Raw genomic sequence first — 54,999 nt, 5'->3', positions numbered from 1 at the left:
GTTCGCCTTCGCCGTGGCGCTGGCCGCCGAAGTGGTGAGCCTGCTGGCCCTGCTGGTGGCCGGTCGCGGCAAGTTCGACTTCGGCTGGCAGCTGACGGAGGTGCTCGGCGCCGGTCTGCTGGTCGCCCTGTGCTGGGCGGTGATCGGCGCGGGCCTCGGCCTGCTGCTGCGGACGTTCAGCGGCGCGGTCTGGCTGGTGCTGGGGTGGGCTTTCATTCTGGAACCGCTGATCTGGGTGGTGGTCAAGGGCTTCGGTGCGGGCGGCTTCGCCACCCTGCTGCCGGTCTCCGCCACGGTCGCGGGCGTCAGCGCGGGCTCGTTCGCCGAGGCCGAGGTCTTCGCGCCGACACCCGCCGCCCTGGTGGTCCTGTTGCTGTGGACGGCCGCGATCGGCGCCGCGGGCTGGTGGGACCTGCGCACCCGCGACCTGTAGGCCCGGTGGCAGCCACCGAACCGGGCTGGATCCGCAGACTCTGGCGCCTGAGCCTGGATCATCCCCGGCTGCTCACGGGCATCACCGCCGCGGTGCTGGCCGGTGCGGTCGTCTCGATCGCCGCACCGCTGGCGACCAAGCGCGCCGTCGACGCGGCGGTCGCGGGCGATACCTCGGTCATCGGCAGTGCCGCGGCGCTGCTCGCCCTGCTCGCGGTCGGCCGGTTCGTCGCCACCTTCGCGCGCAGGCTCTGGGCGGGCAAGCTGTCGCTCGAGGTGCAGCACAGCCTGCGGGTGTCGCTGCTGGCCGCGCTGCAACGGCTCGACGGCGCGGGTCAGGACGCGATCCGCACCGGCCAGGTGGTGTCGCGCTCGATCACCGATCTCCAGCTGGTGCAGGGCCTGCTGGCGATGGTCCCGTGGTCGGGTCTCGCGGTCTTGCAGTTCGTGCTCTCGGCCGTGGTGATGGTGTGGCTGAGCCCGCCGCTGGCCCTGGCCGCGCTGCTGGTCGCGCCCGCGATGGCGGTGATCGTGCTGCGGGTGCGGCCCCGGCTGTACGCGGCGACCTGGTCGGCCCAGCAGCGCGCCGCCGACCTCGCCGAACACGTCGAGCAGACCGTCACCGGGGTGCGGGTGGTGAAGGGCTTCGGGCAGGAGGCCCGGATGGTCGACGTGCTCGAGGAGCACGGCCGCCGCCTGTTCGCCGAACGCCTGCGCGCCGCCCGGATCAATGCCGGGTTCGCGCCGGTGGTCTCGGCGCTGCCGCAGGCGGGGCTGGTCGCGGTGATCATCGTCGGCGGTGTGCTGGCCAGGCACGGCGCGATCGGCGTCGGCACCTTCCTGGCGTTCACCGCCTACCTGGCCACCATGACGTCCTCGGCGCGCACGATCACCTCGGTGGTGATCATGGGTCAGCTCACCGAGGCCGCCGTCGACCGGGTCTTCCAGGTCATCGACGCCGCGCCGGTGCTGGTCGACCCCGACAAGCCGGTCGCCCTGCCGCCCGGCCCGCTCGGCATCGAATTCGACGCGGTGAGCTTCGGCTTCGCGGCCGACCAACCGGTGCTCCACGCATTGGACCTCACCGTGCGGCCGGGCGAGACGGTCGCCGTCATCGGTCCGGCCGGATCGGGCAAGTCGACGCTGTCGCTGCTGCTGCCCCGCTTCTACGCGCCCGACGCGGGCCGGATCAGCCTGGTCGGCACCGATGGCACCCGGGTCGACCTGGCCGAGCTGCGCGCCGACGAACTGCGCGGCGCGCTCGGCGTGGTCTTCGACGATCCGTTCCTGTTCTCCGACACCATCGCCGCCAATATCGCCCTCGGCCGCCCCGAGGCCACCGACGCCGAGATCAGGGCCGCCGCGACGGCCGCCGCCGCCGACGAGTTCATCGCCGAACTCCCCGACGGCTACGACACTGTCATCGGCGAGCGCGGCCTCACCCTGTCCGGCGGGCAGCGCCAGCGCATCGCCCTGGCCAGGGCCCTGCTCACCCGGCCCCGCGTGCTGGTGCTCGACGACGCCACCTCCGCGGTCGACGCCGTCACCGAGGCGGAGATCTTCCGCAGGCTGCCCGATCCCGGCGGCCGGACGACGCTGATTCTGGCCCACCGCGAGTCCACCCTGGCCCAGGCCGACCGGGTCATCCGGCTGCCCGCGCCGCTGGGCGCTGCCCTGCCCACCGCACCCGCCCCCACCACGAACCGCCCCGACGGCGGCCGCCCACGGTCGATGGCCGCGGCGGCCACCGACCTCAGCGAGACACCCGAGCTGCGCGCCGCCGTCGACGCGCTGCCCCCGGCCACCGAGCACCCCGGCCTGCCCGGCGACCTGCGCGCACCGCAACCCGACTTCGGCTTGCGCGCGCTGCTGCGTCCGGTGCGCGGCCTGGTCTGCGCGGTGATGCTGCTGCTCACCGTCGACGCCCTGATCGGCGTCGCCTTCCCGCCGCTGGTCCGCTACGCCATCGACACCGGCGTCACCGCGGGCGACGGCACCGCGCTCGCGATCGCGGGCGTCGTCGGGATCGGGCTGGTGCTGACCGGGCTGATCGTCGGCGCCGCCGTCACCGTGCTCACCGCGCGCACCGGCGAACGCGTGCTGTTCGGCCTGCGGGTACGCAGCTACGCGCACCTACAGCGGCTCGGCCTCGACTACTACGAGCGCGAACTGTCCGGCCGGATCATGACCAGGATGACCACCGACGTCGACGCCCTCTCGACGTTCCTGCAAACTGGCGTCGCCACCGGCCTGGTCGGGCTGATCACCCTGGTCGGCGTCGCCGTCGGCCTGGTCTTGATCGACGCGGGGCTGGCGCTGATCGTGCTGGCCACGGTGCCGCCCATGCTGCTGGCCACGCTGGCGTTCCGCCGGGTGTCCTCCTCGGCCTACACCGTCTCCCGAGAGCGGGTGTCGGTGGTCAACGCCGATTTCCAGGAGAACATCGCGGGCCTGCGCGCGGTGCAGGCCGCGCGCAGCGAGCCCGGCGCCGCGCGCCGCTTCGCCGAGTACTCGCACCGCTACCGCGACGCTCGCGTCCGCGCCCAGCGCGCCATCGCCGCCTACTTCTCCTTCGGGCTGGCCTGGGCCGACCTCGCCCTGGCCGTCGTGGTGTACCTCGGCGCGAACGCGGTCGCCGAGGGCCGGACCACGACCGGCACGCTGGTCGCCTTCGTGCTGTATCTGGGCCTGCTGTTCGGCCCGATCCAGGAGCTGTCGCAGGTGTTCGACGGCTATCAGCAGGCCAGGGTCGGCCTGCGCCGGATCGGCGACCTGCTGCGCACCGAGTCCTCGATCGCGCCCGATCCGCCGGACGCGGTGCCCGTCGACCGGCTCGACGGCGCGATCGTCTTCGACGACGTGCGCTTCCGCTACCCCGGCGCCGCCGCCCCCGCGCTCGACGGCGTCTCCTTCACCGTCCCGGCGGGCTCGACGCTCGCGCTCGTCGGCGCGACCGGCGCGGGCAAGTCGACGATCGTGAAGCTGCTGGCCCGGCTCTACGACCTCCCGGCCGACCCCGCGGCGGGCTCGATCCGCGTCGACGGGGTCGATTTACGTAAATTTGTGCTCACCGACTTCCGCGGCCGGCTGGGAATTGTGCCCCAGGAAGCTCACCTGTTCACCGGCGACGTCGCGAGCAACATTGCATTCGGGCAACCTTTCGCCACGGCAGTGGACATCGGCACCGCGGCCGCCACCGTCGGCGCGGCGCGGATGATCGACGGATTGCCCCAGAAAATGAACCAACCGGTCGGTGAAAGAGGGCGCGGACTGTCCGCCGGACAGCGTCAGCTGATCGCCCTCGCACGGGCCGAACTGGTCGATCCCGACCTGCTCCTGCTCGACGAGGCGACCTCCACCCTGGATCCGGCGACCGAGGCATCGGTGCTGGTAGCGAGCCGATCGCTGGCGCGCGGCCGGACCACCGTCGTGGTCGCGCACCGGCTGGCCACCGCGGCGCGGGCCGACCTCGTCGGCGTGGTCGAGCACGGCCGGGTCGTCGAATTCGGCACACCGCAGGAACTGCTGGCCCGGGGCGGACGTTACGCGCGACTCTGGGCGGCGGGTGCCGAAGCCGAGGGAATACTGTCGGCGCGTGACCGGTAGCACCCGGGGAGATCGGGTCAGTCGCAACACGGGTATGCCGCTGGGCATATGCTCGGTGAGGGCGCATCGGCAGCCATCCGCTGATACCCCTGCCGGGCACGTCACAAACGTCGCAGCGCGAAGAACGAAATGAGGCGAACACCAGCTGTGAGCAGCTCAACTTCCCAGTTCGGACAGAACCAGTGGCTAGTCGACGAGATGTATCAAAAGTTCAAACAGGACCCATCCTCGGTCGACGCCAGTTGGCACGAGTTCCTCGCGGATTACACTCCGGAGGTCGGCACCGAATCCGGTAACAGCCAGGCTCCGGCTCCCGCCGCCGCTGCGACACCCCCGCCGGCCGCCGCTCCCGCCGCGGCTCCCGCGCCCGCCGCCGCCAAGCCCGCCGTGGCGCCCCCGCCGCCGGCTCCGGCGCCGGCCCCCAAGCCCGCTCCCGCGACCGTGCGCGCACCGCAGACCACACCTGCCCCGGTGTCGAACGCACCGGCCACCGCCGCGCCCAAGGCCGCCGCCGTCGCCGACGAGACCAAGGTGCTGCGCGGCCCGGCCGCCGCCATCGCGAAGAACATGTCGGCCTCGCTGACGATCCCCACCGCGACCTCGGTGCGCGCGATCCCGGCCAAGCTGATGATCGACAACCGCCTGGTGATCAACAACCACCTGGCCCGCACCCGCGGCGGCAAGATCTCCTTCACCCACCTGCTCGGCTACGCGATCGTGCAGGCGGTCAAGGCCTTCCCGAACCTGAACCGGCACTTCGCCGAGATCGACGGGAAGCCGAACTCGGTCACCCCGGCGCACACCAACCTGGGCCTGGCGATCGATCTCGTCGGCAAGGACGGCAACCGCTCGCTGGCCGTCGCGGCCATCAAGGGCACCGAGGACATGAGCTTCGGCCAGTTCCACACCGCCTACGAGGACGTCGTCCGCCGGGCCCGCGAGGGCAAGCTCACCACCGACGACTTCGCCGGCGTCACCATCTCGCTGACCAACCCGGGCACCATCGGCACCGTGCACTCGGTGCCGCGGCTGATGCCGGGCCAGGGCGCGATCATCGGCGCGGGCGCGATGGAGTACCCGGCCGAGTTCCAGGGCATGAGCGACGAGCGGATCGCCGATATCGGCGTCGGCAAGCTGATGACGCTGACCTCGACCTACGACCACCGCATCATCCAGGGCGCCGAGTCCGGCGACTTCCTGCGCACCATCCACAACCTGCTGATCTCCGACGAGTTCTACGACGAGATCTTCCACGGCCTGGGCGTGCCGTACGAGCCGGTCCGCTGGCGCAAGGACATCAGCGAGCGCGGCGTCGACAAGAGCGCCCGCGTGCTCGAGATGATCGCGGCCTACCGCAACCGCGGTCACCTGATGGCCGACACCGACCCGCTGCGCCTGGTCAAGGACAAGTTCCGCAGCCACCCCGACCTCGATGTCACCGAGCACGGGCTCACCCTGTGGGACCTCGACCGCACCTTCAACGTCGCCGGCTTCCACGGCCAGGAGCGGATGAAGCTGCGCGACGTGCTGTCGATCCTGCGCGACGCCTACTGCCGCCACGTCGGTGTGGAATACACCCACATCCTCGAGACCGATCAGCTCAAGTGGATCCAGGAGCGGGTCGAGCAGAAGCACGTCAAGCCGACGGTCGCCCAGCAGAAGTACATCCTGAACCGCCTCAACGCCGCCGAGGCGTTCGAGACGTTCCTGCAGACCAAGTACGTCGGTCAGAAGCGCTTCTCGCTCGAGGGCGCCGAGGCCGTCATCCCGATGATGGACGCCACCATCGACCAGTGCGCCGAGCACGCGCTCGACGAGGTCGTCATCGGCATGCCGCACCGCGGCCGCCTCAACGTGCTGGCCAACATCGTCGGCAAGCCGTACTCGAAGATCTTCACCGAGTTCGAGGGCAACATGAACCCGGCGGCCACCCACGGCTCCGGCGACGTGAAGTACCACCTCGGCGCGCAGGGCCAGTACCTGCAGATGTTCGGCGACAACGAGATCGAGGTGTCGCTCACCGCGAACCCCTCGCACCTGGAGGCGGTCGACCCCGTCCTCGAGGGCCTCGTGCGCGCCAAGCAGGACCTGCTGAACAAGGGCGACGGCCCCGAGGGCTTCTCGGTCATGCCGCTGATGCTGCACGGTGACGCCGCGTTCGCCGGTCAGGGCGTGGTCGCCGAGACGCTGAACCTGGGTGGCCTGCGCGGCTACCGCGTCGGCGGCACCATCCACATCGTGGTGAACAACCAGATCGGCTTCACCACCGCGCCGGAGAACAGCCGCTCCACCGAGTACTCCACCGACATCGCGAAGTTCATCGGCGCGCCGATCTTCCACGTCAACGGTGACGACCCGGAGGCCTGCGACTGGGTCGCGCGCCTCGCGGTCGACTTCCGGCAGAAGTTCCGCAAGGACGTCGTCATCGACCTCGTCTGCTACCGCCGCCGCGGGCACAACGAGGGCGACGACCCCTCGATGACCCAGCCGGAGATGTACGACGTCATCGACACCAAGCGTTCGGTCCGCAAGGCCTACACCGAATCGCTGATCGGTCGTGGCGACATCTCCATGAAGGAGGCCGAGGACGCGCTGCGTGACTACCAGGGTCAGCTGGAGCGCGTGTTCAACGAGGTCCGCGAGCTGGAGAAGTACGTTCCGGAGCCGTCGGAGTCCGTCGAGGACGACCAGAAGGTGCCCGCGACCGTGCAGACCGCGGTCGACAAGTCGGTCCTGCAGCGCATCGGCGACGCGTTCAACACCCCGCCGGACGGCTTCAACGTGCACCCGCGCGTCAAGCCGGTGCTGGAGAAGCGCCGCGAGATGGCCTACGAGGGCAAGGTCGACTGGGCCTTCGCCGAGCTGCTGGCCTTCGGCACGCTGATCGACCAGGGCCACGACGTGCGCCTGACCGGTCAGGACTCGCGCCGCGGCACCTTCACCCAGCGGCACGCGGTCATCATCGACCGCCTCAACGCCGACGAGTACACCCCGCTGCACAACATCGGTTCGGACAAGCCGGGCTGGTTCGCGGTGCACGACTCGGCGCTGAGCGAATACGCCGCCGTCGGCTTCGAATACGGCTACTCGCTGGGCAACCCGAACGCCCTGGTGCTGTGGGAAGCCCAGTTCGGTGACTTCGTCAACGGCGCGCAGTCGATCATCGACGAGTTCATCTCCTCCGGTGAGGCCAAGTGGGGCCAGCTCTCCGACGTGGTGCTGCTGCTGCCGCACGGCCACGAGGGCCAGGGTCCCGACCACACCTCGGGCCGCATCGAGCGCTTCCTGCAGCTGTGCGCGGAGGGCTCGATGACCGTCGCGGTGCCGTCCACCCCGGCGAACTACTTCCACCTGCTGCGCCGCCACGCGCTCGACGGCATCCGTCGTCCGCTGATCGTCTTCACCCCGAAGTCGATGCTGCGCAACAAGGCCGTGGTCTCCGACATCAAGGACTTCACCGAGTCGAAGTTCCGCTCGGTGTTCGACGAGCCCACCTACGAGCAGGGCGTCGGCGACACCACCAAGGTCAAGCGCATCCTGCTGACCTCGGGCAAGCTCTACTACGAGCTGGCCGCCGAGAAGGCGAAGCAGAAGCGCGAGGACGTGGCCATCGTCCGGATCGAACAGCTGTACCCGATCCCGACGTACCGCCTCAACGAGGCACTGGCCAAGTACCCCAACGCGACCGACATCGTCTGGGTCCAGGAGGAGCCGGCCAACCAGGGCGCCTGGCCGTTCTTCGGCCTCAACCTCCCCGAGGTCCTCCCCGAGCGCCTCGGCAAGCTCCGCCGCATCTCGCGCCGCGCCATGTCGGCCCCGTCCTCGGGCTCGTCGAAGGTGCACGCCGTGGAACAGGCCGAGATCATCGCCGAGGCCTTCGAGCCGACCGCGTAGTTCCTCGCACACAACGGCCGACGCCGGGTGGATCCACACGATCCGCCCGGCGTCGGCCGTTTCCACACCGGTCCGGGTAGATCTCAGCTCCTCACGCGGCCCGGTAGTATGCCATCGACGAATCATCTTGGGGGGAGAGTTATTTCGTGATGCTCGATGCGAATTCCGCCTTCCGCCAGTGGGAGCTGCGGTGAACGACTTCTCGGTCCAATTGGGTAGCCTCGCCGGATTCCGGCTGGACCTGGAAGACCTCGGCACCAACTTCTCGTCGAATGCCTCGCGCCTGCTGTCGGCTTTCTCGATCCCCGCCGGTACCACCGGACTGCTGTCCACCCTGGCGCCGTCGTTCGAGAAATTGCAGACCACCTTGTCGTCATCCCACGGACAGGATCTGTCGAGCCTGAGCACCTTCGGCTCCGCTCTCGCCACGGCCGGAACCCAGTACCTGACAACGGACAACTCCTCGGCGCAGGCGATTTCCGCGGTGAGTGCAGATGAGGCGGTGAGCGTCTCGGGCGACCCCGGGGCGGTGAACAGATTCGCCGGACTGCAACTGCCGACGCTCACGGCGACCGATGATGCCCAGTTTCACCGGAGAGGTTTTGTGACGACACGAAGTCGTTGATGCTGGATCGGGACGGCGGCCGAGGCTTTCGCGTCGAGTGCGACCACCCTCGGGCAGGCGATCTCGACGCGCAGTGACGACCTGGACGCGACGTCGAAGATCGTCCGCAACGGCGGTGCCTACCTGGAGCGCCTGGTCTCCAACCAGGCGATAGGGCTCAGCAACGACCTCACACAGCCGATGACCTTTCTGGATATCACTCTCCCGCTGTCGCATTGGGCCCTGATGATCAACGGACCGATGCGCGAATCGTTCCGAACGGACATCGTTGCCGCCGTCGACGCGATGAAGACATCGGCGAACGCGAGACGAGATGCGATAGCCACGGCGGTGGAGCGAATCTCCCAGGCGATGGACTACTCGCCGGGTCGGGCGAGGCCGACCTACGATGCGGCCGAGTTCGAGATCCCGGACAAGGTGGCCGCCGACGTGGGTGTGCGGCGATACGGACTCGACAACAACGTGTGGTGGGAGAACAGCATTGCATCCGCCTGAAGACCGGGAACTGCCGAGCAACCGGGCGATCTACGGTTCGGACACCGGAGTCATGAGCAAGGCGGATCCCCGCATCGGAGTGACGAGGGAAATCACGCCCGCCGGCTGGATCGGCAACGTCGAAATCGGCGATGACGACGACCTGGCGAATGCCCTTGGGCACTTCGACGTCGCAGTGGGCACCGACACCACGGTCCACCAGGCCGAGGACGGCAGCCTCCGGGCGGAGATGGACTACCGGATATATGTCTACGACTACTACAACTTCGATCTCAAAGGCGATCACCTGATCAACATCAATCCCGCCAAGACCATCAACAACGAAGCGCGGCAGCTGGAAGAGGCGGGGTGGGCGCGCGCATTCAAATCCAGGGGTGAATCCGCCCTGCAACACTGGAGCGGAACGCTGTGAGCCGGGTCGCGCATCAGCGCAGCTACTCGGGCGGCTTGGCCTGCCTGCTGGTCGGGCTGGTCGTCGGCTGTTCCAGCGGTGACTCCGATGACTTGAAAAGCCTGGCGTCCTGCGGAGAGTTCGTGTTCCCGGAGGACGCGAAAGTGGTCTGGTTCCACGAGAACGCGACCTTTGGTGACACGCTCCTGGATGCGGTTGTCGAGATATCCAGGAGCGAGGTCCCGGAATTCAAACAGCGGTCGCAGCTGAACAAGTTCGAACCTGGCGTCCCCAAGTATTGGCGCCAAACCTGGAGCGACATCGGCCAGGCGCAGCTGCTGGCGAATGACGCCGGGAACGAACACCTGGTGGAGCTGAACCAGAGCCCGACCAGATGGGTCGTGGTCCATGATTCCGGCCAGACGAGGCAGCTCTTCATCAGGGTCGGATGCTGAGCAGTCGGCCGGGATCGATCCCGTAATCGATGCCGACAGGGGCGGATCCGGGTGGATCCGCCCCTTCGGCGTTTCGGCTAGCCGTTGAGAGTGATCCAGGCCTTGCCCGAGAGCTGTTCCAGATCATGGTGATTGGGATAGGTGTCGGTGGTCGCCACGATGCTCGCTTCGACGCGGCCGACACCGGGGCCCATGCCCATGCCGGTGATCACGCCGTCGGGGGCGTGTTCGAGGACGCCGTTGCTGTCGACCTTGTGGGATTGGGCGTTCGCGACACCGGTGTCGAGGTTCTTCCACCGCACCGAGACGCGATACACCTCGCAGTTCTGCCCGGTCTGGACGATTTTCACGCGGACGCCGAGCTGCCCGGCCTGCGGCTGCGGGACCGTCTCGGCGTTGATGATGGCCGCGCAGCCGTTCCCCGGAAGCCTGGCGAGGGTCGGGTTGAACTGGACGACCTGGTCCGACGGCAGGGCCGCCGCCGGACCACTGAACCCGACGAGCGCGGCAACGGCCGCTGCGGCGGCCACCCCGACCCGAACCGAAACCCGTTGACCTTGTGTGCTTTTCAGACTCATGCAACGGATTTCGCGACTCGCCCATAGTTCGTTACCCATCGTAATGGTCTCGATATGGCAACGGCGCCGCTGCCGGTGGTCAGCCCGCGTTGCGGGTGCAGACCACGTCGATGACCTGGGTGCCGCTGAGGTCCGAGGAGCCGAAGTTGGCCAGCCGGGCGATCGGGACACCGTCGGACAGGCGGTCGATGGCCTTGCGGATGGCCTCGCTGCGGTTGGGGGCCGAGGCGGCCGCGACCCAGCCCTCTTCGTTCCACACCAGCGCGCCGCACCCGTTGGCCCAGGTGGTCATCACCCCGCAGTCCTCGCCGCCCGCGGCGACGCAACTGTCGATCACGGCGGCCCGGGCGCCCTCCGCGCTGTCCCAGTTCGCCGCGGACCAGCTCTCCCACTTCTGCGAGCTGAACCCGATCGCGCCGAACAGATCGCCCGCCGCGTTCGCCGAACCGGCACCAAGTACCGACCCGGCCGCAAGACCCAACGCCGCGACGGCGACGCCGGCCTTACCCATGAAACTCATCGAAAGATCCCCTCGTGGAATGGATTCCGAAATTCGGAACCGTGCAGCTAAGCACACAACCCCACCAGTGGCCAATCCGGCGGTACGCCAGCCGGCGGCGGCCCACAGAGTTCTCTCAGTGGTACGCCAGTGCCGCATCACGCCGTCCGGGTAGTGTCCGCCACGAAGGACTGGGACAGGAGCGGGCATGACGAGCGGACGGAACGGATACCTGCTGGTCGGCGGGATCGCGTCGGTCGGGGCGGGAGCGGTGCACTTCCTGGCCGCGGGGATGCACACCGAACACGCCACGCTGGCGCGGTTGATGGTGGTGCTGGCCGCGCTCCAGTGCGCGACCGGCGTGGCGGTGCTGCTCAGCGCGCGCAAGCCCGTCGTGGCGGCGATGCTGGCGGTGAACGGCTTCGCGGCGGCGGTGTGGGCGTTCACGCGGTTCGCCGATATTCCCTGGATCACCGGGCTGACCGCGGAGGCGCCACAGGTGGCCGACACCGTGTGCGCGGCGCTGGGCGCGCTGGCCGTGCTCGCCGGCGCCGTCGGCCTGCTCCGCCCCACCGCCACCCTGCCCCCACTGAGGTCGGGGATCGCCGCGAGCGCGGTGGGTGTCCTCGCGCTCGCGGCGATGCTCAACGGTGTCGGCCACGTGCACAGTCACGGCGACACCGGCGGCGAGCACACCCACGCCGCGGGCGAGGAGCACGGCGATCACGACACCGGCACCGCCTGGCCGCGCCCGTTCGACCCCACCCAGCCGATCGACCTGTCCGGCGTGCCCGGGGTGACCGCCGACCAGCAGCTGCGCGCCACCAACCTGATCCGCAGCACCCTCGACGGCCTGCCCGCCTTCGCCGACGTCACGACCGTCGGCGCGCTGGGCTACCGCTCGATCGGCGACTCCGCCACCGGCTACGAGCACTACATCAACACCGGCTACATCCGCGACGGCAACTTCCTCGACGCGGCCCACCCGGAGTCGCTGGTCTACCGGGTCGACGGCCAGAACCGCACCCTGGTCTCGGCCATGTACATCGCCAACGGCAAGAAGATCGACGACCCGGCGCTGACCGAGTTCGGCGGTTCGCTGATGCAGTGGCACGTGCACGACAACCTGTGCTGGAAGGCGGGCGACAACGGCCCCGTCGTCGCCGGTGTCACCGACGCCGCGGGCAACTGCCCGCCCAACTCGATCAATCCCGGTGCGGGCAATCCGATGGTGCACGTGTGGATCGCCCCGCACCAGTGCGGTCCGTTCGCCGCGCTCGAGGGCCACGGCGCGGGCCAGGCGAGCGCCACCGACGGCCGCCGGACCGACACCTGCGGTGGTCACGACCACGGTGGTGGGCACAAGTAGAGCGGGTCGGCGCTCAGCTCGGCCGCACCCAGCGACGCAACGCGTCGATCGTCGTCTCCGGAGACGTGTTGAAGCAGAACCGGATTCCCGGGGCGAGCTCGGCGGCGACATTGATCAGCCGCTCGAACAGCAGGGTGTGCTCGGGCGCCATCCGCACCCCGGCGCCGACCATCGCCACGCCGAAGTCCCCGCCCGCCACGCATTCGCGCACAACCGACTCGGCGGCATCCGGGTCGGCGGGCACCTGGCAGCTCACGAGGTCGAATCCGGCGTCCCGCAGCGCCGCCTCGCCCGCCGCGATCCGCGCGGTGAGCGTCGCTTGATCGAGCCCCGGGTAGCGGGTGTAGTCGACGGCGCCGGGATGCAGGCCGATCGACAGGACAGTTTCGGAATGGTGTTGCGCCACCGCGTTCTCCGTTCTCAGCAGATATCCGATGATGCCCAGCCCGGCGAGCACAGCCGCCAGCAGGGCACCGGTTCTCACCACGGCGTGATGCCCGTCCGGTCGAAGAAGCCGCCGGTGACGCCGTCGCGCGCCACCGAGGCCAGTTCGACGATGGCGTCGGTGCCCTCGGTGAGGGTCTGGAACCCACTGTGCCCGTTGAGGTCGGTCGCGGTGTAGCCGGGATTCACGGCATTGACGCGCATGCCGGTCAGGTCGGCGGCGTACATGGTGGTGATCATGTTCAGCGCGGCCTTGGTGGTCGGGTAGCCGAGCGCGGGCGGCAGCAGACCCGCCCACTGCGGGTCGGTGACGGTGGCAATCGAGCCGACCCCGCTGGAGACCATCACGATCCGCGGGTTCTCCGCGCGGCGCAGCAGCGGGAGGAAGGCATGGGTCACCCGGATCGGCCCGAACACATTGGTCTCGAACACTTCCCGCAGTTCGTCGGGACGGGTCTCGCCGGGCGCGGTGCGCGGGCCGCCGATGCCCGCGTTGTTGATCAGGACGTCCAGCCGGCCCTCCTCGGTTTCCACCGTGTCCGCGGCGGCGGATACCGAGTCGTCGGAGGTCACATCCAGCGCGACGAACCGGACGTCGAGCCCGGCCGCGACGAGTTCGGCGGCCGCCGCTTCGCCCCGGGCGGTGTCGCGCGCGGCCAGATAGACCTGCCAGCCCGACCCGGCCAGCCTGCGGACCGCCTCCAGGCCCAGTCCCTTGTTGGCCCCGGTGACCAGGGCGATCGTCTTCGTCATGCCTCCAGATTCGCGCGGCGACCGGCCGCGCTCCAGTGCCGGTGAGCCATAGGACGGGCGATACCAGGGCCTACGACGCCAGGACCGGCGACGCGGGTGGGATTCGCGGTACCACCCCACGCCCGAGGACCTGCGGCACCATGGAGAACGTGGACAGAGCGGAATTGGCGGCAGTCCTGCGCAGCGCGCGATCCCGGCTCACCCCGGCCGACGCGGGCCTGCCCGCCGGATCGCGCAGGCAGGTGCCCGGGTTGCGGCGCGAGGAGGTCGCGAGTCTGGCCGGGGTCAGCGTCGACTACATCGTCCGGCTCGAACAGGGGCGCGGCCCCAAACCGTCCAGCCAGGTGCTCGGCGCGCTGACCAGAGCCCTGCGACTGCCCGACGCCGACCGCGATCTCGTCTTCCGGCTCGCCGGTTCCGAACCGCCGCAGGCGGGCCGCATTCCGATGCTCATCCGCCCCAGCGTGCAACGTCTGCTCGACCGCCTCACCGATCTCCCGGTGATGGTGCTGTCCGCCAAATCCGATGTGCTGGCCTGGAACCCGCTGTCGGCCGCCCTGTTCGGCGACTTCTCCGCGTATCCGCCCGCGCAGCGCAATGTCTTGTGGCAGCGCTTCCTCGGGACGGCGCCGACGCGGATCGTCCTGTCGCCGGACCGCGCCGAGGACACGGCCGCCGCCTGCGTCGGCTCGCTGCGCGCCACCAAGGCCGACTACCCCGACGACCCGGACCTCACCCGGCTGATCACCGAACTACGCACCGGCAGCGAATATTTCGATCAGCTCTGGCGCACCGGGCGATCCGGCTCGCTCCATGCCCTCACCAAGACCATCATCCACCCGGACCTGGGCACCCTCACCCTCGACTGCGACACCATGCTCGTCCCCGACTCCGGCCAGACCATTCTCATCTACTCCGCCGCCCCCGGCACCCCCACCGCGTCCGCCCTGGAACTCCTCCGCGTGACCGGCCTCGAATCCTTCGCACCGACAGTCGAATAACCACTGGCCCGCGTTCCGTCCACCCGGCTACCGTGCGTTCCTCGACAAAGGAGGAACGATGCGCACGACGACCCTGTGGCGGCCGACCGGTCCCGAGGAGCTGGCCCTGGTCGCCGCCTCCGGGTGGCTGGCCTGGCCGCCCCGGTTGCCCGATCAGCCGATCTTCTACCCGGTCCTCGGCGAGGATTACGCGATCCTGATCGCCCGCGACTGGAACGTCCCCGCCTCCGGCGCGGGCTACGTGACACGCTTCGACGTCCGCACCGACTATCTCGACAACTATGAGGTGCGGCAGGCGGGTGGGCGCGACATCCTCGAATACTGGATTCCGGCCGAGGATCTCGCGGAGTTCAACCGCCAGATCGTCGGCACCATCGAGGTGGTCCGCCGGTTCCCCGACGACGCGCCGATCCCCGGCTGATGGCGCTCAGGCGGCTCCGGTGCGCTCGCTCGGGACCGCCGCCCGGATCGCCGCGACCGCGGCGGCCGGGTCGTCGGCCCAGAAGCCGATGGCGCGCACCGTCACCTCGCCCTGCGGTGTCGAGAAGCGCTGCGGCGCGGTGAGTTCCACGCGGACATTCGTCGAGCTGCCGACCGGGAGAACGAGCAGGTCGGAACCGACGAGCTGCACCGACTTCGAGTCGTCGTGGGCGCGGAGATCGCGGCGGACCGCGCCGACGAGGTGCAGCGGAATGTCGAAGCCGGTGCGGCGCAGGTAGCGCACGCGGAGCCGATCCGCGTCGAGCACGTGCGGGTACATGTGGTGCGCGGCCAGCATGCCGAGCATCCAGAACAGTCCCCAGACACCGAGCGCCAGCGCCACGATCCGCACCGGCGCCCACGGGATGATCAGGTGCACCGCCGGCACCTCCACCGCGCTGACCACGATGAACGCCCACAGCACGGCCGACATCGCCCCCGCGTAGCGAATCGGCGTTCCACCCGCGAGGTCGGGCCTGCGCGCGACAGCCCGCGCGAGGCTCACCCAGATGTCGATTTCGAGCTGGACGAATCGGCGTCCCAGCCGGATGGCGAGGTTCATGATGCCCCCTTTCGCAATACAACTGCATTGTAAAGAGTGCGGGGCCTCGATAGCAATACGACTGCATCGTGAAAAGATGGGCACATGCCGAAACGGGTGGACCACAGCTCTCGCCGGGCGACGATCAGCGACGCCGTCATGCGCCTGCTCGCGCGCGACGGGCTGGAGGCGATCAGCCTGCGCCATGTCGCCGCCGAGGCCGGCGTCTCACCGGGCCAGGTGCAGCACTATTTCCCCAGCAAAGACGCGATGATGGAGTTCGCGGCAGGCACCATCGCCCAGCGAATCGCCGCCCGGATCGACACCGCGGGCCCCGACCCCGACCTGCGCCATCTCCTGACCGCCCTACTCCCCACCGACCCCGACACCACCGCCGACGCCCGCACCCTGATCGGCTACCTGGCCTTCGCCTCGGTCCGCCCCCAGGTCGCCGACACCCTGGCCACCAACGGGCGCGCCTTCCGCGACCACATCGCCACCCTGCTCCCCGACCACCCCGATCCGACCACCGCCGCCGATACGCTGCTGGCCCTCCTCGACGGCCTGGCCCTGCACGCCACTCTCGGCCAGATCACCCCCGAGCACGCCCGCACGGTCCTGCACTCGGCGATCGACGCGGCCGTCACCGCCCGCTGATCCGCCACGGTCTCGCGCGGCGAACGCTCAGACCGATCGGATCGGCGACGCGGGTGATACCCGCTCGATCGCGAACGGCACCGAGACGCGCCTGCGGTCATGGTGGATTCCGGCGGTCGACATCTTCGGGACGGTACGTCGGCCATCGGCACGCGCCGATCGATGATCAGCACGCCGGGTTCGCGCCACCTGCATGGACAGCGCCGGTCCGCCCTCGGCGCGGGCGCGCCGAGGGCGTTGCCTCAAACGGCCGCCCCTGCTTTCCGGGCGCGGAGTTCGGCGACGGCGGCCTCGGTCTCCGCCATCACCAGTTCGGCGTTGATCTGCGCACCCGCCATGGCGCCCGCCGCCGCGGCCGCGCCGACCTGGGCGGACGGATCAGTGGCATTGCCCGCGATCCAGACGCCCGGGACGGTGGTGCGGCCGACGGGGTCGGCGGGGATGTGGTCGCCCGCGCCGGACGGATGCGGTTGCGGAGCCAGGCCGAGACCGGCGAGGAAGGTGGCGCGAGTGTTCATGCGCGGGCCGACGACCAGCGCGTCGCGGTCGAGCACGGTGCCGTCGGCCAGGCGGACGCCGGTGAGCGTGCCCGCGGCGGACAGCACCTCGGCGACCACGCCGTCGACGACCCGGATGTCGCGCGCGGCAAGCTTTTCCGCGTCCTCGTCACTCAGCGGGGCAGCCGTGTGGGCCAGGAAGACGATGTCGTCGCTGAGCTGACTGAACAGCAGCGCCTGGTGCACCGACATCGGTCCGCCCGCCAGGATGGCGATGCGCTGGTCACGCACCTCCCAGCCGTGGCAGTACGGGCAGTGCAGGACACCGTGACCCCACTGTTCGCGCAGACCTGGGATATCGGGGAGTTCGTCGGCGAGGCCGGTCGCGACGAGGACGCGGCGCGCTAGCACCGTGCGCCCGCCGTCCAGCGTGACCCGGAACGACTCCGGTCCGGCGCCGTCCGACCCGCCGTCGCGAGGCCCCAGCGGAACCGCGTCCGCGTCGACTCGCTCGACCGCGACGACCGCGCCGGGCACCACCTGTCCGCCGTATCCCCGCACCTCGGCCCGCCCGATCTCGAGCAGTTCGGCGGGCGACATCCCGTCCCGCGCCAGCAAACCGTGCACCCCCTCGGCCGGGGCGTTGCGGGGCGAGCCCGCGTCGATCACGACGACGGATCGCCGGGAGCGGGCCAGCATCAGCGCCCCGTTCAGTCCGGCGGCGCCACCACCGATCACCACCACGTCGTAGGTGTCGTTCAACTCTGTCATCTCGACCTCCTTCGCCGACCACAGTGCCGCCCAGGCCCAGATACTGGCAACGAAATTTGCCGCCGTGGCAAACTGGAGAGCATGGACGACCTCGAACAGACCCTCGATTCGGTCGGCCCCCGCCTGCGCGACCTGCGCAAACGGCGCCGGACCACCCTCGCCGACCTGTCGGCCGAAACCGGCATCTCGGTGAGCACCCTGTCGCGCCTGGAATCGGGCGACCGCAAACCCACCCTGGAGCTGCTGCTCCCCCTGGCCAAAGCCCACGGCGTCACCCTCGACGAGCTCGTCGACGCCCCGCCCACCGGCGACCCACGCATCCACCTGCGCCCGGTCACCCGCCACGGCATGACCATGCTCCCGCTCACCAAACGCGCTGGCGGCATCCAGGCCTTCAAGATGATCATCGCCCCCAACGCCCGCAACCGCCCCGAGGAACCCCAGGTCCACGAGGGCTACGAATGGCTCTACGTCCTCAACGGCCGCCTGCGCCTGATCCTCGGCGACAACGACATCGTCCTCACCCCCGGCGAAGCCGCCGAATTCGACACCCACATCCCCCACTGGTTCGGCGCCGCCGACAACCACCCCGTCGAATTCCTCAGCCTCTTCGGCAAACAGGGCGAACGAGCCCACTTCCGAGCCCGCCCCAAGACCCCCGACTGATCCCCTGAATGAGTCGACCTCGCGTTCACCCCAAACAACCGCTGGGGATGAAACACCAGAAAGGCCTCGACCTGCCACCACAGGGCTCAGATCCTAAAACTGTTGCACCGCAGCATAATTCAGTCACTCGTTGGGATGAAGGTTGCGGCGGAGGTCGATTCGGCAGATTCGTTCCGCCCGCGATAGCATCGAGATCATGAGCACCCCGGGGGGAGAGAACGGGGCCATGACAGTGGTTCCCGCCAGCGTCCGCGACGTCGGCAACTATGTCTATGGCATCGCCGACACCCTGCGTCAAGCCCTCGACATGGCCAGCGGTGAAGTCGACTCCTGCGTGGGCGGGAGTTGGGCAGGCACCGCGGCAAGCACTTTCGCCACCGGCTGGTCCGAGACTCGCGAAGGCGGCCTGACGATCATCGCCGCTCTCACCACGATGGCCGAGAAGCTCGGCGTCACGGCCGAGACCTACACCCAGCGCGACGAGTCCAACTCGGAGCTGCTCCGAAACTTCAGCTTGGATCTCTAGGAGTCTCCGTGGCAGCGGAATTCAAGGTCGACCTCGACCATCTCGACCAGATCGTCAGCAAGCTAGCCGGTCTCGCAGGCTTTGTCGCGGACCACTTGGACGTCATCGACGACAAGGTAGCCGGATTGGTGGGCACAGGGTGGGAGGGCGTGGCCGCCGAAGCCTACCGGGTAGCACACGAGGAGTGGGTAACCGGTGCTCGCGAATTCGCTGAGGGTATCCGCGACATGAGCGCCGGGGCCAATGCCGCACACGGCCACTACACCGCGGCGGTAGACGTCAATGTCCGTATGCTCCGAGGGGGTATCTGATGGCTCCACCGGGCTTGGCCTTGGCGGTGGACGCCAACGTGTACTACGAGGCGGCAAAGAAGCTCTCGATCTTGGCCGATGAGATCGGCACCGCTGTCACGCGAGACCTGGCTCCAGGACTGGCGTCCACTGCCGGAATGGGTGGCAACTACCCGGCGGTGGTTGCCTGGTGTACCGCGTACTACATGCATGCCACCGAACTGCGCACGGTCACGCAGACCTATTCCGTCGCGGTCAGTCATTTCGGCGTGATCCTGAATTCGGCCGGATACAACTGGGATGTAGCCGAATACAACGCGAACCTGAATCCGGACAAAGGCACCGCCCCGTCGCATCCGGTCCGTAACGGCGTTGACACAGGCGGGTCCGCAGTTTTCCCGGAGATCCCCGTCGCAATCGCCGACAACGGTCCGGGCATGGTGATTACATCTGCGGGCGAGGGCGTGAACTCACGGCGGGGCACACCGAACGGTCGCTCCGACGCACTCGCTGCAGCCGGCACAACGTGGCATAGATTTGCCAACAGTGTCGAGTTGGTGGGCGCGGGTGCGGCCCTGCAGGCAGTCCACGATTCGTTCACTGGTGTGCAGGCACCAGAGGCGCCTGATATCCAGGAGGCACTAGCAGTGCTTCGTGTGGGTGTCGAGCAGATCCGAGTGGTCGCACTAGCTATCGGAACCGCGATTCAAGCCCATTGCGACAATCTCATCGACGCGAGGGCTCGCCTCGCCTCCGCCGCTGCCAGCGCATTCCCCGATCATCCCGTTGCCCAAATAACCACAACGTCGGACAACACCACGGTCAACATAGATGTTGCTGCGAAATTGACCACGACTGAGGTAACCGACGCTGAGGGACTTCTCGATACCTCGGCACGCGGAACAACATTATTCGCCACGTTGGCATCGATCGGCGTCGGGAACCAAGGATTCGTCGACCCGAATGCCTTGAACAGCCTCACGAGGCTGAAAGCCCTGAGCGAACTACCGCTACTCATCGAGACCGGCAATCAGGATTCGAATACGCGTCTGATCGACGATCTGGACAACATGGCCACCTGGAACACTCCACCGCCGACTTTGACTGCTGTCGACCTCAGTGCGCTGGATGCCTACGGCCCGCAGATGAAGACCTGGGCGATGCTCGCGGTGCAGTACGGCAACGAGGCGGGTGTCGATCCCCGGTTGGTTCTTGCGATGGCGCTACAGGAGGGTGCACCCCTGCGGTCAGGACTCGGCAGTACGTTCTACGAGGACTTGTCAGGCGGTCCGTCGACCTATCATCCAAGAGAGGGCGGCATCGGCGCAGGAACAATGTATGACGAGTTCCGAAAGGATACTACCGATCTCAGGGAATGGCAGGAGGGCCGCCCCGATGGAGTAGGAAACTCGATCGGCTTGACAAACATGAAGGAAATTCAGTTCAATCAAGTGAAAGAGAAGTATCCATCACAGTTCGAGGGCCAGGAATGGTCGGATCTTGTTGGAAACAACGACTTGGCACTGAAGGCTACGGCCTATAACTTGAAGCTGTTGACTGACGATGCGGCGTCGCATGCAACTGCCGATGTCCGAGCGAGCCAGCCCTTGAACCAATTCCTGAGCTCCAGCTACAACGCACTGGGAGTCGTGGACCGTTCGCGATCGGTTGCAGAGGGCGACACCTTTTCCGGAACCGAGATCGAACACGGCTACAGCACGGTAAAACCTGGCGGAACTTTCGCATTGGCGGATACAATTCTGCGCGGAACGGGGGCATACCGGTGAATTCGATAATTCTTGCCCTCGTTTTCCTGATCGCGCCGCTGTGCTGGCTACTGGTGGTACGCTCGCTCCGACTCGGGCTCGGCGTCGGCGCGATTCTTGTTTTCATCGCGGTGACAGAATTCGCCGTTACGAAGGACTGGCTGTTTACAGAATTGGCGACCACAACTCTGGTCCTGCTGATTGTGATTCACGTCGCGGTATTGATTGCTGGATTTGTTGCCGACGCGAATGTCGGCGGTCGGCGGTCCAGATCGAGAATCGTTGGCCTTACCCTGGGATGCACGTACTGCCTCGTCGCCTTGGCGGTGACCTTTATGATGGTCGTCGTATTGGGCGGGGAGCGTTCTGCGGTACCGCCCAGCGACGTACTCCCTTCCCTCCCACCGGGACTAACGATCGTTGCGGACACCGACATGGGCTGCCGATACGGTAGCTCCTCGACGTCGTGCGATCGGGAGTTCCAGATCGGGAGCGCAGACGATGCACCTGCTCGCGAAGTCGCAGAAATGATGGTCCGACATCTCCGTAATGCGGATGAGTGGCAACTGGCCTTCGTCGAGGATCTCGACTGGTGGAGCGGAACCCGCCGAGAGGGCTGGGGGCTCGACCGCAGCACGATGCACGTATGGGTGAAGGTTCGAAACGACCAGACGATAGTGACATTCGGAGATGAAGCGAGGAACTGACGGCTGAACGCGGTCCGACGGAGGGCGCAGCGGCAACAGCCGACTGATAGCGGTCGACAGAACCGAATGGCGGCGGCTCAGCCCTGCAGTGCCGCGATGAGGGCGGGACTCAGGGCCAGGGCGGGGAGGGATTCGACGAGTAGGTCGACCAATTGTTCTCGGGTGATGGGTTTTTCGGTCATCCAGGTGAGGATTGTTTCCTCGACGAAGGCGATCCAGCCGCGGATGGCCAGGGTGAGGCGGGCGAGGTCGGGGTCGTCGGGGGGTAGCGGGAGTTCGCCGACGATGAGGTCGGCGATGGCGCCGCGGGTTTCGTTGACGTAGTCGACCAGGTCGGGGGCGATGCTCGCGGGTCCGCGCAGCACGGAGCGGTAGGACGCGGAGTGCTCGGTGGCGTAGTCGACGAAGCGCTCGATCGAGTCGCGCAGCATGTCGAACAGCGAGAGCTCGCGGTTGGGCGTGACGGCGGCGAAGAACTCGGCGCTCACGTGCCGGGCGATCGCCTCGTGGAACTCCTGCTTGGAGGCGAAGTAGTGGAACAGCAGCCCGCGTGAGATGCCCGCCTGCTTGGCGATGTCGTCGACCGAGATGTCCTCGAGCGATCGCTCGGCCAGCATCTCGGCACCGAGGGTGATCAGCTGCAGCCGCCGCTCCTCGGGGCTGAGACGAACCCGCTTGGCCGCTCCCGCACTCGTGATACTCACGTCGATCATCCTAACGCTACTGAATCTGATTCAATAGCTGTTGACTCCCGCTCAATAAGAACGTAGTCTGCATTACATGAGTCGCAAGGTTACAGACAAAGTTGTCGCCGACCGCGGCGCCCGCCACATCAAGACGATCATCGTCGGCAGTGGGTTCGCGGGCCTCGGAATGGCCATCCGGCTGCGCCAGCAGGGCGCCGAGGATTTCCTCGTCCTGGAGCGCGGCAGCGATGTCGGCGGTACCTGGCGGGACAACACCTACCCCGGCGCCGCGTGCGACGTGCCGTCGCACCTGTACTCCTACTCGTTCGCACTGAACCCCGACTGGTCGCGCTCGTTCTCCAAGCAGGGCGAGATCCAGGCCTACATCCGGGGCGTCGCCGAGAAGAACAACGTGCTGGACAAGCACCTGTTCGACTGCGATGTGCTCGGTATGCGCTGGAACGCCGAGACCGCGCGCTGGGACATCACGACCAGCAAGGGCGACTTCACCGCCGACACCGTGGTCTCCGCGGTCGGCGCGCTGTGTGAGCCGTCGCTGCCCGACATCAAGGGCATCAACGAGTTCAAGGGCGAGATCTTCCACTCGGCGCGCTGGGACCACGATGTCGAGCTCGCGGGCAAGCGCGTCGCGGTGATCGGCACCGGCGCCTCGGCCATCCAGATCGTGCCGGCCATCGCGGGCAAGGTCGCCCACCTCGACCTCTACCAGCGCACCGCGCCGTGGCTGCTGCCGCGCATGGATCGCCCGTACTTCCTGCCGGAACGCCTGGCGTTCAAGTACATTCCCGGCGTGCAGCGACTGTCCCGCGCGGCCATCTACGCCGCCCGCGAGACCCAGGTCGTCGGCCTGGCCAAGTACCCCGCGCTGATGAAGATCTTCGAGACCATCTCGCGCGGCAAGCTGCTGGCCGAGGTCCGTGACCCGGTCAAGCGGGCCAAGGTCACCCCGAACTACCGCATCGGCTGCAAGCGCATGCTGATCTCGAACGAGTACTACCCGGCGATCGACCGCGACAACGTCGAGGTGATCACCGAGGGCATCACCGAGGTCAAGGCCGGCTCGATCGTCACCAAGGACGGCACCGAGCGCGAGATCGACGCGCTGATCGTGGCCACCGGCTTCCACGTCACCGACTCCCCCGCCTTCGAGACCATCACCGGACGCACCGGGCAGACCCTGTCCGAGCAGTTCGACGAGGTCGGCCAGCGCGGCTACAAGGGCTCGACCATCGAGAACTTCCCGAACATGTTCTTCCTGCTCGGCCCGAACGTCGGCCTCGGCCACACCTCGATGGTGTTCATGATCGAGTCGCAGATCAACTACGTCGCCGACGCGCTGGCCACCATCGACAAGCAGGGCCTGCGCACCGTCGAGGTCCGCAAGGACGCGGTCCGCGAGTACAACGCCGAGCTGCAGGCGAAGATGGCCGACAGCGTCTGGATGAACGGCGGCTGCGCCAGCTGGTACCTGGACAAGCACGGCAACAACACCACGCTGTGGCCCGATTTCACCTTCCAGTTCCGTAGGCTGACCAAGAATTTCGATGTCGCTGCCTACGACACGACTTCTTCGACCGACTCCGACACCGAACTGAAAGTGGTGGCAGCACAGTGAGCAATGATGCTTACTTCACGAACAAAGTCTGTGTGATCACGGGCGCGGGCTCCGGCATCGGCCGGGCGCTGGCCGAGAACCTGGCCCGGCGCGGCGCCAAGCTGGCGCTGTCCGACATCGACGCCGAGGGCCTGGCCGAGACCGTGCGCATCGTCGAGGGACTGGGCGCGCAGGTCAAGGCCGACCGGCTCAATGTCGCCGAGCGCGAGGCGTTCCTGCTCTACGCCGACTCGGTGAAGGCGCACTTCGGTGTCGTGCACCAGATCTACAACAACGCGGGCATCGCCTACCACGGTGACGTGGTCAAGACCGATTTCAAAGACATCGAACGCATCATGGACGTCGATTTCTGGGGCGTCGTCAACGGCACCAAGGCGTTCCTGCCGATGCTGATCGAGTCCGGCGACGGCCACGTCGTCAACGTGTCGAGCCTGTTCGGCCTGGTCACCGTGCCCGGCCAGGCGGCCTACAACTCGGCCAAGTTCGCGGTGCGCGGCTTCACCGAGGCGCTGTACCAGGAGATGAAGATCTCCAAGGCGCCGGTCAAGGTCACCTGTGTGCACCCCGGCGGCATCAAGACCGCCGTGGCCCGCAACGCCACCTACGCCGAGGGCATCGACGGCGCCAACACCGCCTCGCTGTTCGACAAGTACCTGGCGATCCACAGCCCGGAGATGGCCGCGCAGACCATCACCGAGGGTGTGCGCAAGGGTCACGCGCGCGTGCTGATCGGCTGGGAGGCCAAGGTGCTCGACGTGAGCGTGCGCTTCCTGGCGTCGGGGTACAACCGGATCTCGGCCGTCGTCAACGGCCGCTTCATGCCGCACTGACGCGACTAGGAAACGCCATGCGCGAGTTCACCATCCCGCTGCCGATCGCCCGTGCGGTGCTGGATCCGATCTTCCGGGTCACGCTCAACGCGCGGCTGCCGGTGGCGGTGCAGCGCACCCTGCTCGACGTGGCCTCCGTGCTGCAGCCGATGCCCGACGGTTCCGTCGTGCAGCATCTGCAGCTCGGCGGCCGCCCGGCCGAGCGGGTCATCGCCGAGACCGCCATCCCTGGTTCGCTGACCAGGGCGGTCCCACCGGAGCGCGCCGCGGGCGCGATCCTGTACCTGCACGGCGGCGGGTACGTCGTCGGGTCGCTGGCCACCCACCGCTCGCTGGTCGCGCGGCTGGCCAGGGACAGTTCCTGCGCGGTGTACTCGCTGGACTACCGCCTCGCCCCCGAGCATCCGCTGCCCGCCGGCCTCGACGACGCCGAAGCGGCGTTCCTGGATCTGGTGGAGAACGTCGGCTACCGGCCCGATCAGATCTGCCTGGCCGGTGACTCGGCGGGCGGCGGCCTGGCGCTCGCGCTGGCCCAGCGACTGCGCGAGCGGCACCAGCTGACGCCCGCCGCGCTGGGCCTCATCGCGCCCTGGGTCGACCCCACCCAGGTGCCGAGCCGCAGCCGCGACCTGGTGATCAACCGGGCGTGGTCGCAGGCGTGCGCCGCCTACTACCTCGGCGACGGCGCCGCAACCGATGCGGGCTACGCTCCGCTCACCGGAAACCTCATCGGACTGCCTCCCACCTACGTGCAGGCCGATGTGAGCGAACTGTTACACGATCAGTGCTGTCAGCTCGTCTCGGCCCTGCGTGGCGCGGGTGTGCACGTCCGCTTCACCGAAACCCGCGGCCTCTGGCATGTCGCGCAACTGCAGGCCGCGCTGGTCACCGAGGCAGCGCTGGCACTCAGCGAACTCGCAGAATTCCTGCGAGAAGCAATCCAGCCAGTTTCGATCGACGATTTACGATAAGTCCTGGTGACAGGATTTTCGGACGGCGATATCGCGGCCCGCCCGAACGTGTCGTAGATTACTGGCGAGTAGAACCCACTGGAAGGGCACTGATGCGAGAGTTCGAAGTTCCGGCTTCCTACACCATCCCGGACGATGCGAACAATTCCGACAACGTCTTCCGCTTCGCCGCGGAGACGCCGAACACGGTGTTGTTCAACGTCCCGAACGGCAGCGGCGGCTGGAACGACGTCACGGCGAAGCAGTTCGAGAAGGCCGTCACCGGCGTCGCCAAGGGCCTGATCGCCTCCGGCATCGAACTCGGCGACCGCGTCGCCATCATGGCAGCCACTCGCTATGAGTGGACCCTGCTGGACTTCGCGATCTGGGCCGCCGGTGGCGTCACCGTCGCGATCTACGACAGCTCGGCCGCCGAGCAGGCCAAGTGGATCCTGCAGGACTCCGAGACCAAGGTGCTGGTCGTCGAGAACGACAAGCACCGCGCCACGATCGACGAGATCGAAGCCGGTTCGCTGCCCGCGCTGGCCGAGACCCTGCAGATCGACAAGGGTGCGATCGAGCAGCTCACCGAGCGTGGCGCCGACCTCGACGACGCCGTCGTGCACGAGCGCCGCAAGCAGGTCGGCGCGGCCTCGCCCGCCACCCTGATCTACACCTCGGGCACCACGGGCAAGCCCAAGGGCGTCCAGCTGACCCACGCGAACCTGTACGCGGAGTCGCGCTCGGGCGGCATCGAGCTGGCCGCCTTCGTCTCCGAGGGCCAGAAGACCCTGCTGTTCCTGCCGCTGGCGCACGTGTTCGCCCGCGCGGTCGCGCTGATCGCCTTCGACTCCAAGGTGACCATCCGGCACAGCTCGGACTGGACGACCCTGGTGGAGCAGTTCGGCGAGTTCAAGCCGGACTTCATCCTCTCGGTGCCGCGCGTGTTCGAGAAGGTCTACAACTCGGCCAAGCAGAAGGCGCACGACGGCGGCAAGGGCAAGATCTTCGACGCCGCCGCCGACACCGCCATCGCCTACAGCGAGGCGCTCGAAAAGGGCAGCCCCGACCTGATCCTGAAGCTGAAGCACTTCGTCTTCGACAAGCTCGTCTACAGCAAGCTGCGCGCCGCGCTCGGTGGTCAGTGCCTGGCCGCCGTGTCCGGTGGCGGCCCGCTGGGCGCGCGCCTCGGCCACTTCTTCCGTGGCGTCGGCGTCACCATCTACGAGGGCTACGGCCTGACCGAGACCACCGCCGCGTTCAGCGTGAACACCCCGCAGTTCATCCGGGTCGGTTCGGTGGGTCGCCCGATCCAGGGCCACGCGGCCAAGATCGCCGAGGACGGCGAGCTGCTGCTCAAGGGCTCGGTCGTGTTCGACGGCTACTGGGGCAACCCGGAGGCCACCGCCGAGTCCTTCGAGGACGGCTGGTTCAAGACCGGCGACCTGGGCGCCATCGACGCCGACGGCTTCATCACCATCACCGGCCGCAAGAAGGAAATCCTGGTCACCGCGGGCGGCAAGAACGTCTCCCCCGCCGTGCTCGAGGACTCCCTGCGCGCGCACCCGCTGATCAGCCAGGTCATGGTCGTCGGTGACGGCCAGCCCTTCATCGGCGCGCTCATCACCCTCGACCCGGAGGCACTGCCGGGCTGGAAGGAGCGCAACGGCGTCGCCGCCGACACCGCGATCGAGAGCCTGATCGAGAACCCGACGCTGGTCGCCGAGGTGCAGGCCGCGGTCGACGAGACCAACAAGAAGGTCTCCAAGGCCGAGGCGATCAAGAAGATCCGCATCCTCCCGGTCGACTGGACCCAGGAGGGTGGCGAGCTCACCCCGAAGATGTCGCTCAAGCGTGCCGTCGTCATGAAGCAGTACGCGGGCGAGGTCGACAAGATCTACTCGTAATCCCCGTCTCGTCCGGAAGGCCGGTTGCGTTCGCGCAGCCGGCCTTCCGGCGTTTCAGGCGACGGCCGCGGACCGTTCGCGCAGGACACGCAGTCCGGCCAGGCCCACCGCGAGATCGGCGGAGATCTCGAACAGGGCCGCGAACCAGGAGAACCCGGTGACGTTCGCGTCGGCCGGCGCGTTGACGAAGCTGTCGCTGAGCGGGCCGAACCAGTCCGGCAGCAGGTGCACGACGAAGAAGCCCGCCGCGCTGGCGAAGCCCACGATCACCGCGGCCAGCGGGGCCGCGGAGTGCCGCCGGAACACCAGGACGACGACGAGCAGGGCCGCCAGGAGTTGCAGGGTGCCGAGCGCGTTGACCAGGGCCGAGGTGGCGTCCATCCCCCGGCGGAGATGGTCGGCGCCGTGGACGACGAGGGCAACGGCGAACACGGCGGTGGCCGCGCGCAGGGTGGTCTCGGGTGCTGTGGTCTCGGGCATGGGAGCCTCCTGCCGAGGACGGATTCAGTTCTACTACGGAGTGTAGTTTTCACCGTCGGCCGAGGACAGCTGTTCCGTCGTCACAGATCGGTCTCGGCGACGTAGGCTCGCTGACATGGCGTTGTTGCGGGTAGCGGCCGGAATCGCGGCGGCCGCGCTGGTCCTCGGCGTGGCCGAGCTGGTCGCGGTGTTCACCGGTGCGGGCAGCGCGCCCGCGTACGCGCTCGGCGCGACCGTCGTCGACCACACGCCGGACGGCCTGCGCGAGTGGGCGATCCAGAGCTTCGGCCGCAACGACAAGACCGTGCTGTTCGTATGCATGGGCGTGGTGGCGGTGGTGGTCGCCGGTCTGGCCGGGTGGCTCGAGCGGGTCACCCGGCCGGTCGGATCGATCGTGTTCGCGGTCTTCGGGGTGGTCGCGGCGGTGATCGGGGCCGGGCGGATCGGCGGAATCAGCGGCGCCCTGCCCGCGCTGATCGGCACCGCGGCAGGGATTCTCGCGTTGCGAGGGCTCACCCGGCGGATCGCCGCCATGCCATCACCGCTCGCGTCGACGGGCGTGGAACCGGGACCGGGGCGCGGCGTGGGACCCGAAGATCCGGCGCTCGGCAGCGGCGAATCGCCGGGCAATACACCGGACCAGTCGGCGGTGACTGCCGGGCGACGGCGGGTGCTGGGCGGGATCGCCGCGACCGGGGTGATGGCCATCGGCGCCGGGCTCGCCGGGAGGTTGCTCGGCGGTGCGCGGACAGATGTGACGGCCGAGCGGTCCACCGTCGAGTTGCCCAGTCCCGCAACGCCGCTACCCGAACTTCCCGCCGACGCCGACCTGCGCGTGCCCGGACTCACGTCGTATCTGACCCCGGCCGACGATTTCTACCGGATCGATACCGCGCTGATCCTTCCCCAGGTGTCCACCGCGGACTGGTCACTGCGCATCCACGGCATGGTCGACCGCGAAATCCGGCTCACCTGGGACGATCTCGCGCGCCGCACGCCGGTGGAACACCTGGTGACGCTGGCCTGTGTGTCCAATCCGATCAACGGCGATCTGATCGGCAATGCCCGCTGGCTCGGCTACCGCCTCGACGAACTGCTCGCCGAGGCGGGCCCGCACCCCGACGCCGACATGGTGCTCTCGCACAGCAAGGACGGTTGGACGGCGGGCAGTCCGCTGGCCGCGCTCACCGACGGCCGCGACGCGCTGCTGGCGATCGGGATGAACGGCGCTCCGCTGCCGGTCCAGCACGGCTATCCGGCGCGACTGGTGGTGCCCGGCCTCTACGGATACGTCTCGGCGACCAAGTGGGTCACCGAACTCGAGGTGACGCGGTTCGACAAGGCCACCGCCTATTGGACGCGGCGCGGGTGGTCGGCGCAGGGCCCGATCAAGACCGGCACCCGGATCGACACCCCACGCGGGCGCGGCCGGATTCCGCAGGGCCGCACCACGATCGCGGGCGTCGCCTGGGCACAGCACCGCGGCATCACCGGCGTCGAGGTGCAGATCGACAACGGCGACTGGCGACCCGCGCGGCTCTCGACCGAAGTCTCGATCGACACGTGGCGCCAGTGGGTCTACGACTGGGACGCCACCACCGGGCCGCACACCATCCGCGCCCGCGCCATCGACAACACCGGAGTGCCGCAGACCGCGGTCGAGCAGGATGTCGTCCCGGACGGGGCGACCGGATACCCGACCGTCACCCTCCAGGTCGCCTGATCGAACGGTTCGTCCCGGTCGTCGGCAACTCAGCCCGACGACGCTGACAACCTGGTCGATCACCGATCCGACAGCCGGAAGGCCGGTCGCACATCCGCGACCGGCCTTCCGCTATTCGTCGTTCAGAACCGCTGCGCCGCGAATTGCGCTGCGGTGAGGGTCATTCCGTTGACGCTGTAGAGGGTGTGCAGGGCATTGGGCTGGCCGAGCGGGGAACCGTCGCAGATGTTGTCCGCATCGATGCACAGGTCGATGGTCTTGCCCGCGTAGGGCGCGCCGATCACCACGGCGGGCGCGCCGGCGTCGGCCAGGAACCGATCCGACGGCTTCCCGAACAGCGCGACCGCGGCGACGTGCTCGGCCACCTCGGGCGCCAGCGGCGCCGGCAGATGCGACTGGTACTCCAGCGGCACCCCCTCGGGCACCCCGGTGCCGGTGGCGAACCCGGCGACCGCCGCGCCCTGGGAGTACCCGCCCAGCACGATCCGCGTGCTCGGGCAGTTGGCGGCGATGTACTCGACCCGCCGCTGGGCGTCGTTGATGCCGCGCACCACGGTGCGGGCGAAGGCGAGCCGGTCGGCGAAGTCGCTGCTCGCGGGGTAGTCGACTCCGTAGGCGCCGACCGAGCGGCCACCGGAGTTCAGGCGGACCGCTTCGACGAACGACGCGCCGGTGAAACCGAGCTCACCACCGGGCTCGGCCGTGCCGCGCGCGAACACCACCTCGATGTCGGAACACGACGCCGCTGTCGCGGAGTGGATGGGCGATACCAGCGGAATCGCGGCTGCCATGAGTGCTGCAGACACGAATCGCGAAAGAGAACGTGCTGTCATTCCGGGCAGACTACCCACCTCGCCGCGTCGGCAACACCCCAGGTCACCGGCGCGGCGCCCGCGAAAGTGCTGGTGTCGGCACCGGCATCGCGCTGACCGGGCCGGGTGCGGCGCCGGAACGAGTGCTGCCCGTCTCGCGCACGGCGGGACGGGCAGCGGCGGGACGGGTCAGGCGCCCGCGTCGGCCTTGGCCAGTTCGGGCTTCGGGGTGGCGCCCGATTCGCCGTGGCCGACGAACAGGGCCGAGGCGATCACGCCGATGAGCAGGATGGCGGCGGGCAGCAGCATGGACTGGGCCAGGGAGGTGCTGAACTCGTCGAGGATCTGCGGCGGGAGCGGGCCGGTGGCCGCGCCCTCACCGACCGGACCGCCGCCGCCGAGGCCGTTGGCGGTGAGGCGGGCCGCGATCAACGCACTGATCGCGGCGCTACCGAGCACCGAGCCGACCTGGCGGGTGGTGTTGTAGACGCCGGCGCCCGCACCGGCCTGGGTGACCGGCAGGTTGTGCGTGGCCGTGGAGGCCAGCGGCGCCCAGATGCAGGCGTTGGCCAGACCGGCGACGGCCGCGGCGAGCAGGAACCAGATGATCTGCGAATCCGGCTTCATCAGCGCGGCGAAGGCGAACGTCGACCCGGCGAACAGGGTGAAGCCGATGGTCGGCACCAGCCGCGGCGGCAGCCGGTCGGAGAACTTGCCGACGAACGGCGCCGCGAAGCCGGTGACGATCGCCATCGGCGCGAACACCAGCGCCGAGACCGTCGGCGACATCTCGCGCACCGCCTGCAGGTAGAAGTACGAGGGCACCATCATCGAGGTGACCGCGGCGCCCATCGCGGCGATGGCCAGGTTCGACAGCGAGAAGTTGCGGTCGCGGAACAGGCTCATCGGCACCAGCGGTTCGCCCCGGTTGCGGGCCTGGTTGATCACGAACGCGATCAGCATGAGCACGCCGAACCCGATCAGCAGCCAGATCCGCAGCGACCAGTCCTGCGTGTTGCCCTCCTGGATACCGAAGACCAGCGCCGTCATGCCGATACCGCTGAGCACGACGCCGACGAGGTCGAACCGGTGGTCGCTGGTCGGCAGCGCGGGCACCAGCCACACGGCCAGGCCGAAGGCGATGATGCCGACCGGGACGTTGACGAAGAAGATCCACTCCCAGCCCAGATTGTCGACGAGCACGCCACCCAGGATCGGGCCGACCAGCGTCGCGAGCCCGGCGACGCCGCCCCACAGGCCCATCGCGGCACCGCGCTTGTCCGGCGGGAAGGTGCGGGTGATGACGGCCATGGTCTGCGGGGTCATCAGCGCGGCGCCGATGCCCTGCGCGGCGCGCGCGGCGATCAGCATGCCGATGGACCCGGACAGACCGCACCACAGCGACGCGGCGGTGAAGATCGCCAGGCCGATCAGGTAGATGTTCTTGGGGCCGAACTTGTCACCGAGCCGGCCGGTGACCAGCAGCGGCACCGCGTAGGTGAGCAGGTAGGCGCTGGTCACCCAGATGACATTGGAGATGTCGGTGCTCAGGTCCTTCATGATCGCCGGGTTGGCGACCGCGACGATCGTCATGTCCAGCAGGATCATGAAGAACCCGACCACCAGCGCGAACAGCGCCAGCCACGGATTACGTTGGGTGGTCATCGAATTCGTTCCTATCGGAAGATGAGCTCGGGATATCAGTCGCGGGCGGCGCCGGCCGCCCACCTGGGTCGCGGCGCGGCGTCGGGGTGGTCCCCCGGCGGCCATTCGTGGGTGGGGTCGCCGCTGTCGGTGATGCGTTCGCCGGTGTCGGGATCGAAGATCTCCCACTCGATCTCACCGGCGTCGAGGTCGGCGGCGAACCGCTCGATCCAGGTCAGTTCCGCCTGGATCGTCGCCTGGATGTACTCGAGGACGAACCAGTACCGACGCGGGATCCGGTGCGTGCTCGCCCACGCGATCATGGCGTCGACATCGGTCACCGCCTCGCCCAGCCGCCCGGCCCGCTCGCGGAGCAGGGCGACGACCTGTTCGGCGGGCAGGGTGTGCGCCTCGGCGAGGGCGACCCGGAAGATCGGATACTCCTGGACCGGAGCGCGGAGCAGTTCGGTGATGCGGCCGCGCAGCGCGTCGCGACCGGTGTCGGTGATGCGGTAGGTGGTCCGTTCGGGCCGATTGCCTTCGCGTTCGGTGCCTTCGGCGCGGACCAGTTCGTCGGCCGCCAGCCGGGCCACCGCGTGATACAGCGATCCCGGCCGCACCTTGACCAGCAGGTCTTCCCGGCGGGCCATCAGCACCTGATACATCTCGTACGGATGCATGGGCCGCTCGTCCAGCGACGCGAGAACCGCGATGGCCAACGGCGTCATCGCGTTGCGACCCGGCTGTCCCACAACGCTCACCTCCACTCCCGCGCCGACCGGCGCAGGTCCATGTTCCACACCAAATATTCCAGTAGGAATATACGGAGCGGAACAGTGACTGGCAAGCGAACTTTTCGGTACCTAGGTGTCCGATCGGGGCGATCGTGTTCGTAGTAGGGGTGAAGGAGCTTCATACCGACTGATCAGGAGCAGATGATGACCAAGGTTGTCGCACTCATGTCCATGTCCCTCGACGGCTTCGTCGCCGACCCGGACGACGGCGTCGCCGAGGTGTTCGACTGGTACTTCTCCTCGGGAGACGTCGAAGTCCCCACCGGTGGCGCGGATCCGATGACGTTCCGGGTCTCCGCGCCGAGCGCCGGGCACCTGCGGGCGCTCACCGCCGAACTCGGCGCCATGCTCACCGGACGGCGCACGTTCGAGGTCGCCCACGGCTGGGGCGGACGGCACGGGTGGGGACCCGCCTTCGTGCTCACCCATCGGGTCCCGGACGGGTGGCCGCGGCCGGATTCGAACGTCCACTTCGTCACCGACGGGCTCGAGAGCGCGGTGCGGCAGGCCGTCGCGGCCGCGGCGGGCAAGTCGGTCGGCGTCCACGGCGCCGACACCATCCAGCAGTGCCTGAACGCGGGGCTGATCGACGAGATCCACGTCGATATCGCGGCGGTGCTGCTCGGGTCGGGGGTGCGGCTGTTCGATCGGCTCGCCGGTGCGCCGGTGTGGCTCGGCGACCCGGCGGTGACCGCGGGCGTCGGGGTCACCCATCTGCGCTACCCGGTGCGCAAGGCTTGATCCCGAGCCCGGTGGGCAACTCTCGAACCGAAGGAGATGATGCGTGATGCAGTACCTGCTGTCCGTGATCCACGACCGGCCCACCCTGGCCACGCCCACGGAGGAGGCCGCGATCGACGTGTTCAACGACAAGCTGATCGCCGAGGGCTACTGGGTCTTCGCCGGTGGCCTCGGCGAGCCCGGCACCGCCACGGTCGTGGACAACCGGGGTGACGAGCCGATCGTCACCGACGGGCCGTTCGTGGAGTCCAAGGAATTCCTCATCGGCTTCTGGGTCGTCGAGGCCGCCGATCTCGATGTGGCGCTCGCGCTCGCCACCGAGGGATCGAAGGCCTGCCATCGCAAGGTCGAGGTGCGGCCGTTTCTGTGAGCGGCGTCGACGCGGCGATCATCCGGGCCCACCACGCGGAGTGGGCACGGGTGGTCGCGGCGCTGGCCGCCCGGTTCGGCGATCTCGACATCGCCGAGGAGGCGGCGGCCGAGGCGTTCGCGATCGCCGTCGAGCGCTGGCCCGCCGACGGGGTGCCGCCCAACCCCGGCGGCTGGCTGACCACCACCGCCCAGCGCAAGGCCATCGACCGGATCCGCCGGGAGCACAAGCGCGACGACAAACAGCGGGAGGCCCGGATGCTCGACGACCACGACGCCGAACCGCCCGGCGCCATCGCGGACGAGCGGCTGCGACTGATCTTCACCTGCTGCCATCCGGCGCTGGCGATGGAAGCCAGGGTCGCGCTGACACTGCGGATGGTCGGCGGGCTGACCGTGCCCGAGATCGCGCGGGCCTTCCTGGTGCAGGAGAGCGCCATGGGCAGGCGGATCACCCGCGCGAAGACCAAGATCAAGACGGCGGGCATTCCGTACCGGGTGCCGTCGGCGGCGGACCTGCCCGCCCGGGTCTCGGGGGTGCTCGCGGTGCTGTTCCTCGTGTTCAACGAGGGCTATCTGTCGACCGGGCCCGGCGCCGATCCCGTCCGGAACGACCTGACGGCCGAGGCGATCCGGCTCACCCGGCTGATCCGTGAGCTGCTGCCCGGCGACGGCGAGGTGGCCGGACTCCTGGCGCTGATGCTGCTCACCGAGGCACGCCGCGGCGCCCGGCTGTCCTCGAGCGGCGAACTGGTCGCGCTCGACGACCAGGATCGGGGAGCGTGGGACCGGGCGCTGATCGCCGAGGGCCACCGGCTCGTCCGCGAGCGCCTCGCCACCCGGGAACCGCCAGGCCGCTACCAGATCCTCGCGGCGATCAACGCCGTCCACACCTCGGCCCGCGACATCCGCGACACCGACTGGTCCCAGATCGTCGCTCTCTACGACCAACTCGTCCGCCTGGACCCCTCCCCCATCGTCGCCCTCAACCGCGCCATCGCGGTCGCCGAACTCGACGGCCCCGAGGTAGCCCTGGCCACCGTCGACCGCCTCACCGACCCCCTGCACGGCTACCACGTCTTCCACGCCACCCGCGCCGACCTGCTCCGCCGACTCGGCCGCAGCCGAGATTCCCGCTCCGCCTACGACACCGCCATCGACCTGGCCACCAACCCCGCCGAGATCACCCACCTGACCCGCCGCCGCGACCAGCTGGGCGGGTGAAAGTTCTCGGGAGCCCTTGCCTGTCAACACATCTCGACACCAGATCGCCGTACACTCGGGTAGTTCGACGATCGGGGGATCACGGTGGGGACGCGACGAATTCGGTTCACGGCGATGATGGTGCTCATCGCGGGCGCGGCGGGCTGCGCCGACATCGATCGGGCCCTCAATCGTGGCGGCGACACGACCTGCCGCGACTACCTGGACCAGAACGCCGACACTCAGCGGACGACGATCGAGAAATTCATCAAGGAACGCCGGGGCAGCGACGAAAACCTCACCGACGGAACCATCGAGGTCGCCCGAGGCGGAGTCACCATGCTCTGCTCACTCCCCGCCAATGCCGATACCCCCATCGAAGACGCCACCTTCAGCAGCAAATTCGACATCCGCATCACCCCGACCCGCTAGAGGCCGTGGGTGTCCAGCCAGGTGCGGGCGGCGGCGGCTGGGTCGGTGCCGGTGTCGACCTGGTGGATCAGGTCGGTGAGGCCCTCGGTGGTGAGTTCGCCTGCTACGTAGTTGAGTTTCTTCAGCTGGGTGCGGTCGAAGCGGCCGGAGCGGTAGAGGGCCAGGATGTTCTGGGCGCGGACGGCGTATTTCGGGTCGTCGAGGACGACCAGGTCGGCCGCGGTGCCTGCGGGTGGGCCGTTGACGATGCCCACCTGGATCTCGCCGTCCCGCACGGCTTTCCGCAGCGCCACTGGGTCCGGGTAGTGGGTGGTCGTGGCGAAGGCGCAGCCGGCGATCGTGACGGGGGACGGGGTGGTGGGGGCGAAACCGGGCAGCTCGGTGTAGCCGGCGGTGAGGTCGGCGCAGCGCGGGGTCAGGGCGGCCAGCGTGCGGACACCGTCGCGGGCGGCGAACTCCTCGGTGACCAGGAGGCGGGAGCGCAGGTCGGTGCCGTCGGCGGCGTCGGAGGCCGACAGGCCCTGCGGGAGCGAGGCGTTGACGGCGGCCACCACGTCCTCGGGGGTACGGGCGGGCGCGGCCGGGTTCCAGCGATCGAGCAGGGCGCCGTCGCGGGCGGGCAGGACCGCGATGCGACCCGCGTCGAGATCGGCCCGCGGGTTGTCCGAACCGCGCACGACGGCGGTCGGGGTGCCGGTGCGGGCCAGCGCCTGGGCATAGATCTCCGCGAGCACAATTGCCTCGACCGAGGAATCCGCACCCACCGCGACCACCTCGCGCGGCTCGTCGCCGGCGCACGAAACAGTGGTGAAAGCCCAGGTGGCGACCAGTAGCGCAGCCAGCTTCCGGCGCACCGCGCGCGACACCATCCGGCGACACCAACTTCCTGTATTTGCGGTCAACCCACGCAATTCGGCGCGACGCGGGCAGTATGAACTACCAGAATGTACCTGCGGCCCCCGGGTCGCATGCACAGCGCACTGCCCGCCTTTGCCGGAAGGACACCAGTGAAAACCGCGTTCGCCTCCTCTTCGCACGGACAACGTCGACCGGCACGCCGCTTCGCGGTCCGGGCGGGCCGGGTGCTGGCAGCCGCGGTCGCGCTGGCCGCCGCCATGATCGTGTCCGCCTGCGGCAACTCCGACCCACTGGCCGCCAAGGGCGATTGCGCCAGCGACGCGCTGATCATCGGCTCGGCCAATTTCCCCGAGTCCGAGACCGTGGCCAATATCTACACCGAGGTGCTGCGGATCAACGGGTTCAAGGTCGACACGAAGTTCAACATCGGCAGCCGCGAGGCCTATATCCCCGCCTTACGCCAGTGCGCGATCTCGCTGATCCCGGAATACACCGGCAACCTGCTGCAATACCTGGACAAGGACGCGACCGCCACCTCCGAGGCCGACGTGAACGCGGCGCTGACCACGGCGCTCGGCACCGAGCTGGCCATCGCGACGCCCGCCCCCGGCCAGGACTCCGACGCGGTGGTCGTCACCCGCGCGACCGCCGACCGGTGGAACCTGCGCAGCATCGCCGACCTCGCGCCGCATTCGGCTGAGGTGAAGTTCGGCGCGCCCGCGGAATTCGCGCAGCGCCCCGGCGGACTGCCCGGCTTGGAGAAGAACTACGGACTCGACATCAGCGACGCGAATTTCGTGCCGATCGCCGACGGCGGCGGTCCGGCGACGGTGCGCGCGCTGGTCGACGGCCAGGTCACCGCGGCCGATATCTTCACCACCTCACCCGCGATCGCGCAGAACAACCTGGTCGTGCTGGCCGATCCGAAGAGCAATTTCGCCGCCCAGAACGTGGTGCCGCTGTTCAACGCCGCGAAGAAGACCGACAAGGCGGTGGCCGTCCTCGACGCGGTGTCGGCCAAACTCACCACCACCGAACTGATCTCGCTCAATACCGCGGTCTCGGGCGACGCCAAGATCGAACCGAAGGCCGCCGCGCTCGCCTGGATCACCGCGCAGGGACTCGACTCCCCGATCGGCTAGGCAGCCGCCCACTAGGAGAATCCGTGTCCGATATCGAATTCCGCGGCATCGCCAAGACCTATCCGGACGGGACGCGGGCGGTGCGCGACCTGAATCTGCGGATCGACTCGGGCTCGTTCACCGTCTTCGTCGGTCCGTCCGGCTGCGGCAAGACCACCTCGATGCGGATGATCAACCGGATGGTGACGCCGAGCGCGGGCAGCATCCACATCGACGGCCGCGATATCGCGACGGTCGATCCGGTGAAACTGCGCCTCGGCATCGGGTACGTCATCCAGAGCGGCGGGCTGCTGCCCAACCGCAAGGTGATCGACAATGTGGCGACCGTGCCGATGCTGCTCGGCGCCTCCCGCAAGTCCGCGCGGGCCGCGGCGCTGGAGGTCTTGGACCGCGTCGGGCTGGATCGTGGTCTGGCCGACCGGTATCCGGCGCAGCTCTCCGGCGGCCAGCAGCAGCGCGTCGGGGTGGCGCGGGCGCTGGCGGCCGACCCGCCGGTGCTGCTGATGGACGAACCGTTCAGTGCCGTCGACCCGGTGGTGCGCGCGGAGTTGCAGGTCGAGATGCAGCGGCTGCAGGCCGAACTGCACAAGACGATCGTGTTCGTCACCCACGACATCGACGAGGCGATCACCCTCGGCGACACGATCGCGGTCTTCGGGCGCGGCGGGGTGCTGCAGCAGTTCGACGCGCCGGAGCGGGTCCTCGCCCAGCCCGCCACCGACTTCGTCGCCGGGTTCGTCGGCCGGGATCGCGGCTATCGCGCGCTGTCGTTCCGCACCGCCGACACCCTGGCGTTGGCGCCGATCCGGACCGTCGAGGCCGACGGGGTCGCCGGGCTGCGGCTGGCGCGGGGTGAATGGGCGCTGGTGGTCGACGCCGACGGCAAGCCCGGCGGCTGGGTGGATGTGACCGGGGTGGAAGCCGTCCGCGCCGGAAAACCGCTGTCCGCCGGCGTGTCCGCGGGTGGCTCGCTGTACCCGCCGGACGGCGACCTGCGCCAGGCGCTGGACGCGGCGGTCTCCTCGCCGTCGGGCATCGGGGTGGCCGTCGACGACACCGGCGCCGTGCGCGGCGGTCTGCTGGCCGCCGACGTGCTCGCCCAGCTCGCCGCGCAGCGTGCCCGCGAGGACGCGGAACGGAACCGGGAGTTCTTCGACCAGGACGCGCCGTGCGATACCTGATCGACAATTTCGCCGAGGTCATGGCGATCACCCGCACGCACCTGGTGCTCGCGCTGGTGCCGCTGCTGCTCGGGCTGGTCATCGCGGTCCCGGTCGGCGCGGTGATCCGGGGCGCCGGGTGGGCCAGGCGGATCACCACGACGGTGTCGAGCCTGGCCTACACGATTCCCTCGCTGGCACTGTTCGTGATCATTCCGCCGCTGGTCGGGATCTCGGCCATCGACCCGCTCAATGTGATCATCGCGCTCACCGTGTATTCCACGGCGCTGCTGCTGATCGCGGTGCCGACCGCGCTGGACACCGTGCCCGCCGCGGTGATCGACGCCGCCGACGCGATCGGGTTCGGCCGGTTGCGCCGCACCCTCACCGTCGACCTGCCGCTGGCGCTGCCGGTGTTCGTCGCCACGCTGCGGGTCGTGGTGGTCACCAATATCGCGATGGTGTCGGTGGGCGCGCTGATCGGGGTCGGCGGGCTCGGCAAGCTGTTCACCCAGGGCTATCAGCGCGACTATCCGGATCAGATCGTGGCGGGCATCATCGTCACCCTCGCGCTCGCGCTGGTCTTCGACCGGCTGGTGTTCCTGCTCGGCCGCTTCGCCACCCCGTGGACCCGCGCCGACGCGCGCGGGCAGCGGACGCCGCGAGAGGACCCGGCATGAATCTGTTCGTCGATGCCTGGCAGTACCTGAGCGACGGCGCGAACTGGGGCGGCCCGGCCGGGATCGACACCCGGCTGCTGCAACACCTCTGGTACAGCGTCCTCGCGGTCGCGCTGTCGGCGGTGATCGCGGTGCCGCTCGGGTTGGTCATCGGGCACACCCGGCGGGGCAGCGCGCTGCTGGTCGGCTTCGCCAACGCCATGCGCGCGCTGCCGACGCTGGGTCTGCTCACCTTCCTGGTGCTGCTGCTCGGGCTCGGCTTGATCCCGCCGCTGCTGGCCCTGATCACCGTCGGGGTCCCGCCGCTGCTGGCGGGCGCCTACGCGGGCATCGCGAACGTGCCCACCGATGTCGTCGACGCCTCGCGCGCGATGGGGATGACCGAGCCGCAGATCCTGTTCCGGGCCGAACTGCCCAATGCCCTGCCGGTGATCCTCGGCGGATTGCGGGCCGCGACGCTACAGGTGGTCGCCACCGCGACCATCGCCGCCTACGTCAACCTCGGCGGGCTCGGCCGCTACATCTTCGACGGGATCGGTCTCTATCGCTACGACCTGGTCCTGGTGGGCGCGCTCCTGGTGGCGGCGCTCGCCGTGGTGCTGGACGCGCTGCTGGCGGCGGCGGTCTGGGTGAGCGCGCCGGGCACCGGACGGCTGGCACGCGGGACGATCGTCGACACCGACGCGTCGCTGGTCACGGAGTAGTCCGGGTCGTCGACCGTCGCCGGTGGCGAGGGTCAGTCGTCGCCGAGCAACGCGCGCAGGTGCGGATCGGCCGCCAGCACCTGCTGCATCCGGGCGCGCTCCTGGGCCCGATGGGCTCGCGACTGGAGCCACTCCTGCACGGCCGTCACGACGGCCGCGTTCATCGACAGGCCATCGGCCTCGGCGGCGGTGACGAGCTGAGCGTGCACCTCGTCGGGCAGCTGCACGGTGAGGGAGGTCATCACCCGATGATCCCAGACAACGCGAGAGCGCCCCGTTCCGGGGAACGGGGCGCTCTCGGTCGATCAGGGAACTACGCGACGCCCTCGGCGCGCGCGGCCTCGGCCACGGCCTCGGCGACCGCGGGCGCGACGCGCGGGTCCAGCGGGCTGGGGATGATCCGGTCGACGGCCAGCTCACCGGCGACGACACCGAAGATGGCGTCGGCGGCGGCGACCTTCATGCCCTCGGTGATCCGGCGGGCGCCGGCGTCCAGCGCACCCTTGAACACGCCGGGGAAGGCGAGCACGTTGTTGATCTGGTTCGGGAAGTCGCTGCGGCCCGTCGCCACGATCGCGGCGTACTTGGCGGCCACCTCGGGGTGGATCTCCGGGTCCGGGTTCGACATGGCGAACACGATCGACTCCGGCGCCATCGAGGCGATGAGCTCCTCGGGGATGGTGCCCGCGGACAGGCCGAGGAACACGTCGGCGCCGGCCAGGGCCTCGGCGGCGCCACCGGTCAGGCCGCGCGGGTTGCTGCGGGCGGCCAGATCGGCCTTCACGCCGTTGAGGCCGTCCCGGCCGGTGCTGACGATGCCCTTGGAGTCGAGCACGACCACATCGGGCACACCGGCGGCGAGCAGGATGTTGGCGCAGGCCACACCGGCCGCACCGGCACCGGACACCACGACCTTCAGCGCCGACATGTCGCGACCCTGCTGCGCGGCAGCGCCCTTGAGGGCGGCCAGCACCACGATGGCGGTGCCGTGCTGGTCGTCGTGCATGACGGGGCAGTCCAGGGCCTCGATGACCCGCTGCTCGATCTCGAAGCAGCGCGGCGCCGAGATGTCCTCGAGGTTGACCGCGCCGAAGCTCGGGCGCAGGCGGATCAGGGTCTCGACGATCTCGTCCGGATCGGTGGTGTCGAGCACCAGCGGGATCGAGTTCAGGCCGGCGAACTTCTTGAACAGCGCGGCCTTGCCCTCCATCACGGGCAGCGAGGCGCGCGGGCCGATGTCACCCAGGCCGAGCACGGCGGTGCCGTCGCTGACCACGACCACGAGGCGGTCGGTCCAGGTGTAGGTCTTGGTGAGCGCCGCGTCCTCGGCGATCGCCCGGCTGACCTGGGCCACACCGGGGGTATAGGCGATCGACAGATCACGCTGGGTCTCGAGCGGGGCGCTGAGCTCGACCGACAGCTTGCCGCCGAGGTGACCCGCGAAGATCTCGTCTTGGGTGATGGCAGCCAGGCTCGCTGCGTCATCGGCCTGGGGCGCCGCGGTGGCATTCGGTGCGTCAGTCACAGGTGACACGATTTCACTCCTGCTCGAGTCGGACTCAACCGGGGGACGGTTACCGCCGGGTATATCGGGATTACGGAATTGCATGACGCTCATAGGGTGCGCAGCCAGGGCGAATACCGGAGAAAACCGGTCGCGTGGCGCGACACTGATCCGCCGAGCGGAGCCGGACGGGTGGTCCGGTCGGACATACGGGTCGGCCCTCGGCCGCGACGGTGCGTCGCGGGGCGGAAGGTCGCCATGGTCCCCGAACCCGGCGGTGGCAAGGGCAGGGAATCCGCAACATTCTGCCAGCCCGGTCGACTCCTTGCCAAACCGGATCCGTGTGTCACCCGGCCGCGCGTCATGGATCGAGGGTATCCGCGGCGAATTGCCATGGCGTTAGAGAAAACTCGCAGTTGAGGGGGAACATCCGGTGAACAATCACACCGCGGCGGGTCGGCTCGCGGTGAGCTGATCGTCGACCGGGACGCGCCGCACCCACACCGCGTCCAGCCCACCACAGCGCTGGCGCACCTGCCACTCCGGCGCGGCCAGCGGGTGGTCGATCCGGCGGTGGATACCGCGGGTCTCGGTGCGCACCAGCGCGCTGTAACCGGCCCAGCGCGCGACCGCGAGCAGCGCCGCCGCCTGCCTGGCCCTGACCTGTTCGGCGCCGAGGCCGCCCAGCTCGAACTGCGCGCCCGGCCACATGGCGTCCAGCTCGGCGATGCTGTCGGCCAGGCTACCCGCACTGCGCCGGTAGCTGCGCCGCAGCGGCAGGGTGTGCTCCTGCACCAGCCCGATCACCGAGCGCGGATCGATGTGCGCGTGCAGCCCGAGACCGGCGCCGGGGACCGGCCGCGCGCTGGTCGCGCGCTCGGTGGCCACCGCGAAGGCGGCGGCGCCCTCGCCCGCCCAGGTCCCCGAGGCCAGCGCCCAGGCACCGCTCAGGCCGCCGGTCGCGCCCGCGGCCCCCGTGACGACCTCACGCCCGGCGACGGCGCCCGCGACGAACAGCCCGCGCACGGTGGTCGCGCAGTCGGGTCCGGTCAGCGCAACCCCGCCCGCGCCGAGGACCGTGCCCTCGAGCACCGCGCGCACCGGCACCCGGCCCGCCGCGTCGACCGCGCCGTGCCTGCTCAGCCAGTGCCGGACGGTGTCGGGCACCTCGTGCAGCGCCGCGAAGACCCGCCCGCCGTCGGCGAGCGCGGCCAGGGCCGCCGGGTACCGGCCGGGCAGTTCGGCGCCCGCCTCGTCGTAGAGCGCGGCGAAGCGCACCGAGAGGCCGGGGGCGACAGCCGGATTCGGATGCACCCGCGACAGCACCGGGGCCAGGCCGTAGGCGCTGGAGAATTCCATCCCGGACAGCTCGGCGCCCGCCTCGACCGCCATCAGCAGGCCCTCGCCGGTGTTCACCTCGGTGCCCGCGCCGCCGGACAGGAACGCGCAGCCACCGGTGGCGACGACCACCGCGCCCGCCCGGATCGTCCACGGCCGGAACCGGTTGTGCCGCTGGATGCCCGCGGCGCCGACCACCGTGCCCGCCGGGTCGACGAGCAGCTGCAGGGCCGGATGATGATCGAGGATGCGCACGCCCACCTCCAGCGCGCCCCGGCGCAGCCTGCGCAGGTAGCTCGCGCCGTCCAGGTGCACCACCGGCGGATCGCCGCCCGCGGTGTCTGGCACCCGGTGCCGGGTGCCGGACCAGACCTGTAAGCGGCGATGGGTCTCGTCGACGACCCGGTGCAGCCAGTCCGCGTCACCGAGGCCGCCGCCACGGGCCAGCGCCGTGTCGACGACGTCGGCGCGGCTGTGACCGGGCGCGACGTCCCAGATCATGGTGCTGCCGTAGACCGTCGGGCCGCTGGACCCGCACCGGCTCTTGTCGACCAGGACGACCCGCGCGCCCGCGGCCGCCGCCGAGACGGCGGCCCACAACCCGGCGGGTCCGCCGCCGAGGATCAGAACATCCGTCTCGATGTTGCTCACAAAGAGAAATATTCGGGGACAGTTCACCCGGGCGCAACCATTACGCGCTCGTCAACTCCACCATTGTGTCCAAAGCAGTGCACCGGTCGTGATCAACACGATCGCCGAGGCGGTGAACGCGGCGACGCCCCGGTTCCGATCGGCGTAGAGCTGGGCGGCGACGACGACCACCGCCGCGAGCACATGCCAGGTCAGCGACTCGGCCCCCGGACCGGGGAAATCCCGGCGCGAGCCCATCACCGCGGCCCCGATCACCACGCAGAGCAGGACGACCACCCCGCCCGCGACCAGTCCGCTGAACCCGCGCACCACCGTCACGGGGCGATCACCGGCACCCCGCTCGCCTTGCCGATCAGCGCCTCGAACTGTTCGGGATCGGTCCGGCACGCGCCGATCTCGATGGTCTTGTTGCTGCCGTGGTAGTCCGAGGACCCGGTGCGCAGCAGCCCGAGCTCGGCCGAGAGATCGGTCAGCACCGCGCGATCGGCGTCGCTGTGATCGGGATGGTCGATCTCGAGACCGCCGAGGCCGAGGGCGGCGAGGTCGCGGATCTCGTCGAGCGCAAGCAGCCTGCCGCGCTTGCGGGCCCGCACATGCGCGAGCACGCTGACCCCGCCCGCGGCCGCGATCAGCCCGACGGCCCTGGTCAGCGGGGTGTCGGCCTTCTCGGCGTAGTAGGGGCCGTGCGGGGCGAGCAGTTCGTGGAACGCGGCGTCGACGCTCTCGACCACGCCGGCCTCGACCAGCGCCCGCGCCAGATGCGGACGCCCGGCGGCCGGGCCCGCGCCGGCGAGGACCGCGTCGGGATCGATGGGCAACCCGTCGGCGACCATCTTGTCGGCCATCGCGCGCACCCTGGCCACCCGCTCGGCCCGCAGCCGCTCGCGTTCCTCCGCGAAGCCGGGGTCGGTGGGGTCGAACAGGTAGGCCAGCAGATGCACCGGGACGGGCCAGCCGTCCTCGCCCATCCCCTGGCACGACATCTCCATGCCGCGCACCAGCGTCAGGCCCGCCGGGCGGGCGGCCTCGGCCTCGGCCCAGCCCGCGGTGGTGTCGTGATCGGTGATCGCGACGACGTCGAGGCCGGCCGCGGCGGCGTTCCGAACCAGCTCCGCCGGGCTGTCGGTGCCGTCGGAAGCCGTCGAATGGGTATGCAGATCGATGCGCACACCCTCAGTCTTACAGTGCCGTCTCGACCGGCGCGCAGTCCTCCACCGAGACGGCGCCGGCCGTAGCATCCACCTCGTGCCTTCACTACCGCAGATGCCGTCGTTCCGCGGGCCGGGCCGGGCCGGGCCGACGCGGCCGCGGATTCCCGTGCCGACCGCGCGCGCCATCGTGGACTGCGGCGTCTACGTCGAGGGGAAACGGCTGCCCGGCCACTTCACCCCCGAGCAGGCGCTGAAAGCGGCGGCCAAGACCGATTCCGGTTTCGTCTGGCTCGGACTGCACGATCCCGACGAGGGCCAGATGACCGAGGTCGCCCAGATCTTCGGGCTGCACCCGCTCGCGGTGGAGGACGCGGTGCAGGGCCGCCAGCGCCCCAAGCTGGAGCGCTACGACAACACGCTGTTCCTGGTGATGCGCACCGTCAGCTACGTCGAACACGACATCCACGCGATCAGCGAGATCGTCGAGACCGGCGACATCATGGTCTTCACCGGACCGCATTTCGCGATCACCGTGCGCCACGGCGAGCACACCGGATTGGCCGGGGTGCGCCACGAACTCGAGGGCACGCCCGACCAGCTGCGGCTGGGTCCGTGCTCGGTCCTGCACGCCGTCGCCGACCACGTCGTCGACTCCTATGTCGAGGTCTCCGAATCGGTCGAGTCCGATATCGACGAGATGGAGGAGGCGGTGTTCACCCCCGCCTCCAAGATCGGCATCGGGGCGATCTACCAGCTCAAGCGGGAAGTGGTCGAATTACGCAGGGCCGTTTCGCCGTTGGGGCAACCGCTGCAGATGCTCGTGCACAACCCGGAGCTGCCGGTGCCCAAGGAGATCCGCCGCTACCTGCGCGACGTGGCCGATCACCACACCAGCGTCACCGAGCACATCACCTACTTCGACGAATCGCTGAGCGGCCTGGTGAACGCGGCGCTGGCCAAGATCAGCGTCCAGCAGAACACCGACATGCGCAAGATCGCCGCCTACGCCGCCATGGCCGCGGTGCCGACCATGATCGCCGGCGTCTACGGCATGAACTTCGACCACATGTGGGAACTGCACCAGCCCTGGGGCTATCCGGTGGTGCTGATCATCATGGCCGTCGTCTGCGGGGTCCTGTTCCGCAGCTTCCGCCGCAGCAAGTGGATCTAGAGGTTCACCGCGCCGCGCGCCGGGTCGCGGATATCGATGCCCGCCTCGGCCCAGGCGTCGCGCAGCGCCTGCGCGCCGCGGACGCGGACCCAGGCGGCCTCGGTCGCGGTGATCGGGACGACGCTGAGATACCGCACCGGCTCGGCGGGTTCGGGCAGCGCGATCTCGGCGATGTCGCTCTCGCCGAGCAGCACCGCGGTGAAGACGGCGTTGTGCCACAGCGGTTCCCCCAGGTCGAGCAGTGCGTCCGCCTGGAGCACAACGCCTTCCACCGAGGGGGTCGCGATGAGCACGCCGAGCGATCGGACGACGCCCGCCTGCGGGCCCGCGCTCAGCAGCAGTGTCAGCACCAGTTCGGCGCGCGGACCGCGGACCGGGTCGGCCAGCAGATCGGCGGGATCGCCCATCGGATGGCGTGATCCGCCCAGCGTCGCGTAGTGCACCGCGCCGTCGCCGGGGATGCGCAGGATCTCGATCGGTTCCAGCCCGAGGAAGGTCACCGAGGCCGAGTCGACCCCGGAACGTTGCACGCCGTAGTGGTCCAGCACCGCGGTGCGGACCGTGTCCACCACATCCATTGCGTCACAGGGCCAATCGGGCCAGCATGTCGCGGGCGCGCTCGGCGGTCTTCGGGTCGCACAGCACGTCGTAGCGGCCCGCCACCAGCTGCATGGTGGAGGCGAAGTCGCGCTGGCCCTTGGTGGCCGCGTACGGAATCGAGGTGGTGATCACGCCGAACACGATGCCACCGAGCAGACCGACGACCAGCGGGCCGAGGGCACCGCCGGTCGTGGTGAACAGGCTCAGTAACAGACCGAGGAACAGGCCGAGCCACGCGCCCGAGACCACGCCGCCGCCGATGACCTTGCCCCAGGTCAGCCGGTACAGCACCCGCTCGACCTGCATGAGGTCGACGCCGACGATGGTCACGTCCTGCACCGGGAACTGCCCGTCGGCCAGGTAGTCGACCGCGCGCTGCGCCTCGGCGTAGGTCGGATACGAGCCGACCGGCCAGCCCGACGGCGGCGTCGGCAACGCCTGCCGTCCGCGATTCGGGTTGCCCAAGGGATTCGTCATAGTCCCATTCTGCTAGTTCTGGACCGGCTGTGGCGGAGTGAAACGCGTTGTGCGCGTCATTCCCGCAGCTCGCCCCTTCTCCGCTATGACCTGCGCCATCTTCGCGCTGGCCTCATCGATCATCTCATCGCCCAGCATGACGGCGCCACGAGCGCCGCCCGCGGCGGAGGTGTGGAAGGCGTAGGCCTCCAGGATCAGTTCGGCGCGGTCGTAGTCGGCCTGGCGCGGGCTGAAGATCTCGTTGCAGGCGTCGATCTGGTCGGGGTGCAGCACCCACTTGCCGTCGAAACCGAGCGCGGCGGTGCGCCCGGCCGCCCGGCGGAACCCGTCGACGTCGCGGACCTGCAGGTAGGGGCCGTCGATCGCCTGCAGACCGTGCGCGCGGGCGGCGAGCAGGATGGTCATCAGGATGTGGTGGTAGGCGTCGCCGACGTCGTAGCCCACCGGCTGCTCGCCGACCACCAGCGTGCGCATGTTGATGCTGGCCATGAAGTCGGCCGGGCCGAACACCAGCGCCTGCACGCGCGGGCTCGCGGTGGCGATCGCGTCGATATTGCGCAGGCCGATGGCGTTCTCCAGCTGCGGCTCGATGCCGATCCGGCCGACCTCGAGGCCGCTCGCCTTCTCCAGCTGGGTGAGCAGCAGGTCCAGCGCGTGCACCTGGCCCGCGTCGGTCACCTTGGGCAGCAGGATCGCGTCGATCGCCGCGCCGGCGCCCTCGACGACGGTGATCACGTCGGCGTAGGTCCACTCGGTCGACCAGTCGTTGACCCGGACCACCCGCAGCTGGGAGCCCCAGCCCGGTTCGTTCAGCGCGGCGACGATATTCGCCCTGGCCGCGGTCTTCGCGCCCGGCGCGACGGCGTCCTCGAGATCGAGGAACACCTCGTCCACCGGCAGGCCCTTGGCCTTGGCGATCATCTTGGGGTTGCTGCCGGGTACGGCCAGCACAGATCGGCGGGGCTTCATGGGCCCTCCTCCTTTGTTCGTCACACCGGCCGTGGCGTGTCGTGACCGGCCGTTGTGGACCGCCTAGCCTGAGGGTCATGGCAACCACCAGGGTGTACGTCGCCCGGCTCGCCGGCCTGACGGTGCTGGGTCCGGACGGGGAGTCTATCGGCCGGGTCCGCGACGTCGTCGTGGCCGTCCGGCACGGGCGCCAGCAACCACGGGTGCACGGCCTGGTCGTCGAATTGGTCACCCGGCGGCGGATTTTCGTCCCGATGCTGCGCGTCACCGCGATCGAGCCGGGCATCGTCACGCTCAACACCGGCACCGTCAGCCTGCGGCGATTCGCCCAGCGACCCGGCGAGATGCTGGCGCTGGCGCAGATCGTGGACTCGCAGGTGCGCGTCGACGATCCCGGTCTGCCGGACCTGGACGGGGTCGACGTCTACGTGGCCGACCTGGGCATCGAGCAGAGCCGGACCAGGGACTGGGTGATCGGGCGGGTCGCGGTGCGCGGGCACCGGCGGATCGGGCGCAGGCGCACCGTGCACGTGGTGGACTGGTCGCAGGTCCACGGGCTGACCCCGGCCGAGGTCGGCAGGCCGGGCCAGGACGTCACCTCCCTGCTCGAGGAGTACGAGGGCCTGCGCGCCGCCGACGTGGCGCACCGGTTGCGCGAACTGCCGGAGAAGCGCCGCATCGAGGTGGCGATCGCGCTCGACGACGAACGGCTCGCCGACGTCGTCCAGGAGCTGCCCGACGACGACCAGGTCGACCTGCTCGGTCATCTCGAGGTGCGCCGTGCGGCCGACGTGCTCGAGGCGATGGACCCCGACGACGCCGCCGACCTGCTCGGCGAGCTGCCCGAGAGCGAAGCCGAATCCCTGCTGGCCCTGATGGACCCGGAGGAATCCGAGCCGGTCCGCAGGCTGCTCGCGCACTCCCCCGACACCGCGGGCGGTCTGATGACGCCCAAACCGATCGTGCTCAGCCCGTCGACCACCGTCGCCGAGGCGCTGGCCCGGGTCCGCGATCCCGACCTGACCCCGGCGCTGGCCTCGATGGTCTTCGTCGTCCGCCCGCCGACCGCCACCCCCACCGGCCGCTATCTCGGCTGCGTGCACATCCAGCAGTTGCTGCGGGAACCGCCCGCGCACCTGGTCGGCGGGATCGTCGACACCGATCTGATGCCGCTGGCGCCGGAACTGCCGCTCTCCGCGGTCACCCGATACTTCGCCACCTACAACCTCGTCTGCGGTCCGGTGGTCGACGCGGAGAATCATCTGCTCGGCGCGGTGACCGTCGACGACGTCCTCGATCATCTGCTGCCCGAGGACTGGCGCGAAGAAGAAGAGCAGCCGTTCGCCCATGTCGAAAGGGCCCAGCGTGAGTGAGAAGAACCCGGCCCGCCAGCGACTGGAGACCCCGGTCGGCTCGCGATTCACCCTCGACTGGGACTCCGAGGCGTTCGCGCGCAGCAGCGAGCGCGTGGCGCGGTTCCTCGGGACCGGGCGGTATCTGGCGATCCAGACGATCATCGTCATCGTCTGGATCGTGCTCAACGTGTTCGTGGTCGCGCTGCGCTGGGACCCGTATCCGTTCATCCTGCTCAATCTGGCCTTCTCCACCCAGGCCGCCTACGCGGCGCCGCTGATCCTGCTGGCGCAGAACCGCCAGGACAATCGGGACAAGGTCTCGCTCGAGGAGGACCGCAGCCGGGCCGCGCAGACCAAGGCCGACACCGAGTTCCTCGCCCGCGAGCTGGCCGCGCTGCGGCTGGCCGTCGGCGACGTCGCCACCCGCGACTACCTGCGCCGCGAGCTCGAGGAGATCAAGGACGTGCTGGACCGGATCGACGCGGTCACCGCGCCCGACGGCGCGCCGAAGCCGGAGAAGAAGCGAAAAGCCGCACGCAAGAAAACCTCCGGTCAAACGCCCTCTCCTGCCCCGGTTTCGCCAGGTGGTTCAGACGAGTAACCGGAAATGCTCTACAACTTCCTGACCGGTAGGTAACCTGGATCACGTTGTTCCGGGCGGGCCGGAGGGGGACTCTGCGGTGCCGCTGCTTCGACGTAAAGGGTTGGTGTGGCCGTGCGAATCTCTGCTCCGATAACGATGTCGGCCCTTGTCGTCGCTGGACTGGTCGCCTCCGGGTCGGCCGCGCAGACCGCGACCCCGAGCACCGCCCCCACCGCGCCCGAGGCGCTACTGGCCGCGACCGCGAGCACCGCCGAGGACACGCCGGAGACCGATCCCTCCGAGATCGTCGGGCTGTTGCCGATCGCCCAGGAGGCGCCGCGCAAGCTGCGCGCGCTCTCCCCGTCCGCGAACAGCCTGGCGCCCTTCGCCGGTACGGTTCCGCTGCAGAGCATCTCGCTGCCCACCGGCAGCGGCGCGCTCGGCATCCCCGAGATCGTGCTCGCGGCCTACCGCAACGCGGAGCTGGCAATGGAGACCGCCCAGCCAGGCTGCGGGCTCACCTGGAACCTGCTGGCCGGCATCGGGCGCATCGAGTCCGGGCACGCCAGCAGCGGCCGCACCGACGCCGCGGGCACCTCGACCACCCCGATCTTCGGCCCCGCGCTCGACGGCACGCTGCCGGGCAACGAGATCATCAAGGAGGCTGACGGCGGGTTCGTCCGGGCCGTCGGCCCGATGCAGTTCCTGCCCAGCACCTGGGCGCTCTACTCCGCCGACGGCAACGGCGACGGCACCGCCGATCCGCACAACGTCTTCGACGCGGCGCTGGCCGCGGGCAAGTACCTGTGCTCGGGCGGGCTGAACCTGCGCGACGCGTCGCAGGAACTGCGCGCGGTGCTGCGCTACAACAACTCGATGTCCTACGCGGCCAACGTGCTCAGCTGGTCGGCGGCCTACCGCACCGGCGGCGCGCCGAGCTCGGTGGCCATCTCCCCCGACATCGTGCCGCCGGGCAGCGCGCCGATGGTCTCGCCCAACGTGCTGGCCGCCTCGACGAACGGGTCCGTCACCGCGGCGCCGCCGTCGACGACCAACCAGCTGCCGCCGAACACGCCGAAGGTGACCACGCCGACGCAGGTGATGATCACCCTGCCCGGCCTGCCGCCGATCCCGTGCGGCATCTTCTGCCCCGCCCCGGTCGCGCCCGCCCCCGAGGTCTGCGTCAGCGACCCGGCGCCCGCCCAGATGCCGAACCCGCTCGAACCGGCCAAGCCCGTCGAGCAGACCTACGGCGCTGCGGCGCCGAAGGATCCGGCACAGCCAGAGCAGGCGAGCCCCGAGCAGCAGGCGGCCGAGCAGCAGGCCACGGCGCCGGTCTGCACCCCGGCCACGACCGCCGAGCCCGCGCCTGCCGAATCGAAGGCGCCCGCGCCGGAGAAGACCCCGGAGCCGGGCGTCGAGCCGACCGAGGAACCCGCGCCCGTCGAGCAGGCGCCGGTGGCGCCCACCCAGCAGCCGGGGATCACGTTGCCGTTCAACATCGTCATCCCGCTGCCGCCCGGTCCGGCCGTTCCCTAGAAATCAAACCGAAATACAGGTCACGGAGGGGTAACAAAAAGGTCTCGGGTGCGGTAATCTCTTCTCATCCAACACGGTTGAGGAGGGCACCACACAGTGGGTCGTCATCGGAAACAGCCTGCTACGACGGTTCGACGTAGCTCGCTCATCGCACTGACCGGATTGGTCCCCGCCGGGCTCGTGGCCGTCACCGCCGCCGCGACCGACGCGACCATCGCCAGCAACGCGGCCGTCGAGCACGACCTGCCCGGCACCGATGCCGAGGCCGCGCCGGAGCTGGCCGCCGCGCCGCAGGCCGACATCGCCGAGATCGCCCACGCGGAGGCGCGCCAGTCGCCCTCGGCCGCGCCGGTCGTGAAAACCGTTGCGCAGCCGAATGATCGCGTCGCCGCCGACCTGCCCGCGGGCCCGCTCGGCATTCCGGGCATCGCGGTCGCCGCCTACCAGAGCGCCGAAGAGCAACTGGCCGTGGAGAACCCGACCTGCGGGATGTCGTGGTCGCTGCTGGCGGGCATCGGCCGGGTCGAGTCCACCCACGCGTACGGCAAGGCCGACGCCGACGGCAACCCGATCAAGGCCGTCTACGGCCCGGTCCTGGACGGCAGCCTCTACGGCAACAACGTCATCCACGACAGCGACGGCGGCGAACTCGACGGCCTCGGCGGCTACGACCGCGCCATCGGCCCCATGCAGTTCCTCCCCGAGACCTGGCACCGCTACGCCGCCGACGGCAACGCCGACGGCATCGCCGACCCGCAGAACCTGTTCGACGCCGCCCTCACCGCGGGCCGCTACCTCTGCGACGGCGGCCTCAACATGCGCGACCTCTCCCAGCAGTCCAAGGCGATCCTGCGCTACAACAACTCCATGGCCTACGTAGCCAACGTCATGGCCTGGTCCACCTCCTACTCCAACGGCATGGCCCCCAAGCCCTCGGACCTCCCCCGCATCTGAGCCTGGTAGGACAGTCACGTCCGGCGGGGATGACGGGAGTGACTGTGTTGCGAGGTCGAGGATGACCGGGACGGCCCGGCAGCAGGTGGTGTTCGGGACGGAGGTCGACCCGGAGTGGGTGCCGGTGTTCACTACGCCGGGGCCGATGGAGTTGGTGTTGGCCGAGGCGATGCCCGAGGTGTGTAGTGAGCACGGGTTGGCGGCGGTCGAGCGCCGGTCGGTCTTCGTGAATTCGCACGGGCCGCACTCGGAGTGGCCGACGTTGCGGGGCATGCTGATGTCGGTGGCGCCGTTTCGGCCGCGGCTTCCGGTCGCCGCGCGGGTCAGGTTCGACTGCCCGGCCTGTGAATTCTGTCTGGCCGGTATCAGGCGGTCACGGTGGATCGCGGTGCTGGCGCTGCTGGCGGTCGTGCTGACCATCGCCGGAATCTTCACGGCGGTGTCCCTGGAGCTGCAGCAGCTCTATGTGCCGTTGGCGTTGGTCTTCCTGCCCGGGTGTGTGCCGATCGCGTTGCTGGTGGCCGTGCTGGCGTGGAGTCGATCGGGCTTCTTCGCGGATGTGTGGATGAATCAGGACGCGGACGAATTGATCGTTTCCGCGCATCCGGATTTCGTCGCCGCGGTGGCGCAATGCCGGGCCGAGCGGCGCTGATCGCGCTGTCGGAGCAGCCCAGGGCGTTGTTTCACGGGCACGGTCCCCGGGTCGAGTGGCGGGTTCGGTGATCCGGTGTCCACCGGGTGGTCCGGATCGGCCCCAGGACTGTTGCCGAAATCCGCGCAGCATAAAATCGGGCATATGCCAGTGATTACGGAAGCGGATGTGCGGGCCGCGCTCGCGAAGGTCGACGACCCGGAGATCCGCAAGCCGATCACCGAGTTGGGCATGGTCAAGAGCATCGCCATCGCCGAGAGCGGTGACGTGCACGTCGAGGTGTACCTGACGACGTCGGGCTGCCCGCTGCGGACCGAGATCGTCCAGCGGGTGACCAAGGCCGTCGCCGACGTGCCCGGCGCCGGTGCGGTGACCGTGGATCTCGACGTGATGAGCGACGAGCAGCGCACCGAGCTGCGCAAGTCGCTGCGCGGCGACTCGGCCGAGCCGGTGATCCCGTTCGCCCAGCCCGGCTCGCTGACCCGCGTCTACGCCGTCGCCTCCGGGAAGGGCGGCGTCGGCAAGTCCAGCGTCACCGCCAACCTGGCCGTCGCGCTGGCCCAGCGCGGCCTGTCGGTCGGCGTGCTCGACGCCGACATCTACGGCCACTCGATCCCGCGCATGCTCGGCACCGACGCCCGCCCGACCCAGGTCGAGCGGATGATCATGCCGCCGATGGCGTACGACGTGAAGATGATCTCGATCGCGCAGTTCACCCAGGGCAACACGCCCGTGGTGTGGCGCGGTCCGATGCTGCACCGCGCGCTGCAGCAGTTCCTCGCCGACGTGTTCTGGGGCGACCTGGACGTGCTGCTGCTCGACCTGCCGCCCGGCACCGGCGACGTCGCGATCTCCATCGCCCAGCTCATCCCGAGCGCCGAGATCCTGGTCGTCACCACCCCGCAGATCGCCGCCGCCGAGGTGGCCGAGCGCGCGGGCGCGATCGCCCTGCAGACCCGTCAGCGGATCGCCGGCGTGGTGGAGAACATGTCCTGGCTTGACCTGCCCGACGGTTCCCGGATGGAGCTCTACGGCTCCGGCGGTGGCCAGGTCGTGGCGGATCGGCTGACCCGCGCGGTCGGCTCGACGGTGCCGCTGCTCGGCCAGATCCCGATCGAGCAGGCCCTGCGCGAGGGCGGCGACGCGGGCACCCCGATCGTCCTCGGCGACCCGGAGAACCCGGCCGCCAAGGCCCTGCGCGAGGTCGCCGACAAGCTGGCCGTCCGCAAGCGCGGCCTGGCCGGCATGTCCCTCGGCATCGACACCACCCGGCACCTCTGAGCCGGAGGTTGTCGGTGGGGGTGCCTAGGCTGTTCATATGCTGACGCTGCTGCTCTACGTGCTGATCGTCGGACTGGTCGCGGCCATGTTGTTCCTCGTGGCGAGCGCGGTGTTCGGGCGATCCGAGGAACTCGGGCCGCTGCCCGAGGGCACGACCGCCACGGTGCTGCCCGCGCACGGGGTGACGGGTGCCGACGTGCGCGCGTTGCGGTTCCAGCAGGTGGTGCGCGGCTACAAGGCCGGTGAGGTCGACTGGGCGCTGGGCAGGCTGGCCGAGCGGATCGACGAGCTCGAACTCGAGGTGACGCAGCTGCGCCAATGGCAGGCGCAGGTGTCGGCGGGTCAGGATCGCTCGTGACCGAGCTCGCCGACGACGGGCGCGAGCGCTGCCCCTGGTCGACCGGCTCCGCGCTGTATCGCGACTACCACGACACCGAATGGGGCACGCCCCTGCACGGTGACGACGCCCTGTTCGAACGGCTGTGCCTGGAGGCCTTCCAGTCCGGCCTGGCCTGGATCACCGTCCTGCGCAAGCGGCCGGCGTTCCGGGCCGCGTTCGCCGGGTTCGAGATCGCGAAGG

The 54,999-nt window shown here is 69.3% G+C and carries 58 protein-coding genes (2 of these 58 running past the window's edge); 38 read left to right on the top strand and 20 right to left on the bottom strand.

Translation table 11 applies throughout. From position 1 onward, the window contains the following. From ACFYWJ_RS11465 to ACFYWJ_RS11435, 7 genes are all read left to right on the top strand, one after another. Positions 1-433, top strand: the 3' portion of a protein-coding gene (locus ACFYWJ_RS11465) for an ABC transporter permease subunit (protein ID WP_355276254.1). It extends 350 nt beyond the left edge of the window; 433 of the gene's 783 nt are visible here — the last part of the coding sequence; the start codon falls outside the window, past its left edge; its stop codon occupies positions 431-433. A gap of 5 nt (positions 434-438) precedes the next feature. Further along, the gene (locus ACFYWJ_RS11460; protein WP_387163428.1) at positions 439-4,038 is read left to right on the top strand and encodes an ABC transporter ATP-binding protein; all 3,600 of its coding nucleotides are present in this window, start codon (positions 439-441) and stop codon (positions 4,036-4,038) included. A gap of 129 nt (positions 4,039-4,167) precedes the next feature. Next, complete coding sequence (locus ACFYWJ_RS11455) at positions 4,168-7,932, top strand: multifunctional oxoglutarate decarboxylase/oxoglutarate dehydrogenase thiamine pyrophosphate-binding subunit/dihydrolipoyllysine-residue succinyltransferase subunit (RefSeq protein WP_355276256.1); 3,765 nt, start codon at positions 4,168-4,170, stop codon at positions 7,930-7,932. Positions 7,933-8,122: 190 nt separating this feature from the next. Further along, a complete protein-coding gene (locus ACFYWJ_RS11450) occupies positions 8,123-8,557 on the top strand; it encodes a hypothetical protein (protein ID WP_355276258.1) in 435 nt (144 codons plus the stop codon). 180 nt (positions 8,558-8,737) lie between these two features. After that, on the top strand, positions 8,738-9,052 hold the full coding sequence (locus tag ACFYWJ_RS11445; RefSeq protein ID WP_355276260.1) for a hypothetical protein: 315 nt from the start codon (positions 8,738-8,740) through the stop codon (positions 9,050-9,052). A gap of 52 nt (positions 9,053-9,104) precedes the next feature. Further along, entirely contained in the window at positions 9,105-9,464 is a 360-nt protein-coding gene (locus ACFYWJ_RS11440) for a hypothetical protein (RefSeq protein WP_355276262.1), read from the top strand. Next, entirely contained in the window at positions 9,461-9,898 is a 438-nt protein-coding gene (locus ACFYWJ_RS11435; protein ID WP_355276264.1) for a hypothetical protein, read from the top strand. Before ACFYWJ_RS11440 ends, ACFYWJ_RS11435 begins: the two co-directional genes overlap by 4 nt. 77 nt (positions 9,899-9,975) lie before the next feature. On the opposite strand, the gene ACFYWJ_RS11430 is transcribed toward ACFYWJ_RS11435, so the two are convergent. Then, a complete protein-coding gene (locus tag ACFYWJ_RS11430) occupies positions 9,976-10,428 on the bottom strand; it encodes a hypothetical protein (RefSeq protein WP_355276266.1) in 453 nt (150 codons plus the stop codon). 127 nt (positions 10,429-10,555) lie between these two features. After that, on the bottom strand, positions 10,556-10,996 hold the full coding sequence (locus ACFYWJ_RS11425) for a DUF4189 domain-containing protein (RefSeq protein WP_355276268.1): 441 nt from the start codon (positions 10,994-10,996) through the stop codon (positions 10,556-10,558). Between the two features lie 187 nt (positions 10,997-11,183). Between ACFYWJ_RS11425 and ACFYWJ_RS11420 the strand changes: the two genes are divergently transcribed. Further along, complete coding sequence (locus tag ACFYWJ_RS11420) at positions 11,184-12,344, top strand: hypothetical protein (RefSeq protein ID WP_355276270.1); 1,161 nt, start codon at positions 11,184-11,186, stop codon at positions 12,342-12,344. Between the two features lie 13 nt (positions 12,345-12,357). On the opposite strand, the gene ACFYWJ_RS11415 is transcribed toward ACFYWJ_RS11420, so the two are convergent. Continuing rightward, a complete protein-coding gene (locus ACFYWJ_RS11415; RefSeq protein WP_355276271.1) occupies positions 12,358-12,828 on the bottom strand; it encodes a hypothetical protein in 471 nt (156 codons plus the stop codon). Further along, a complete protein-coding gene (locus ACFYWJ_RS11410) occupies positions 12,825-13,541 on the bottom strand; it encodes an SDR family NAD(P)-dependent oxidoreductase (RefSeq protein ID WP_355276273.1) in 717 nt (238 codons plus the stop codon). Before ACFYWJ_RS11410 ends, ACFYWJ_RS11415 begins: the two co-directional genes overlap by 4 nt. 140 nt (positions 13,542-13,681) lie before the next feature. On the opposite strand from ACFYWJ_RS11410, the gene ACFYWJ_RS11405 reads away from it, so the two are divergent. Further along, complete coding sequence (locus ACFYWJ_RS11405; RefSeq protein ID WP_355276275.1) at positions 13,682-14,542, top strand: helix-turn-helix transcriptional regulator; 861 nt, start codon at positions 13,682-13,684, stop codon at positions 14,540-14,542. A 58-nt stretch (positions 14,543-14,600) separates the two neighbouring features. Beyond that, positions 14,601-14,963, top strand: coding sequence for an ADP-ribosylation/crystallin J1 (locus ACFYWJ_RS11400; protein WP_355276277.1), 363 nt, complete (start codon positions 14,601-14,603; stop codon positions 14,961-14,963). A gap of 6 nt (positions 14,964-14,969) precedes the next feature. Here the strand turns inward: ACFYWJ_RS11400 and ACFYWJ_RS11395 are convergent, their stop codons facing one another. After that, positions 14,970-15,584: a hypothetical protein gene (locus tag ACFYWJ_RS11395; protein WP_355276278.1), complete on the bottom strand. Its 615-nt coding sequence runs from the start codon at positions 15,582-15,584 to the stop codon at positions 14,970-14,972. Between the two features lie 84 nt (positions 15,585-15,668). On the opposite strand from ACFYWJ_RS11395, the gene ACFYWJ_RS11390 reads away from it, so the two are divergent. Further along, the gene (locus ACFYWJ_RS11390) at positions 15,669-16,220 is read left to right on the top strand and encodes a TetR/AcrR family transcriptional regulator (protein WP_355276279.1); all 552 of its coding nucleotides are present in this window, start codon (positions 15,669-15,671) and stop codon (positions 16,218-16,220) included. 242 nt (positions 16,221-16,462) lie between these two features. On the opposite strand, the gene ACFYWJ_RS11385 is transcribed toward ACFYWJ_RS11390, so the two are convergent. Then, the gene (locus ACFYWJ_RS11385) at positions 16,463-17,488 is read right to left on the bottom strand and encodes an NAD(P)/FAD-dependent oxidoreductase (protein ID WP_355276281.1); all 1,026 of its coding nucleotides are present in this window, start codon (positions 17,486-17,488) and stop codon (positions 16,463-16,465) included. 81 nt (positions 17,489-17,569) lie between these two features. On the opposite strand from ACFYWJ_RS11385, the gene ACFYWJ_RS11380 reads away from it, so the two are divergent. From ACFYWJ_RS11380 to ACFYWJ_RS11360, 5 genes are all read left to right on the top strand, one after another. Next, on the top strand, positions 17,570-18,154 hold the full coding sequence (locus tag ACFYWJ_RS11380) for an XRE family transcriptional regulator (RefSeq protein WP_355276283.1): 585 nt from the start codon (positions 17,570-17,572) through the stop codon (positions 18,152-18,154). Between the two features lie 196 nt (positions 18,155-18,350). Further along, complete coding sequence (locus ACFYWJ_RS11375) at positions 18,351-18,680, top strand: WXG100 family type VII secretion target (protein ID WP_355276284.1); 330 nt, start codon at positions 18,351-18,353, stop codon at positions 18,678-18,680. An 8-nt stretch (positions 18,681-18,688) separates the two neighbouring features. Next, positions 18,689-18,991, top strand: coding sequence for a WXG100 family type VII secretion target (locus ACFYWJ_RS11370; RefSeq protein WP_355276286.1), 303 nt, complete (start codon positions 18,689-18,691; stop codon positions 18,989-18,991). Beyond that, complete coding sequence (locus ACFYWJ_RS11365) at positions 18,991-20,757, top strand: hypothetical protein (protein ID WP_355276287.1); 1,767 nt, start codon at positions 18,991-18,993, stop codon at positions 20,755-20,757. Before ACFYWJ_RS11370 ends, ACFYWJ_RS11365 begins: the two co-directional genes overlap by 1 nt. After that, the gene (locus tag ACFYWJ_RS11360; RefSeq protein WP_355276289.1) at positions 20,754-21,443 is read left to right on the top strand and encodes a hypothetical protein; all 690 of its coding nucleotides are present in this window, start codon (positions 20,754-20,756) and stop codon (positions 21,441-21,443) included. The genes ACFYWJ_RS11365 and ACFYWJ_RS11360 overlap by 4 nt, the downstream gene beginning before the upstream one ends. Before the next feature lie 77 nt (positions 21,444-21,520). Here the strand turns inward: ACFYWJ_RS11360 and ACFYWJ_RS11355 are convergent, their stop codons facing one another. After that, a complete protein-coding gene (locus ACFYWJ_RS11355; protein ID WP_355276291.1) occupies positions 21,521-22,156 on the bottom strand; it encodes a TetR/AcrR family transcriptional regulator in 636 nt (211 codons plus the stop codon). Between the two features lie 67 nt (positions 22,157-22,223). On the opposite strand from ACFYWJ_RS11355, the gene ACFYWJ_RS11350 reads away from it, so the two are divergent. The 4 genes from ACFYWJ_RS11350 to ACFYWJ_RS11335 all read left to right on the top strand — a co-directional run bounded on the left by ACFYWJ_RS11350 (position 22,224) and on the right by ACFYWJ_RS11335 (position 27,452). Then, complete coding sequence (locus tag ACFYWJ_RS11350) at positions 22,224-23,765, top strand: NAD(P)/FAD-dependent oxidoreductase (RefSeq protein WP_355276292.1); 1,542 nt, start codon at positions 22,224-22,226, stop codon at positions 23,763-23,765. Then, complete coding sequence (locus ACFYWJ_RS11345) at positions 23,762-24,595, top strand: SDR family oxidoreductase (RefSeq protein ID WP_355276294.1); 834 nt, start codon at positions 23,762-23,764, stop codon at positions 24,593-24,595. Before ACFYWJ_RS11350 ends, ACFYWJ_RS11345 begins: the two co-directional genes overlap by 4 nt. A 17-nt stretch (positions 24,596-24,612) precedes the next feature. Then, positions 24,613-25,566, top strand: a complete 954-nt coding sequence (locus ACFYWJ_RS11340) for an alpha/beta hydrolase (protein ID WP_355276296.1) — start codon at positions 24,613-24,615, stop codon at positions 25,564-25,566. 92 nt (positions 25,567-25,658) lie between these two features. Next, entirely contained in the window at positions 25,659-27,452 is a 1,794-nt protein-coding gene (locus ACFYWJ_RS11335; protein ID WP_355276297.1) for a long-chain fatty acid--CoA ligase, read from the top strand. Between the two features lie 54 nt (positions 27,453-27,506). On the opposite strand, the gene ACFYWJ_RS11330 is transcribed toward ACFYWJ_RS11335, so the two are convergent. Further along, the gene (locus tag ACFYWJ_RS11330; RefSeq protein WP_355276299.1) at positions 27,507-27,932 is read right to left on the bottom strand and encodes a hypothetical protein; all 426 of its coding nucleotides are present in this window, start codon (positions 27,930-27,932) and stop codon (positions 27,507-27,509) included. A 115-nt stretch (positions 27,933-28,047) separates the two neighbouring features. On the opposite strand from ACFYWJ_RS11330, the gene ACFYWJ_RS11325 reads away from it, so the two are divergent. Further along, positions 28,048-29,655, top strand: coding sequence for a molybdopterin-dependent oxidoreductase (locus tag ACFYWJ_RS11325; RefSeq protein ID WP_355276301.1), 1,608 nt, complete (start codon positions 28,048-28,050; stop codon positions 29,653-29,655). 122 nt (positions 29,656-29,777) lie between these two features. On the opposite strand, the gene ACFYWJ_RS11320 is transcribed toward ACFYWJ_RS11325, so the two are convergent. From ACFYWJ_RS11320 to ACFYWJ_RS11310, 3 genes are all read right to left on the bottom strand, one after another. Then, entirely contained in the window at positions 29,778-30,488 is a 711-nt protein-coding gene (locus ACFYWJ_RS11320) for a cutinase family protein (protein ID WP_387163417.1), read from the bottom strand. Positions 30,489-30,656: 168 nt separating this feature from the next. Then, complete coding sequence (locus ACFYWJ_RS11315) at positions 30,657-32,132, bottom strand: DHA2 family efflux MFS transporter permease subunit (protein ID WP_355276304.1); 1,476 nt, start codon at positions 32,130-32,132, stop codon at positions 30,657-30,659. 35 nt (positions 32,133-32,167) lie between these two features. Further along, positions 32,168-32,872 carry a PadR family transcriptional regulator gene (locus ACFYWJ_RS11310; protein ID WP_355276306.1) on the bottom strand — a complete coding sequence of 235 codons (705 nt, stop codon included), beginning with the start codon at positions 32,870-32,872 and terminating at the stop codon, positions 32,168-32,170. A 177-nt stretch (positions 32,873-33,049) separates the two neighbouring features. On the opposite strand from ACFYWJ_RS11310, the gene ACFYWJ_RS11305 reads away from it, so the two are divergent. The 4 genes from ACFYWJ_RS11305 (at position 33,050) to ACFYWJ_RS11290 (ending at position 35,650) form a co-directional block, all read left to right on the top strand. After that, a complete protein-coding gene (locus tag ACFYWJ_RS11305; RefSeq protein ID WP_355276308.1) occupies positions 33,050-33,646 on the top strand; it encodes a dihydrofolate reductase family protein in 597 nt (198 codons plus the stop codon). A gap of 46 nt (positions 33,647-33,692) precedes the next feature. Beyond that, complete coding sequence (locus tag ACFYWJ_RS11300) at positions 33,693-34,016, top strand: YciI family protein (RefSeq protein WP_355276558.1); 324 nt, start codon at positions 33,693-33,695, stop codon at positions 34,014-34,016. Next, on the top strand, positions 34,013-35,239 hold the full coding sequence (locus tag ACFYWJ_RS11295) for a DUF6596 domain-containing protein (protein ID WP_355276310.1): 1,227 nt from the start codon (positions 34,013-34,015) through the stop codon (positions 35,237-35,239). Before ACFYWJ_RS11300 ends, ACFYWJ_RS11295 begins: the two co-directional genes overlap by 4 nt. A gap of 117 nt (positions 35,240-35,356) precedes the next feature. Beyond that, positions 35,357-35,650, top strand: coding sequence for a hypothetical protein (locus tag ACFYWJ_RS11290; protein WP_355276312.1), 294 nt, complete (start codon positions 35,357-35,359; stop codon positions 35,648-35,650). Here the strand turns inward: ACFYWJ_RS11290 and ACFYWJ_RS11285 are convergent. Beyond that, positions 35,647-36,519 (bottom strand): glycine betaine ABC transporter substrate-binding protein, encoded by an 873-nt coding sequence (locus tag ACFYWJ_RS11285; protein WP_355276313.1) that lies wholly within the window; start codon positions 36,517-36,519, stop codon positions 35,647-35,649. The two genes, ACFYWJ_RS11290 and ACFYWJ_RS11285, sit on opposite strands and share 4 nt — an antisense overlap. 246 nt (positions 36,520-36,765) lie before the next feature. On the opposite strand from ACFYWJ_RS11285, the gene ACFYWJ_RS11280 reads away from it, so the two are divergent. Genes ACFYWJ_RS11280 through ACFYWJ_RS11265 form a run of 4 tightly spaced genes read left to right on the top strand, consistent with a single transcriptional unit; the run spans position 36,766 to position 40,194 of the window. Then, the gene (locus ACFYWJ_RS11280) at positions 36,766-37,650 is read left to right on the top strand and encodes an ABC transporter substrate-binding protein (protein WP_355276560.1); all 885 of its coding nucleotides are present in this window, start codon (positions 36,766-36,768) and stop codon (positions 37,648-37,650) included. Positions 37,651-37,673: 23 nt separating this feature from the next. Continuing rightward, positions 37,674-38,831, top strand: a complete 1,158-nt coding sequence (locus tag ACFYWJ_RS11275) for an ATP-binding cassette domain-containing protein (protein WP_355276315.1) — start codon at positions 37,674-37,676, stop codon at positions 38,829-38,831. Then, positions 38,819-39,490 (top strand): ABC transporter permease subunit, encoded by a 672-nt coding sequence (locus ACFYWJ_RS11270; RefSeq protein WP_355276317.1) that lies wholly within the window; start codon positions 38,819-38,821, stop codon positions 39,488-39,490. The genes ACFYWJ_RS11275 and ACFYWJ_RS11270 overlap by 13 nt, the downstream gene beginning before the upstream one ends. Further along, positions 39,487-40,194 (top strand): ABC transporter permease, encoded by a 708-nt coding sequence (locus ACFYWJ_RS11265; protein WP_355276319.1) that lies wholly within the window; start codon positions 39,487-39,489, stop codon positions 40,192-40,194. The genes ACFYWJ_RS11270 and ACFYWJ_RS11265 overlap by 4 nt, the downstream gene beginning before the upstream one ends. A 32-nt stretch (positions 40,195-40,226) precedes the next feature. Here the strand turns inward: ACFYWJ_RS11265 and ACFYWJ_RS11260 are convergent, their stop codons facing one another. The 5 genes from ACFYWJ_RS11260 to ACFYWJ_RS11240 all read right to left on the bottom strand — a co-directional run bounded on the left by ACFYWJ_RS11260 (position 40,227) and on the right by ACFYWJ_RS11240 (position 44,856). Beyond that, the gene (locus ACFYWJ_RS11260; RefSeq protein ID WP_355276321.1) at positions 40,227-40,436 is read right to left on the bottom strand and encodes an Arc family DNA-binding protein; all 210 of its coding nucleotides are present in this window, start codon (positions 40,434-40,436) and stop codon (positions 40,227-40,229) included. 71 nt (positions 40,437-40,507) lie between these two features. Beyond that, positions 40,508-41,728 carry an NADP-dependent malic enzyme gene (locus ACFYWJ_RS11255; protein WP_378823258.1) on the bottom strand — a complete coding sequence of 407 codons (1,221 nt, stop codon included), beginning with the start codon at positions 41,726-41,728 and terminating at the stop codon, positions 40,508-40,510. 411 nt (positions 41,729-42,139) lie between these two features. Then, positions 42,140-43,687 (bottom strand): FAD-binding protein, encoded by a 1,548-nt coding sequence (locus ACFYWJ_RS11250; protein ID WP_355276323.1) that lies wholly within the window; start codon positions 43,685-43,687, stop codon positions 42,140-42,142. A gap of 51 nt (positions 43,688-43,738) precedes the next feature. Next, positions 43,739-44,005 carry a hypothetical protein gene (locus ACFYWJ_RS11245; RefSeq protein WP_355276325.1) on the bottom strand — a complete coding sequence of 89 codons (267 nt, stop codon included), beginning with the start codon at positions 44,003-44,005 and terminating at the stop codon, positions 43,739-43,741. Beyond that, a complete protein-coding gene (locus ACFYWJ_RS11240) occupies positions 44,002-44,856 on the bottom strand; it encodes a PHP domain-containing protein (protein WP_355276326.1) in 855 nt (284 codons plus the stop codon). Before ACFYWJ_RS11240 ends, ACFYWJ_RS11245 begins: the two co-directional genes overlap by 4 nt. A 76-nt stretch (positions 44,857-44,932) precedes the next feature. Here ACFYWJ_RS11240 and ACFYWJ_RS11235 point away from each other — a divergent pair, with 76 nt between their 5' ends. Beyond that, entirely contained in the window at positions 44,933-46,009 is a 1,077-nt protein-coding gene (locus ACFYWJ_RS11235) for a magnesium and cobalt transport protein CorA (RefSeq protein ID WP_387163408.1), read from the top strand. Here the strand turns inward: ACFYWJ_RS11235 and ACFYWJ_RS11230 are convergent. From ACFYWJ_RS11230 to ACFYWJ_RS11220, 3 genes are read right to left on the bottom strand one after another with little or no spacing between them, the layout of a single operon-like run. Beyond that, positions 46,006-46,587 (bottom strand): suppressor of fused domain protein, encoded by a 582-nt coding sequence (locus ACFYWJ_RS11230; RefSeq protein WP_355276327.1) that lies wholly within the window; start codon positions 46,585-46,587, stop codon positions 46,006-46,008. The two genes, ACFYWJ_RS11235 and ACFYWJ_RS11230, sit on opposite strands and share 4 nt — an antisense overlap. A 4-nt stretch (positions 46,588-46,591) precedes the next feature. Next, positions 46,592-47,086, bottom strand: a complete 495-nt coding sequence (locus ACFYWJ_RS11225; protein ID WP_019048869.1) for a general stress protein — start codon at positions 47,084-47,086, stop codon at positions 46,592-46,594. Between the two features lie 12 nt (positions 47,087-47,098). Continuing rightward, positions 47,099-48,055, bottom strand: coding sequence for a CoA ester lyase (locus ACFYWJ_RS11220; protein WP_355276329.1), 957 nt, complete (start codon positions 48,053-48,055; stop codon positions 47,099-47,101). Between the two features lie 77 nt (positions 48,056-48,132). Here ACFYWJ_RS11220 and ACFYWJ_RS11215 point away from each other — a divergent pair, with 77 nt between their 5' ends. From ACFYWJ_RS11215 to ACFYWJ_RS11180, 8 genes are all read left to right on the top strand, one after another. Then, complete coding sequence (locus ACFYWJ_RS11215) at positions 48,133-49,428, top strand: magnesium transporter MgtE N-terminal domain-containing protein (RefSeq protein WP_355276331.1); 1,296 nt, start codon at positions 48,133-48,135, stop codon at positions 49,426-49,428. Beyond that, complete coding sequence (locus tag ACFYWJ_RS11210; protein ID WP_355276333.1) at positions 49,421-50,011, top strand: DUF1003 domain-containing protein; 591 nt, start codon at positions 49,421-49,423, stop codon at positions 50,009-50,011. Before ACFYWJ_RS11215 ends, ACFYWJ_RS11210 begins: the two co-directional genes overlap by 8 nt. 138 nt (positions 50,012-50,149) lie before the next feature. Then, the gene (locus ACFYWJ_RS11205) at positions 50,150-51,532 is read left to right on the top strand and encodes a lytic murein transglycosylase (RefSeq protein ID WP_355276335.1); all 1,383 of its coding nucleotides are present in this window, start codon (positions 50,150-50,152) and stop codon (positions 51,530-51,532) included. Positions 51,533-51,628: 96 nt separating this feature from the next. Beyond that, on the top strand, positions 51,629-52,486 hold the full coding sequence (locus tag ACFYWJ_RS11200) for a lytic murein transglycosylase (protein ID WP_355276337.1): 858 nt from the start codon (positions 51,629-51,631) through the stop codon (positions 52,484-52,486). 157 nt (positions 52,487-52,643) lie between these two features. Next, on the top strand, positions 52,644-53,138 hold the full coding sequence (locus tag ACFYWJ_RS11195) for a hypothetical protein (RefSeq protein WP_355276339.1): 495 nt from the start codon (positions 52,644-52,646) through the stop codon (positions 53,136-53,138). 144 nt (positions 53,139-53,282) lie between these two features. Beyond that, complete coding sequence (locus ACFYWJ_RS11190; RefSeq protein WP_355276341.1) at positions 53,283-54,419, top strand: Mrp/NBP35 family ATP-binding protein; 1,137 nt, start codon at positions 53,283-53,285, stop codon at positions 54,417-54,419. A 37-nt stretch (positions 54,420-54,456) separates the two neighbouring features. Beyond that, on the top strand, positions 54,457-54,777 hold the full coding sequence (locus tag ACFYWJ_RS11185) for a DivIVA domain-containing protein (RefSeq protein ID WP_355276342.1): 321 nt from the start codon (positions 54,457-54,459) through the stop codon (positions 54,775-54,777). Next, positions 54,738-54,999 carry the 5' portion of a DNA-3-methyladenine glycosylase I gene (locus tag ACFYWJ_RS11180; protein WP_355276344.1) on the top strand. 407 nt of this gene lie beyond the right edge of the window, so the window shows 262 of its 669 coding nt (coding positions 1-262); its start codon is at positions 54,738-54,740; its stop codon lies off the right edge, out of view. The genes ACFYWJ_RS11185 and ACFYWJ_RS11180 overlap by 40 nt, the downstream gene beginning before the upstream one ends.

This window comes from Nocardia sp. NPDC003269 (genome assembly GCF_042888005.1).
Lineage (GTDB): Bacteria > Actinomycetota > Actinomycetes > Mycobacteriales > Mycobacteriaceae > Nocardia.
This window is presented reverse-complemented; position numbering and strand designations above follow the sequence as displayed.

What these genes read in the sequence shown, in the direction of transcription:
- ACFYWJ_RS11185 (WP_355276342.1), top strand. Translation starts at nt 54,457, where the DNA reads ATGCTGACGCTGCTGCTCTACGTGCTGATCGTCGGACTGGTCGCGGCC.
- ACFYWJ_RS11410 (WP_355276273.1), bottom strand. Translation starts at nt 13,541, where the DNA reads ATGACGAAGACGATCGCCCTGGTCACCGGGGCCAACAAGGGACTGGGC.
- ACFYWJ_RS11405 (WP_355276275.1), top strand. Translation starts at nt 13,682, where the DNA reads ATGGAGAACGTGGACAGAGCGGAATTGGCGGCAGTCCTGCGCAGCGCG.
- ACFYWJ_RS11375 (WP_355276284.1), top strand. Translation starts at nt 18,351, where the DNA reads ATGAGCACCCCGGGGGGAGAGAACGGGGCCATGACAGTGGTTCCCGCC.
- ACFYWJ_RS11385 (WP_355276281.1), bottom strand. Translation starts at nt 17,488, where the DNA reads ATGACAGAGTTGAACGACACCTACGACGTGGTGGTGATCGGTGGTGGC.
- ACFYWJ_RS11440 (WP_355276262.1), top strand. Translation starts at nt 9,105, where the DNA reads ATGAGCAAGGCGGATCCCCGCATCGGAGTGACGAGGGAAATCACGCCC.
- ACFYWJ_RS11320 (WP_387163417.1), bottom strand. Translation starts at nt 30,488, where the DNA reads ATGACAGCACGTTCTCTTTCGCGATTCGTGTCTGCAGCACTCATGGCA.
- ACFYWJ_RS11280 (WP_355276560.1), top strand. Translation starts at nt 36,766, where the DNA reads ATGATCGTGTCCGCCTGCGGCAACTCCGACCCACTGGCCGCCAAGGGC.
- ACFYWJ_RS11190 (WP_355276341.1), top strand. Translation starts at nt 53,283, where the DNA reads ATGCCAGTGATTACGGAAGCGGATGTGCGGGCCGCGCTCGCGAAGGTC.
- ACFYWJ_RS11380 (WP_355276283.1), top strand. Translation starts at nt 17,570, where the DNA reads ATGGACGACCTCGAACAGACCCTCGATTCGGTCGGCCCCCGCCTGCGC.
- ACFYWJ_RS11365 (WP_355276287.1), top strand. Translation starts at nt 18,991, where the DNA reads ATGGCTCCACCGGGCTTGGCCTTGGCGGTGGACGCCAACGTGTACTAC.
- ACFYWJ_RS11205 (WP_355276335.1), top strand. Translation starts at nt 50,150, where the DNA reads ATGTCGGCCCTTGTCGTCGCTGGACTGGTCGCCTCCGGGTCGGCCGCG.
- ACFYWJ_RS11215 (WP_355276331.1), top strand. Translation starts at nt 48,133, where the DNA reads ATGGCAACCACCAGGGTGTACGTCGCCCGGCTCGCCGGCCTGACGGTG.
- ACFYWJ_RS11260 (WP_355276321.1), bottom strand. Translation starts at nt 40,436, where the DNA reads ATGACCTCCCTCACCGTGCAGCTGCCCGACGAGGTGCACGCTCAGCTC.
- ACFYWJ_RS11285 (WP_355276313.1), bottom strand. Translation starts at nt 36,519, where the DNA reads ATGGTGTCGCGCGCGGTGCGCCGGAAGCTGGCTGCGCTACTGGTCGCC.
- ACFYWJ_RS11220 (WP_355276329.1), bottom strand. Translation starts at nt 48,055, where the DNA reads ATGAAGCCCCGCCGATCTGTGCTGGCCGTACCCGGCAGCAACCCCAAG.
- ACFYWJ_RS11325 (WP_355276301.1), top strand. Translation starts at nt 28,048, where the DNA reads ATGGCGTTGTTGCGGGTAGCGGCCGGAATCGCGGCGGCCGCGCTGGTC.
- ACFYWJ_RS11455 (WP_355276256.1), top strand. Translation starts at nt 4,168, where the DNA reads ATGAGGCGAACACCAGCTGTGAGCAGCTCAACTTCCCAGTTCGGACAG.
- ACFYWJ_RS11400 (WP_355276277.1), top strand. Translation starts at nt 14,601, where the DNA reads ATGCGCACGACGACCCTGTGGCGGCCGACCGGTCCCGAGGAGCTGGCC.
- ACFYWJ_RS11290 (WP_355276312.1), top strand. Translation starts at nt 35,357, where the DNA reads ATGGTGCTCATCGCGGGCGCGGCGGGCTGCGCCGACATCGATCGGGCC.
- ACFYWJ_RS11340 (WP_355276296.1), top strand. Translation starts at nt 24,613, where the DNA reads ATGCGCGAGTTCACCATCCCGCTGCCGATCGCCCGTGCGGTGCTGGAT.
- ACFYWJ_RS11225 (WP_019048869.1), bottom strand. Translation starts at nt 47,086, where the DNA reads ATGACGAATCCCTTGGGCAACCCGAATCGCGGACGGCAGGCGTTGCCG.
- ACFYWJ_RS11335 (WP_355276297.1), top strand. Translation starts at nt 25,659, where the DNA reads ATGCGAGAGTTCGAAGTTCCGGCTTCCTACACCATCCCGGACGATGCG.
- ACFYWJ_RS11445 (WP_355276260.1), top strand. Translation starts at nt 8,738, where the DNA reads ATGACCTTTCTGGATATCACTCTCCCGCTGTCGCATTGGGCCCTGATG.
- ACFYWJ_RS11425 (WP_355276268.1), bottom strand. Translation starts at nt 10,996, where the DNA reads ATGAGTTTCATGGGTAAGGCCGGCGTCGCCGTCGCGGCGTTGGGTCTT.
- ACFYWJ_RS11355 (WP_355276291.1), bottom strand. Translation starts at nt 22,156, where the DNA reads ATGATCGACGTGAGTATCACGAGTGCGGGAGCGGCCAAGCGGGTTCGT.
- ACFYWJ_RS11315 (WP_355276304.1), bottom strand. Translation starts at nt 32,132, where the DNA reads ATGACCACCCAACGTAATCCGTGGCTGGCGCTGTTCGCGCTGGTGGTC.
- ACFYWJ_RS11230 (WP_355276327.1), bottom strand. Translation starts at nt 46,587, where the DNA reads ATGGATGTGGTGGACACGGTCCGCACCGCGGTGCTGGACCACTACGGC.
- ACFYWJ_RS11330 (WP_355276299.1), bottom strand. Translation starts at nt 27,932, where the DNA reads ATGCCCGAGACCACAGCACCCGAGACCACCCTGCGCGCGGCCACCGCC.
- ACFYWJ_RS11395 (WP_355276278.1), bottom strand. Translation starts at nt 15,584, where the DNA reads ATGAACCTCGCCATCCGGCTGGGACGCCGATTCGTCCAGCTCGAAATC.
- ACFYWJ_RS11300 (WP_355276558.1), top strand. Translation starts at nt 33,693, where the DNA reads ATGCAGTACCTGCTGTCCGTGATCCACGACCGGCCCACCCTGGCCACG.
- ACFYWJ_RS11350 (WP_355276292.1), top strand. Translation starts at nt 22,224, where the DNA reads ATGAGTCGCAAGGTTACAGACAAAGTTGTCGCCGACCGCGGCGCCCGC.
- ACFYWJ_RS11420 (WP_355276270.1), top strand. Translation starts at nt 11,184, where the DNA reads ATGACGAGCGGACGGAACGGATACCTGCTGGTCGGCGGGATCGCGTCG.
- ACFYWJ_RS11265 (WP_355276319.1), top strand. Translation starts at nt 39,487, where the DNA reads ATGAATCTGTTCGTCGATGCCTGGCAGTACCTGAGCGACGGCGCGAAC.
- ACFYWJ_RS11305 (WP_355276308.1), top strand. Translation starts at nt 33,050, where the DNA reads ATGACCAAGGTTGTCGCACTCATGTCCATGTCCCTCGACGGCTTCGTC.
- ACFYWJ_RS11390 (WP_355276279.1), top strand. Translation starts at nt 15,669, where the DNA reads ATGCCGAAACGGGTGGACCACAGCTCTCGCCGGGCGACGATCAGCGAC.